This is a genomic window from Vagococcus allomyrinae (assembly GCF_017829975.1).
Taxonomy (GTDB): domain Bacteria; phylum Bacillota; class Bacilli; order Lactobacillales; family Vagococcaceae; genus Vagococcus_D; species Vagococcus_D allomyrinae.
Window position 1 is genome coordinate 1 of the sequence record NZ_JAEEGA010000027.1, and the last position, 44,000, is coordinate 44,000.

A 44,000-nucleotide genomic window follows, 5' to 3' on the forward strand; every position below is an offset into this window, starting at 1 on the left:
ACTCTGATGAATGAATAAAAGAGAATAAAATAAGGTTCCAATCCCAAAATCAGGGATTGGACCCTTATTATTTTATCTCTAAAGATAAAAACGAAAGAAACCTATTCGTTTTTCAGCAGCCTCATTATTTCTGGCTTGTTTTTTTTTGCGGTACAACGCTTGGTTGGTAAAATAGCGATAACGAGAGGTTACCTTTACTGTCTTGGTCATCAAATTAGACGTAATAATCAGAATAAAGGCGACTATTCTGGTTCGACGATGTCGTTTTCAGGTAATTGGTCATAATAAATTACACTGGAATCGAGAGTGTTGATTGTTTCATCAATTTTAGGGGCTTGTTTTTTAGTAGTTAATGAACAAGCGGACAAGCCGAGTGAAGCAATAACTAGGCTGGCAATCATCAATTTTCTTTTCATTCAAACAATCTCCCTATCTTTTTTTTCATTATAACACAAAATGATAAAAGGTGCTATTTATGAAAAAACAAAGACAAGCAGTCACAAAAAATATTACTGGAGTACCTATTCACCCAGATTTTTCCAAGAAAATGCGTAACAACCCCGGTGAAGTTATAATTAGGGAAATCTCACTCGATTATTTCAAAAAAAGCATAGCTCGCAAATGAGAAGAGTAAGAGAATTTAAGACTAATTAGCAAATGATAAGTAATTTGTTATCTTGACTCTAAAATGGAATAGAAGTCGTTACCCTAATTTTTTTTTTTTTTTGTTCCGAAAACGTAGACTAAATGAACTGTTTTGTGATATATTTAATTTTGTTAAAAAGGAGGAATAAAATGAACAAAAAAATAATAATTTTATTGATGAGTGTGATGGTGATTGTTTTATCATCATGTGGAACAAGCGAAAAAGCAGCAAAAGAAAACGCAGAAGAATTTATCAAACTGACGGATGTTTACTTTGAAAAGCAACAACAATTGATGATCAAACAATCTGAGGGGCAGTCAGGTGACTTTGCTGAATTAAGCAAGCATGCTCAAGAGGTTGTTGATTCAAAAGAGTATCAGGAATGGGAAAAAGAAGTTAAAACGATTAAAAAATTTAAAATTGAGAAAGGCGAAAAATCTGAAGATTATATCAAGTTACAGGACTCTCTCAATAAGTACAACGATATTCAAATAGAGTATTTTCAGGAATTAGCCAAAGCGAAAGATGCAGACGCCTATAATGATGTAAATACTGACTTGGCCACCAAAGTAGGAGAGAGCCAAGAAGACTTCTTCACTATTATGGAAGCTTTGGAAGAGTAAAATTTAACCTATCAAGAATAAAAGCAAATCTCCTTCAACTGTCTCAGGATAGTTGAAGGAGATTTTTTGAGATCTTTTAGTGATTGACCAAGCAAGTTTACAAAAAAATTACAGTTTATTTGTAAACTTTTCTGATGTATTAGCGTATATAAGACTTCCAAATGAAAGTAGACAGATCACATTGATGATGAGAAAGATTATAGTGGGTTTTGGAAACAATCCAAGGATTAGCATTAAGACTGAGCAAATTATTAATAGACTGCCCAATAACTTCCCTAAGGCTGGGCCATTCATTTGCTCTCTGCTTTTTTTGGGTGCGGTATTGTAGCCAGCGATTAACATTAACCACTTACCACGGAGTAGCTGAATACCACAAATAGTAAAAATAAGCATTAATGGTGTAAGAAAGATAATAATTGTCCAATCCATAAAAAAACCCCCTTATGACTATCATATACCCGAACTACTAGAAAATAAAGAAAGAAATAATGGTACTTTAGTTCAATCAGATTTTTGCTATTCTGAATAGGGCAGTATGGGCGTGGGAGATGATGCATAAATGTAACCTATTTAGAAAAGAGATGGTGTCTCATAGCTGATTGTATTAAGTTATGGTCAGAACAGACGTGTTTTTGTCCTGATTGTATGTGCAGTAAAGCATTATGTATGTAATTGATTTAGAAATAAAAAGAAAAAGCCCTATGAAGAAGGACTTTATAAGAGGCCAACAGTAAAAAAAATTACGTATATCCAACCAAGGAAACCGTGAAAGATTATTATAGTGATACCATGCCCCGCTATATAAGATAGAATCATGGCTAATAAACATCCAATGCTTATACCGGATGTCGCGACAGTTTTAGATTTCGACTTTGTCATGAAGACACTCCTTTCTCTAATACGTTAATTGTATGGCATTCGAGAAAGAATAAGTTGGATATTCTTAAATGGTAAGAAATGACGCCTAAACGGTAAATTGATTAATGCCTAAAAGAATAGAAAGAGAGTATTAGTCTCTTTCCTTTTCAAATACAAAATCATACACAGTGGGGCCGAGAGCGTTATATCTTAACGGGATAGCTGAAATAAATCTGTAACCATCAATTGAATTTTCAGAGATTACCTCCTGATAATTCTCTTTGAGTTTCCCAGTAAAATCAACATCGATTGAAACATATTTATATTCCATAACGTAGTCACTCCTTTTATTGTTGGTACTCCCAAAAGTATATCATTTATTTTGGAAGTGTACTCTTACATTTAAGAAAGATAAACTAAACAATCGATACAAGATATCAAAATGTACTACCTAGAAGAAGCCTTACTTGCGATTTTTTCTATTACGGAATAGGTGAGATGGAATGATTTTATATCGTCACCCATCGATGCATAGATTGTGTATGTAAAGTTCTCGCCGATTACTGAGGTATTAATTGGCCTCCCAGCCGGTGTATCTGCTGTTGCTCCATCTGGCGTAATAGGTGTGATTGAGACTAAATCAAATTTAGATTTTTCCATATCGATAAACTGTTCAAACCTAATTTCTTCGTCAGACCAATCACTATATACCGCTGTACCGTTTTTAATCGCTTTATAAGTATCGTAGTTAAATGAACTACAGGGCATATAACTGTTTTGTGGAAAAACGACATTATCATAAAAAACAATGCTAACGTCCCTATGTCTAAATTTAAGCCAGAGGAATAAAAGCCCAGCCATTAAAATGAGAGCAATTAGTTTTTTGGTGATTAGAGTTTTATTCACATGTCACCTCTTATGTATTGTGATCTCCATTGTAACAAAATTAGGTACAAATTGGTATAGCTAGAGTGGGTGAGGCATACCATACAGTGGTCGTATTACCTTTTGAGTCAGTGATTGAATAGACACATGTATGGCTATATCGCCAATTAAAAGTATATAACATTTCATCAGATGGATATAGCTCAGACGTAACCTCACCAGTTGATGGGGTTGAATTTGTTTCAATCACCTTTACAGTTACTTTAGAAGTCAAGTCGCCATCTTCTTTATCAAAAGCTTTAACTATGTCTAATGGATAAATTTCATCACCTTTATTATAATCTCCACTACTAACTTTGATAACAGGTGCTTGGTCAGGTGAATATAAATAAGTGACAGCTGCTAAAACAGTGTAGATCCACCAATCAAACAGGTTAGTACCACCATAACATAAGCAAATTTCTTGCTAACCTTAGGATAATTCAACTTTTTTTATAACGTGTCAAAACGAACGGTATTGCAAAATAAGGAGTGATTAATCTCACGGATAATAAGCAAGTGGGTTTCTAACGAAAAGGATGTTTACGAATGAGTTAGTTTTTAATCAAATTATTGAGAAATAAAATAAGTATATAGCACTACAGCGAACACTCTTCATAAGCGAGTTTAGCCTTTTTGTGGAAAGCATAGGCACTCGAATTCCTTATCATGTGGTACCGAACAATTGCGAGAGTTTGCTGAAACGACCAGTCTTTGGCAAGTGTAACTGAATAGAGACGCTTAATCATTGGCATCGTCAAAAAGAGTTTTTTTATAGCCAAGACGAAAGAGAGTCGTAAATAGTGCCTACTGAATGAATCTCTCATAATGTATAAAAGCCATTAAATAGGTGCTTAGTTGTGCATAACACTTTTAAACTGGCATTTTTGACAGTATAAATTGAATGTTTTGAAGGCTTAACTTTCATTTTTATGCACTCTCACTAACGAAGTGCAAGGGTTTGATCTGTTTCTCATTAAAACCCTTGCACTTCAAATTAGAGAAACATCCTGTAAATATTGTCATATTAACGTTTATACATAGTTCAGTAGGCACTATATACTTTAAGAAAACAGAGTCATTTAAAGGGAGTGATTGACGAATTGAATCAACGAGCTGAAGAACTAGAAAAAGAGCGTGAAGAAATCGTTCAAATGATTGATAAAGTTACTGGTTTGAATCAAAAAAATATTAAAGTTGAAATATAACGAAAGGCTCACATTAGAATCGATAGCAGAAGAGTTGGGGTATAGCTATTCTTACATCAAAAGTAAACACGCTGAGCTCATGAGAATTATTCAGTTTAATAAAAAATGAAAAATAAAAAATACCGTTTGGAACATCCTGTTGGCTGGGATAGCTTCAAACGGTATCTATTTAAGAAATTTTTGTGATTGGTGCGAATTCAGAGAGTAGTCGTTTAGTTCCCAAATCTTTGAAATTTATATCTACTTCTTGATTGTTAGCTGTTCCCTCTACTTTTATAACTTTACCAGCTCCCCATTTCTTATGAAAAGCAGTATCACCTACTTGCCATTCAATGGAATTAGAATTTATTATTTCAAGTTTCTGAGTCATATTAATTTCGTCTAATTTTCCCAGGATTAATTGCAAAGTCTCAGATTCGGATATATCTATATCGTCTATGCTTTTAACTTTAATTCGTTTAAAATTATTTAAAAAAGGAGAGTAATTAATATCTTCTATTGATTTTTTATACGTATTAACAATTTTTTCCTTCAATATTTGTTGAAATTTAACAATTTCAGTATGCCTTAAGTCCGAAGGATAGGAGATATGTTCAATCATGGATATATCAAACATATAATCGGTCTTATCATCTTTAATAATAACTAAAGGTTTATCGAAAGCTAACCTTAGGCCAAGCTCTAGCATTACATTTCCGTTTCTCCCGCTTATATCAACAACAACTATTGGGTCATCATAAATATTATTCACAATATTATTATGAATGATGTCCACTTCCCCTTTAGACTCACTGACCATTCTAGGATTGAAATTGAATGCATCGATACTTCTTATAGTATTTAACAATATAGATTGAACATCGTTAAACTGGTTTATGCTGTAACCAGGCATTGGTGCAAGAGGCATAATTAAGCCGCAGTTTATCATATTATCATTTTCCATAATAACCCACCTTTCGTAATAATCATACCACAAAAGTATAGTACGTACAGTACCAAGACAGTACTGACACCTTGAATTTTACATGTTATTCTAATAACATAGTAATTCGCACAAAATATAAATATCTTCTTCTGTCATTTGATTATATTATCTAGTATTATTGACATATAAGAGTAGATAGGAGGAAAAATGATGGTGAAGAAAGATAAAGATGTAATTTCAAAAAAAAATGTAACTAAAAAATGTTTTTTTATTACACCAATTGGTGAAGAAAGCTCTGTGGAGTATAAAAAGTTAAAAGGTCTTGTTGAAAATGTTATTACACCAGTGTTATCCAATATGGGATATGAGATAGATGTAGCGCATAAAATTAATAAACTAGGATCTATAGGTGATCAAATATTTTCAAGCATTATTGGTTCTGATTTGATAATATCTAACCTGACAGATTGGAATCCCAATGTCATGTATGAAACTGCAGTTGCACATTCTTTTGGAATACCAACAATTATGATTTGTGAAATTGGACCTAGATTACCTTTCGACTTAATAGGAGATCGAGTTGTATTTTTTGAAGATTCGATTAATGGTTCGGGAGTGTTGAGTAAACAATTGGAAGATAAAATTTCAAATCTTGAGGAAGACAAAACTATAGATAATCCTGTTTTTCGTTCTATAAAAGATAAAGACACAATTTCTAGAGTTGTTGAATCTGCTGATTCCGGAGATCAAGTTTCTAAAATGTTAGTTAAAATGAGTGAAGATATCACCTCACTAAGTAATAAATTTGATAATCTTGATGTTAATAATGATCTTAATTTAGTAAAAAAAATTCATGTTTATTTGAATAAGGAAATTTACTTGGATGAAAGTGAAATTGAAGATGAAGTTTTTCCAACAGTTATTGAAACAATTGAAAAAATGTATGAAGATTTTGATATTGAATATATAGAGTTAGATGAATCTTTCAAATTAACTTTAATATTTAACTCTTTAATAGACAAGCGAAAGCCAATAAGAAAATTGAGGACATTGTTTATAAATCAAGGAAACCCTGTAAATAGGATAACAACTAGTGGAAAATAAAACTAAAAAACACCCATCTAAATCAGGTGAGTGTTTTTGTTTGGTTGAATTGAGATGTTAAGTTGTATCTCACGCACAGAATTGACGTACCCTTGTCTGTGCTTTTTTATTATACCTAAGGAGGTAATCAATTATGTCAGATAAAAATGAGTTCCTGTAATACTTTAAATCACTTCATGCTGAGAAAGATGTTGATGCAATAGCTGAAACTATTTGGACCATCATTGGTATGTATGCTTTATCAATGGATGAAGTTACAGCTCTTAATTATTACATCATGGAGCGCACACTTAAGACTCCTGTCAATCAGAGAGTTCTTCTTGAAGATGCCAAGATAGATATTACTAAGCCGACTTATCACACAGAGGGAGTTATTACGCCACAACAAAAGGTGTTAGATGTGCAACGTGCACTGTTAAGTAAATATGTTAGTGAGTTGAAAGGTGGGAGTAAATAATGACAGTTGAGTTTAGTTTAAATACTGATTCTGTCCCTGAGGTTTTGATTAATGGTGAGTCAGTTCCGGTTGTGTTTTGCTCGTATCAATATATTACATGTGGTTTAGGTGGCGGTGTTAACTTAATCATTGCCACAGTGTTAACTGGTTGTGACAATGATTTATGTGGTGTCACTCAATCAGTTGTCTGTCACAACAATCTAACTGGCGAGACATACTTTCAATGATTGATATCACGTCACCAGAGTCACGTGCTAAGTTCTACGCATCAACTAAATGGCGGCAGTTACGTCTGTCAATTCTTGAGCGTGACAACTATGAATGTTTATGGTGCAAAGAACTTGGTAAGTTGAATGATCGTAACACAGTAGTCTTGGAGGTTGATCATATCGTTGAGTTGGAACATCATCCAGAGTTCGCACTTGACCCGATGAACCTTAGAACATTGTGCAAGAACTGCCACAACAAACGACACAAACGATTTGAACATCGGCCAAGTAAAGCAAAACGTTGGGACGATGAGTGGTTCGGTTATTAATTTTCTTATTCTCAGTAGACCCCCGGTCGAAATATTTTAAGCCTTTTTTTATTTCTGCTAAACCGGTGGATGGGTCAACTGTCTAAAAATACACGATAAAAAATTTTAATAGGGGGGGTAGGACAATGAAAGTGTCAGATTTGAAAAGACAATTAATGCTGCAAGTTGATTTAAATGATCAAATGGAAGTTGAAAAAGTTGAACGGTACATTGACTTAATCAAGCTTTACTTAAAAATGAATTCATCTATTACAAAGCATGGCGCGATGATTGAGATTGAAAACGGGTCTCAAAAATACATGAAACCTAACCCCGCAATTGCTGAAAAAGTAAAACTTTCTCGTGCAATTATTGCTCTTGGAAAAGACCTTAATTTAGATGTATTGAATAAAACAATCACCAGTACCGAAGAAGACTATTCGGAGGATGATTTAGTATGATTCATCAAAAACACGTTGATTATTATATCCAGCAGTACTGTGATGGAAAGATTAAACTCAATAAAGAGCGTATCGAATTAATTGAGTATTTGGAACGGGATATTTTATCACGAGATGATTTGTATTTTGATGATAAAATGATTGATGATTGCATTGCCTACGGTGATAAATGGTATTTTGAAATGCAGCCATTCCAAAAATTTTTAATTGCCTTTATATTTTTGCATTTCAAGAAAAATGACCGAAACTTTTACCGTAAGTTTCTTTGGTTGTTCGGCCGTGGTGGTGGTAAGAATGGTCTGCTGTCTGTCGTTCTAAATTTTTTGCAGACAGAATTGCATGGCGTGAGGGAATACAATATTTCAATAGTGGCTAATTCAGAGGACAGGCTAAGACTAGTTTTGAGGAAATTTAGAACACAATTAAACGAAATAAAGTTTTTACAGAAGGCCTTTGAATGTGGTAAGTCTAAAATTATGTCCAAAAAGATTGACAGTGTTATCCGGTTCGGGACTTCAAATGGTGATACCAAAGATGGCCTACGTGATGGTGCGGTTGCATTTGATGAGATTCATCGTTATGAGAGTAATAAGGACGTCAAAGTTCATATTAGTGGTCTAGGTAAGAAAAGAAATCCTCGTGAGTTCTATGTTGGAACTGACGGTTATGTTCGTGAAGGATTCTTGGATAATATGAAAGAAAAAGCTAAAAGAGTATTGAACGGCAGCAGTCGTCCGAATGCTCTTTTTCCTTTTATCTGTAAATTGGATTCTGAGGATCAGGTAAATGACTCAAATTTTTGGGAGTTAGCTAATCTAATGTTTCATCTTCCAATGAGCGATTACGCTGATGGATTGTTTGAAACTGTCATGGAAGAGTACGACGACTTAGAAGACGATCCAAGCAATAGAGAAGAGTTCATGACTAAACGGATGAACTTACCCGTAACCGAGCTAGAAAGGTCAGTAGCGAGCCGTGACGAGATGCTGAGGACAGCATATGAAGAACTCCATTATTCTATATACATTAAGAATAATGGAGTTAGTAAGATAGGTTTTACACCATGGTTATTAGGTGGTTACACTCCAGATAACATTGTTCAAGCTGTTCTGGTCGCTGGTGGTGCAGTATTAATTGACCAAGATCGCAAACAAATTACAGCAGCTAAGCAACAAGGAATTAATCATAATGAATTAGATGAAGAATTTACACCACCAAAAGGGGAAGACTAACTATGTCCGATATTACACGTACAGTTGACTGGATGAAAACACGTAAGGGGAAAATTACTTACTCAATGTCTCAACGGTTAGGACCAAACTCATATGACTGTTCAAGTGCTGTTTTTAATGCCTTGATTGCTGGTGGATTTTTGCCACAAGGTTCTTTTATTGGAAATACTGAAACACTGTACAGTTTAGAAGGTAAGTTACTTATTCCTATTGGTCCGTCTCAAGCCGCCTATGGCGATGTGTTTGTGTCTGGTGTAAAAGGTGGGTCACTTGGTTCAGGCGGTCACACAGGTATCTTTATTGATAATAAAGCGATCATACACTGTACGTATGGTTATGGTAGTAACAACATGGCAATCACTCCAGCATATCAATGGATGGGTGACTATTCTGGATTACCAGTTCACTATTACAGACTAAAAAACAGTGGAGGTATTATCATTCCAGAAGGTGAGAACAAACCACAGATGACTATTTTAGTTGTTGATGGTTATTGGGGGCTTGCGACTTCTAAGAGAGCTCAAGAGTACTTTGGTTGTGCGATACGTGACGGGATCATTAGCCACCAATTTAAATCTGCTCACAATCAATTTATCCACTCAGCTCAATTTGATCAATCATTAATTGGTTCTGATTTAATCAAAGCTATGCAAAAATGGCTAGGGATTAAAGTGGATGGTTTAGCTGGCCCTCAGTTTGTAATAGCCTTTCAAGCCAAAATGGGGACGATTCAAGACGGTATAATCAGTTCACCGTCAGATTGTATCAAAGAGTTTCAACGACGCTTAACCGCTGGTAAATTATAAGGTAAAGAGAATTAACCAAAATGTGATATAATTAATGAGAGGTGATAAGATGACTGAAAAAGATATGTTAGATATAATAATAAAATTAATATTTTCTAGCTTACCTGGATTCTTTTCTTATTTTTATTTACAAGAAGTAGATATTTTACAATTAAACCGAAACAGGGACTCGGAGAATAAATTGGTTTTACTAAGTTTTTCATTTGTGAATATTGGATTAGGTTTATTAATGTTTCAAATTAAATGGATTAACGAATTTCCATTATTTGTTAGGATTATTATCGTAGTACTTATTTTAATATTAGTGACAATGATAGTGTATCCTTGGATTATTTGCTTTGGGAAATATGTTATTAACCTAATTCGAAGTGACTCAGAATTAGGCGCTCAAACTTATAAGTCTGATTGGAAAGCGTTGATGACTACGGGGAACAGTAAAAGAATATCAATTTTTGATTTCTCAGGGAATCATGTCATATCAGGGTTTACTGATAAAATCCCCAATGATATTCAATTTGATTATTTTTTATTGGTTATGCAAAGTGAATACATTGATACTGATAGTAAGTTAACCGAAGCGGAAGTAACGGAGCAGTATGAAAAAGCTGTAAAGGATGATAATGGTAAATATTTTATATTTGTTGATATGGAGAAAAAATATAAAATTCACGTTTATGATGATAAAAAGAAAGGAAAAGATAACTAGTCTTTTCCTTTCTTTTTAAATAATTGCTGCGTATTTGGGTTGGGTGCATCATGTTGTACCGAATTTCGTTGACTAGATCGGTCAGAGTGTATAATCTCTTTAGATGAATCCCTAGAAAAATTATGACTCTCTTTGATCGGCTTCTGACCTTCTTTATGCTTGTCAGGCAATATTTTCACCTCCTAAATAATAAGTAAAACTACTAGTTAATAATACCACAAATAGATATACATAAAACCACAAAAAATAATAAATTGTAAGATAATGACCTTAGCTTCTCTCTTAGTTGAGATGACCAAGGTCTTTTTTTGGTTTATACTGATAGCATAGTAAAAATTGAAAGGATGAGTGTGATGAGTAAATATTTGAACCTTGGTACATTTTTATCGAAGAATAAAAAGTTTAGTGTTGAGTTAACTTTTGAAGAAATAAATAAGTTACTTCCACAAGGAAATGGGTTACCAGATACGGCACTTACAAATACAACCTGGTGGGCAAATAATAATGATGGACATTCTCAAGCAAACGCATGGTTAGAAAATCATTCAAAAGTTGTGAATATTGATTTGGAAGAAAAGAAAGTCATTTTTGTTAATACTGAACGTGAACCAGAACTAAAGGACAAGTTGTTTGCGTTAAAAGATATGGTTGATACAATTGCTGACGCTATAAATAAGAATGCAAATAAAGCAGCTTTATTTTGTGCATTGGCCATACCTGATATCTGTTGCCAAATTGAGTACGGAAAAAGTAGATCTTCAGGAAAGGATTATGAAAAATGGTACGATGAAAATATTTTTGAATATGAATATCCTAATCGCAGTGAGGATGAAAAGAGTAATGGTTTTAGAAAGATGAATCAGTTAGATGGTCAAATTATCTATTTGATAAGGTGTAAATTATTTCATGAAGGAAGCAAGAATCATGCAGAAGTTGAAAAGGCATTAATAGAAAAATATGAGGCTGAAAAACGTGGAAAAAAAGTTACTCTTTCTTTTAACTTACATGCGGAAGGAGATGTCACAGGGTATAGTTGGAGTTGGGATAACGAAAATTTTAACGTAAGTATATACATTAGTCCTAAGTCAATGGCTGAAAATCTAATGTGGACGGCAGAAGGGGTTCTTCGAGATTATAAAATAATAAAAGGTTAATTGTTTACCTACTGTTTTTACTCTGCGTAATCAAGTTGTAATTTTATCTTGCCAAGAAGTGACGACTAATATAAATAAATTAATATTGAATTTTATGCAAAAAAATACTGACTTCTTTTAAAAGAAATCAGTAATATTAGTATTTTTTACACCTTCGCTAGTGATCTCATACGCCATAATTTTAGGGCACGTTAGGGGCACTTTCTTTTAAAAGGGCACCAAATGGGCACCTGTTTTTTTCCACTTCTAAAATATTGCTTTCCCTTTATATCGACGTTTATGCTATAATAATCCATGAGAGAACACTACTATTTTAATGCTCAAACGCGGCCTAAGGGAATCGAACCCCTGTCTCAAGAACCGGAATCTTACGTGATATCCACTACACTAAGGCCGCAAGCACATAAATTAGTTTACCCAATTATTGAGTAAATAGCAAGTGTATTTTTATATTATTCTCTCGGAATGATAGAAAGAAGTGGAAAACATGCAATATAATCAAAATTTGAGCCAGCAACAGAAGCAAGTTCAGAAGATGGCCATGACTCAACAACTGCAGCAATCCATTCAAATGCTTCAATATAGTACCGATGATTTGCTAACTTTTTTGGAAAGCAAAGCGTTGGAAAATCCTTTAATAGATGTCAAAATAGAAAGTGACTATGCAGATTTGCCAATTCGTCATACCTCAAAAAAAAATTATGAAGGACCCGAGACAAGTTACCTCAATCAAATTCCGGATAGAGGGATGTCGTTATTTGAATCCCTTTTAGCTCAGATTCATCTAAATTATCGGGATACCTATTTACGACAATTGATCATCTTTTTTACGGAATATGTCGATGTCAATGGCTATTTAACGATTACCTTGGAAGAAGCGGTTCGTCAAACAGGCGCTGACTACATTCAGATGTTGGATGCCTTGATCTTGTTACAGCAATTAGATCCTGCAGGTGTTGGGGCTCGTGACTTGCAAGAATGTTTATTGCTACAAATTGAGCGGGACAATGAAGCACCACCATTGGCCTACGTGGTAATTGAAGAAGAATTTGAAAATTTTGCTAATCGTAAATGGAAAGAAGTAGCAAATCGCTATGGAGTTGATTTGCCGACTATTCAAGAAATCCATGACTATATTCAAAGCTTGAGCCCGTTTCCTGGGGCGGCTTATGGTGAATCGACAGAACAGTACATTAACCCAGATTTATTGGTCAACATCAAAGGTGAGACGATCGAAGTCCTTTCTACCCGAAGTGGGGCACCGGTGATTGAGTTTCAGCAACGTTATTTTGATAAAATGGCGGAAACCGGTGATCGAGAGGTCAAACAATACATCAAAGAGAAAAAAGCTGAGTTTGATTGGATTAAACGCAGTGTAACACAACGTGGAGACACGATCTTGCGAGTGGGGACCGAAATTGTCAGTCGGCAGGCGGCCTTTTTTCTAGATACTGAGCGACCTCTAAAGCCGATGACGCTAAAGGAGATTGCAGAAGAACTTGAGATTCATGAATCAACGGTCAGCCGAGCGGTAAATGGCAAGTATTTGCAAACAAAGTTTGGCGTTTTTGAATTGCGGTCCTTTTTTACCACGGGACTATCGCAAAATAGTGACGGAGAAGAGGTTTCTGCGGCTGACGTCCAAACGAGAATAAAACAACTAGTAGAACATGAGAATAAAGCTAAACCACTGTCTGACCAAAAAATTGTTGACATGCTCCAGTCTGAAGGTGTTGAAATTTCTCGCCGAACAGTGGCAAAATATCGTGACATTTTAGGAATAGCTGCCTCAAGTAAACGAAAACGTTATGATTGATTTAGTGGCATAATAAAACAAAAAGACGAACAATCCGATTTGGAAAGGTTCGTCTTTTTGATGGAGATTCCGTAGAGGTGAATAAGTTAGGGAAAGTCGAAAAGAGCTGTCTAATAACTCACAAACTTTCTCTGCGCAACTCTCTTGGATCGTTCGATTAATCGCGAAAAACTCAAAACCGAAATTTCACAAGACTTGTGAAGAAAGGTTGAAGGATAATCAATTAAACTGTTTTTTGCTTGCTAAACTCTTTTATTGGTGTTACACTATCCTTGTAAGTTGGTAGAGACGAAACAGTAAAAATAATTTACTTAAATTCGGATTTATCATTTTTTTTGGAATCGATGGGTCACCAAACGACGCACTTGGTCATTTTAAGTCCAACGAAGGAGTCCGACAATGGAAAACCAATTAGAATTAATTGAAAAAATAGCTCCTGATGTCATGGATCTCGTTCAAGAGCGCTTTACCATTTTGCGTAATATTAACTGGATGTCACCAGTTGGTAGAAGGACATTGGCGATGAAGATGGGTATGACCGAACGAGTGTTGCGAACGGAAACGGATTTACTTAAAAACTTACAGTTAATAGAAACATCCAAGAGTGGTATGACTCTTACAGCAGAAGGTGAAAAGGTCATGGTTGGGTTGGAGTCTTTAATGGGCAAATACTCAGGCATGAAACAAAAAGAGCGGAAATTAGCAGAATATTTTGGGGTTGAGAAATGCATCATTGTAGCTGGTGACAGTGACGATGAAACCAAAGTTTTGGCTAGTTTTGGTCAGATTATTTCTGAGTCCTTAAGTACCTTATTACCTGATAAAGAAAACGTCATAGCTGTCATGGGTGGCACAACCATGGCCGCTGTCGCTGAGAACATGACCATGTTAGATCATAACATTCGTAATAATGTTTTTGTCCCAGCCCGGGGCGGTATCGGTGAAACAGTCGATATTCAAGCGAACTCTGTCAGTGCGATGATGGCATCAAAGACAGGTGGCACGTCAAGACCACTGTATGTCCCAGAACGAGTGAGTCACGAAACTTACCAAAGTCTTTTGCAAGAACCATTTGTCCAGCAAGTTTTAGGTTTGATCGAAGAGTCAACTTGCGTTATTCACAGTATTGGACGGGCATTACATATGGCTGCAAGACGGGGCATGAGCGAGCAAGAGCTTGTCATGCTAAAAAATAATGGTGCGGTGGCAGAATCATTTGGTTATTTTTTTGACGATGACGGTAAAGTAGTTTACAAGATACCGCGAATTGGCTTGCAATTAAAAGATTTGGAGAAAGTTCCATACATCTTAGCCGTAGCCGGCGGCAAGTCAAAAGCCAAAGCGATACACTCGTACATGAAACACGCTCCCCAACAAACTTGGTTAATCACCGATGAAGGGGCAGCCAACGAAATGTTAAAGTCAATCAATCTTGGCTAGAACACTAACACTTGATTTTAAAAGGGTTCGCCCTTTAAAATAAATAATTTTTCGATTTTCTAAAGGAGGAAATCTCGCATGACAGTTAAAGTAGGTATTAATGGATTTGGACGTATTGGACGTTTAGCATTCCGCCGTATTCAAGAAGTAGAAGGTATTGAAGTAGTAGCAATCAACGATTTAACAGATTCAAAAATGTTGGCTCATTTATTAAAATATGATACTACACAAGGCCGTTTCAACGGTGACGTGGAAGTTCATGATGGTTATTTCAATGTTAATGGTAAAGAAGTTAAAGTATTAGCTAACCGTAACCCTGAAGAATTACCATGGGGCGACTTAGGTGTTGAAATCGTCTTAGAATGTACTGGTTTCTTCACTTCTAAAGAAGGCGCTGAAAAACATCTTAAAGGTGGCGCTAAACGTGTTGTAATTTCTGCTCCTGGTGGAAATGACGTTCCAACAATCGTTTACAATACTAACCATGATATCTTAACAGGTAAAGAAACAGTTATCTCAGGTGCTTCTTGTACGACTAACTGTTTAGCTCCTATGGCTAAAGCTTTACAAGACAACTTTGGTGTTGTTGAAGGTTTAATGACAACTATCCACGCTTACACAGGTGACCAAATGACTCTTGACGGTCCTCACCCTGGTGGAGACTTCCGTCGTGCTCGTGCTGCTGCAGCAAACATCGTACCTAACACAACTGGTGCGGCTAAAGCAATCGGCTTAGTAATCCCAGAATTAAACGGTAAATTAGACGGGGCAGCTCAACGTGTTCCTGTTGCAACTGGTTCTTTAACAGAATTAGTGACAATCTTAGACAAAAAAGTAACTGTTGACGAAGTCAATGCAGTAATGAAAGCAGCAGCTAACGAATCTTATGGTTACACAGCTGATGCAATCGTTTCTTCTGATATCGTAGGCATGACTTACGGTTCACTATTTGACGAAACTCAAACTAAAGTGATGACAGTTGGCGATGCTCAACTAGTTAAAACTGTTGCTTGGTATGATAACGAAATGTCATACACTGCACAATTAGTTCGTACTTTAGAATACTTTGCTAAATTAGGTTAATTAGAACGAAGGTTTTAATGACTGAACAGATAAGCGGGGAAGCATCGCGCTTCTCCGCTTATTTTTATGAGGCACATTAGATTTACAACTACTAGGAGGTTAGCTGAATGGCTAAATTAACTGTCAAAGATTTGGAATTAAAAGATAAAAAAGTATTAGTCCGCGTTGACTTTAACGTTCCATTAAAAGATGGCGTTATTACAGATGATAATCGGATTGCGGCAGCCTTACCAACGATTGAATACATCCTTGATAATGGCGGGAAAGCAATTCTATTTTCACACTTAGGTCGCGTTAAAGAAGAAGCAGACAAAGAAGGCAAATCATTACGTCCCGTTGCCACTCGCTTAAGTGAACTATTAGGCAAAGAAGTTATCTTTGTTCCTGAAACACGAGGCGAAGTCTTAGAATCAGCGATTAATGATTTAAAAGCAGGTGAAGTGTTATTAGTTGAAAACACTCGTTTCGAAGACATTGATGGTAAAAAAGAATCTAAAAACGACGCTGAATTAGGTAAATACTGGGCCTCTCTTGGCGATGATCTTTTCGTCAACGACGCATTTGGAACAGCTCACCGCGCTCACGCATCAAACGTTGGCATTTCGTCAAACGTTTCGCAAGCAGCAGCTGGATTCTTAATGGAAAATGAAATCAAATTTATCAAAGAAGCCGTTGAAGCACCAGTTCGTCCATTTGTGGCAATCTTAGGTGGTTCAAAAGTATCAGATAAAATTGGTGTCATTGAAAATCTCCTTGAAAAAGCAGATAAAGTTATCGTCGGTGGTGGTATGACATATACATTTTATGCTGCGAAAGGCATTGAAATTGGTGATTCGTTAGTTGAATTAGACAAAGTTGAATTAGCTAAAACATTGATTGAAAAAGCGGGCGATAAATTAGTGTTACCCGTTGATTCGATTGAAGCTAACGCCTTTGCTGGCTACACTGAATTAAAAGCAACTGAGGGCGAAGCAGTCGATAAAGGCTTCTTAGGCCTAGATATCGGATCAAAAACAATTGAATTGTTTGAATCTGTCATTGACGGTGCTAAAACAGTCGTTTGGAATGGCCCGATGGGTGTCTTTGAAAATGAAGACTTCGCTAAAGGAACAATCGCAGTAATGGATGCCATTGCGGCTCAAGCAGGCGCAACGTCAATTATCGGTGGTGGTGATTCAGCAGCTGCAGCCATTAACTTAGGACGTGCGGATAAATTCTCATGGATCTCAACTGGTGGCGGTGCGTCACTAGAATTACTAGAAGGCAAAGAATTACCAGGCTTAACCGCGTTAACTGAAAAATAAAAAAATGTTACGAAAGAAGGGAAGTTTCCCTTCTTTCATTTAAACCCATAGAAGGAGTTACTAATCATGCGTAAACCAATTATTGCAGGAAACTGGAAAATGAACAAAACAGCCGATGAAGCTTTAACGTTCATTGATGAAGTTAAAAATAATATCCCAGCTAACTCAGCTGTCGATTCAGTTGTTGGCTCACCAGCGTTGTTTTTACAAGGCTTGGCTGAAGCGACAAAAGGAACAGAATTAAAAATCTCTGCTCAAAATTGTTACTTCGAAAATGCCGGTGCTTTCACGGGTGAAAATTCACCCGCAGCAATTGCTGACTTAGGTGTCCAATATGTGATCATTGGTCACTCTGAGCGTCGTGAATTTTTCCATGAAACAGACGAAGATGTTAACAAAAAAGCTAAAGCAATCATCGCTAACGGCATGACACCAATCGTATGTTGTGGTGAAACATTAGAACAACGTGAAGCCGGTGAAACAGAAGATTGGATCAAAGGCCAAGTTGAAAATGCTTTAGATGGCTTAACTGAAGAGCAAGTGGCGAATTTAGTCGTTGCTTATGAACCAATCTGGGCAATCGGTACTGGTAAATCTTCATCTGCTACAGATGCTGACGAAACATGTTTTGTTGTCCGCAAAACAATTGCTGACAAATTTGGTGCTGACACAGCTAACAAAGTTCGTATTCAATACGGCGGTAGCGTGAAACCTGAAAACATTAAAGAGTACATGGCACAAGAAAACATCGATGGAGCATTAGTGGGTGGCGCAAGTCTTGAGCCAAAATCATTCTTAGCTTTATTGGAGGCTGTTAAATAGTATGAGTAAAGCACCTGTTGCGATTATCATTTTAGACGGTTTTGGTCAACGTGAAGAAACAGTTGGCAATGCTGTCGCACAAGCAAACAAACCCAATTTTGACCGTTATTACAATGAATTTCCACATGCCACAATGAAAGCGGCTGGCTTAGACGTTGGCTTGCCAGAAGGGCAAATGGGGAATTCAGAAGTGGGTCACACAAACATTGGTGGGGGACGAATCGTCTACCAAAGTTTAACTAGAATTGACAAAGCCATTTCCGATGGTGAATTCCAAACAAACGAAGTTCTGAACAGCGCCATGTCATATGCCATTGACAACAATTCAGCGCTACATTTATTTGGTCTTTTATCAGACGGCGGTGTTCACAGTCATCAAAACCACCTGTATGCCTTGTTAGAAACCGCGAAAGCAAAAGGCGTTAAAGAAACTTACGTCCATGCCTTTTTAGACGGACGTGACGTTGCACCGACATCAGGTGCTGGTTTCATGAAAGAGTTAGTCGCTAAAATGGCAGAGTTAAACTATGGCCAAGTAGCAACTGTTTCAGGCCGTTTTTACGCCATGGATCGTGACAAGCGTTGGGAACGGGTTGAAAAAGCTTATAATGCCCTAGTTTTAGGCGAAGGCGTTAAAGCAACTGATCCGGTAGCAGCCATCGAAGCCTCTTATGCAGAAGGCGTCAACGATGAGTTTGTTTTACCAATTGTGATCGAAAAAGATGGCAAACCAGTGGCAACTGTTAAAGAAAACGATGCAGTGATCTTCTTTAACTTCCGTCCTGACCGTGCGATTCAATTATCAAATGCCTTCACTGATCTTGAGTGGGAGCACTTTGAGCGTAAAAATCATCCGACAAATGTAAAATTTGTGACAATGACTTTATACAACCCAAGTATCGTAGCTGAGGTGGCTTATCCACCGATGGAAATGAAAAATGTTATTGGAGAAGTTCTCTCAAATCACGGACTTAAACAATTGCGAATTGCGGAAACTGAAAAGTATCCTCATGTTACCTTCTTTATGAACGGTGGCCGCAACGAAGAGTTTGAAGGGGAAAGTCGTATTTTAATCAACTCACCAAAAGTTGAAACCTACGATTTAAAACCTGAAATGAGTGCTTACGAAGTGACAGATGCGTTAGTAGCCTCAATCGAAGCCGACGAAAATGATGCGATTATTCTAAACTTTGCCAATCCTGATATGGTAGGTCACTCTGGTATGTTAGAGCCGACTATCAAAGCCATTGAAGCCGTTGATGAAAACTTAGGACGTGTAGTAGACGCTATATTAGCTAAAGGCGGTTCAGCGATTATCTTTGCTGACCACGGTAACTCAGAAACCATGTCAACACCTGAAGGCAAGCCTCATACTGCCCATACAACTGTGCCAGTACCTGTGATTGTCACGAAAAAAGGTGTTTCATTACGGACTGACGGACGCTTGGCTGACGTTGCACCAACGATGTTAGACTTATTGAATATTGAAAAACCTGCTGAAATGACAGGTGAATCTTTAATCGTTAAGTAAAAAAGTTGAAAATTTAGCAGTATAAATTGCAACTTGCCTCAAAACGTATTATGATGAAACTATGGTAGCAATACCTTAGATATAAACAACCTTAAAGGAGAGCCGTTGCTCTTGTTGCTTAAGCAACTTAGAAGCAAGGGACATCGGAATGGCCTGAGAGGAAGAGACAATGTACTATCAGAAAGAAACTATGGTAGCAATACCTTAGATATAAACAACCTTAAAGGAGAGAATAAAAACATGTCAATTATTACAGACGTTTACGCTCGCGAAGTCTTAGACTCACGTGGCAACCCAACAATCGAAGTAGAAGTATACACAGAAAGCGGTGCTTTTGGTCGCGGTATGGTACCTTCAGGCGCTTCTACTGGTGAATACGAAGCTGTTGAATTACGCGATGGCGACAAAGACCGTTACTTAGGTAAAGGTGTTTCTAAAGCAGTTGACAATGTTAACAACGTTATCGCTGAAGCTATCATTGGATTCGACGTTCGTGATCAAATGGATATCGACAAATTAATGATCGAATTAGACGGTACTCCAAACAAAGCTAAATTAGGAGCTAACGCTATTCTAGGTGTGTCTATTGCTTGTGCTCGCGCTGCAGCTGATTTCTTAGAAATGCCTCTATACCACTACTTAGGTGGATTTAATACAAAAGTATTGCCAACTCCAATGATGAACATCATCAATGGTGGATCACATGCTGACAACAGTATTGATTTCCAAGAATTTATGATCATGCCTGTTGGCGCGCCAACATTTAAAGAAGCACTACGCATGGGTGCAGAAGTATTCCACGCATTGGCTTCAATCTTAAAAGCTAAAGGTCTTTCAACAGCTGTCGGTGACGAAGGCGGATTTGCACCTAACTTAGGTTCAAATGAAGAAGGATTTGAAGTTATCATGGAAGCTATTGAAAAAGCTGGCTACAAACCAGGAACAGACGTTGTTCTTGCAATGGATGCAGCTGCTTCAGAATTCTACGATAAAGAAAAAGGTGTTTACGTTCTTGCTGATTCAGGCGAAGGCGAAAAAACAACTGAAGAAATGATCCAAGTCTATGCAGATTTAGTGGCTAAATACCCACTTATCTCAATCGAAGATGGCCTAGACGAAAATGACTGGGATGGTTTCAAGAAAATGACTGAAATCATGGGCGATAAAGTTCAACTAGTTGGTGACGATTTATTCGTGACAAACACAGCTAAATTAGCTGAAGGAATTGAAAAAGGCATTGCTAACTCAATCCTAATCAAAGTTAACCAAATCGGTACATTGACTGAAACATTTGAAGCCATTGAAATGGCGAAACAAGCTGGTTACACAGCTGTTGTTTCTCACCGTTCAGGTGAAACAGAAGATGCAACTATTGCGGATATCGCTGTTGCAACAAATGCTGGTCAAATCAAAACTGGTTCATTAAGCCGTACTGACCGTGTTGCTAAATACAACCAATTATTACGCATCGAAGACCAATTAGGCGATGTTGCTCAATACAAAGGTTTACAAGCTTTCTACAACTTAAAAAACAAATAGTTTTTAAGTCGAAAAGAAGGTATACCAATTACTAGAAATACATAATATCTGTAAAAAATTGCTGAAAAAGTGTTTCTATTTAGCAATACATATTAGGTGATTTTTTACAGAATTGTTATGTAATAATAGGAAAAAGCTCTCTGTTTTAATTGTTAATTACAATTAGAAAGGAGGGCTTTTTCGTGTTATCTACTGAATTAATTGATGAGTTTATTTTAGATTGCCGCATTAGAAATTTATCCAAAAGAACTATTGAAACTTATGAAATGAATATTGGTGTTTTTTGGAGATGGTTGAATATCTCAAACGATTTTAAGAAAATTGAAGATATTAAGAAAATTCATTTTAAATCTTTTATACTATCCATGATGGAACAGAATTACAAAGAAACATATATTAATACTGTTTTGAAGGCAGTAAAGTCGTTTTATAACTATTTATTTTCAGAAAACTATATAAAAGTTAATTTGACTTTGGAAGTGAAGTTATTAAAGGAGCCAAGCACAGTGATTGATACTTTTAATGATGATGAAGTTAAGCTGTTACTTACATACTTTAAGAGGAAAACCTTTTTGAATATGAGAAATAAGTTGATAGTGTATATTCTTTTAGATACGGGACTAAGATGTGCAGAGCTTCGCTCTATAAAAGATGCTCATGTATACGAGAATTATCTTAAAGTGTGTGGCAAAGGGAATAAGTGGCGAGTGATTCCAATTAGCAATCAATTACAAAAGGAAATCCAAAAGTATCGTAGAGAGCGTGAGAAGTATTGCTTGAAGTTGAATCAAATGTCTATCGATGATACCTTATTACTGACTCGTAAAGGGAAGCAGATTTCAACAAATGCAACAATTGAAATCATTTTTAGAGAAATTGCTACGAATACGAAAATTAGAAATACAATCAGATGCAGTCCACATACTTGCCGACATTGGTTTGCAAAAACTAGTATAAAAAATGGTCAAGATATTTATACACTGTCAAAAATACTAGGGCATTCTAATATCAAGATAACACAGCGCTATATAGAGTCAATGTCTTCTGATGAAATCATTGAGAAAGGGCTACTTACTACGCCATTAACTACATTCTAGTTAATTAAACATTGACAATACCAGCGATAGTGAAATACACTGATGTCTATGTTTACAACCATTTCACTATTGCTGACACCAATAACAAACTATCAGGTAAGTTAAAGGGGTCTTAAAATGAAGAAGGTAGCATATGTGCGAACGAGCACAGGCAAGCAAACACTAGGAATTGAAGTACAACGTGAGGCTCTTACAGCCTACAAACCAGACTTATGGTACATTGAACAGGTTTCTGGTCGTAAAGAAGACAGGGAACAATTAAACAAGGCTCTTGACGTACTTGAAGAGGGTGATACGTTGATTGTTTATAAGCTAGACAGGCTTGGCAGAAGCACCAAACAGTTAGTGAATCTTATCAGTCAACTAGATGATAGAGGGATTCATCTCAGCATTGTTACAGAAGGTATAGATACGTCCTCGCCGACTGGTAGACTGGTTTTTACTATACTTTCAGCTGTTGCGGAGATGGAGGCATCGCTCATCTCAGAACGCACGAAACAAGCACTGGCGATGTCTCCCAATAAAGGGGGAAGACCCAAACTGGATGGAGCAATTAAACAAAGTGTTATTGAAATGTACTATGACTATAAGAAAACTGCCCTTGAAATATCAGAAGAATTATCTATCAGTGAGAGCAGTGTGTATAGAATTATTAAGCTTTACAAATTGAATAATACCAGTGGTTGATTAAACATAATGAAATGTCGTATAATTAAAGTCAGAAACGAACGTTTTTGACAAAATGAAATCATTTCATTATTAAATTCTCAAGAACCTTATGAAATCAACTGTTTAAGTTGTTTTTGTGAGGTTCTTTTTTTCATTCATTCTGCTACTAGCTAATACGTTCGTTTTAGACAGTGTCAGCAATGGTGAAAAAATAAATAGTTTTTATAACAGGGGGCGTAGTTATTACCAAAATGGAAAAGTTGATTTTACGGAAACGGTAATACCACTTATATCTCCCAACTAAAAAATATTTGGAGGTTAATAAAATGAAAAGAAAAGTTTTAGCTGGAATACTATTGTCAAGTCTGTTAACGCTAGTAGCGTGCGACACAAAGAATATCGAGGAATCAAGCGCTAACGACGTGTCTCAAAGTCAATCTATAGCAGAGACAGTGAATAGCCAAATAGATGAAGAAATAGTAGGGCAAACAATATCTGAGCACTTTACAAAAGAATTAAGTGACGAAGTCTGGTTAGAAATCTTAGCTGATGAAGATGGGGCATTTCACGAGAATCCCGAATAACAGGATTCCTAATAACAAATGATAGCAGTCACGAATCTGAATTGTACAAAGGGTTTGCTAATTATAGTTCAGATGAAACAGGTTATATTTGGGTCGAAGTGCCTGAACTTCTAAATGAGAATGATGTAGATTTTAGACCGAAATTAGTAGATGTTTATCAACTCTATAACCAAGGAGAATTGAATCAAAAGTTATTCAAGGCTCTTGTAGATGAGACTGCAACTTCACTTGATAAAGAAAAAGAAGATTTTGGCTATTCAATGTTGAAATCTAAACTTCCTGTATATGCTAATGAGTTAACTTTTAAACATGTAGTTAATCCAGAAACAAAAAAAATGTTTCAAAAAATTGAAATAAAAGGAAAAGATGCTTTTTTTGATGAAGAATCATTGAATTATAGAAGTAATTATTTTGAAGTAAGTGAAGACGGTATGAGTATACAAATAAATTCAGATGGCTATCCAGATTTGTTTTTGGTAGGATTCAAAGGGCATAGAGGAGTGCTTGCAGGTATTCCAAAATACTTTGTAAAATTTTCTGATGAAAAAGAAACTTTTGAGTTTGACCCGTTATACACCAATGACGAAATAGAAGTTGAGTGATTTTTAGGGGATATATCACTTCCAGCGCTCAACTATTTCAGAAAAATTCAAAAGCCCTTACCTATAAGGTTTTGAGCATGTGGCAATTTGCAGTGTATATGTACTAATAAAAGAAGTTATTTGGCCGACTTTCATTAGGTCTATTGTAGGAGGGTATGTTTTTTATAGTCGGGAGTTTGGAATAGGAAAGATATCTTAGTTTTACCTTGTATTGAATAGTAGTATTTCGAAAAAAGTATAATTCATCTAGAAATAATCATTTTTATCGACAATATATGAGAATACTAAGTAAGTCAGGTTAATAAAAGGAGAATAAAATGAAAAAAATAGTATGTGAACTTTGCGGAAGTAATGATTTTACAAAGGAAAATGGTTATTGGGTGTGTAATCATTGTCAAACGAAGTATACACCAGAAGAAGCAAAAAAAATTACAGTAGAGGGCATTGTTGATGTATCTATTGATAAGACTACTGACTTACATAATTTTCAAAAACTAGCAATTCAATACTATAATAGTTCTGACTTTGAACAAGCAAAAAAATATTACAGCAAAATTCTTGAAATTAATCCAGAAGATTGGCAAGCTACTTTCTATTATGGAATTTGTTCTTCTAAATTATCAAATTTAGCCAGCTTTAAACTGATGGATAGCGTCAATTCAGCGAAAAATGCTATCAATATCATTTTAAAAGCAGATATGCAAGAAAAAATGAAGACCGAACATATTATAGAAATTGTAAGTGCTGTTAACTCAGTTACAATTTCGTATCAAGAAATAGCTTTTAATCATTATAATCAATATTGGGAAATGGAGTCATCAACTACTGAATTAATTCGACGTTTACAAATTTGTAGTGAAGCGTATACGTATTGTTTCGATTTAAGCAGATACTTTAAATTAAGTATTAGTCAATTTCAAATTTCATTAGCTGAGAATGTCATTTCGATTTGTATAGAGATATGTCAATTTAGAAAATATAAGATGTATGTAAAAGGAACTGAGCTAGAAAGAGAGTATCAGTTGTCACTAGCTAATAGACAAAAATATATTACTATCTACCAACAGAAAGTGGCTTTCATTAAATCAATTCAACCTGAGTATGTCCCACCAAGGATAGAGGATAGAGACATGACTAAAGCTCAGGGCTGTTATATAGCTACGTCAGTCTATAAAACTTATGATTGTTCTGAACTATGGACATTGAGAAGATTTAGAGATGAGACACTAAACAAGTCTGTTGTAGGTAGGCTTTTTATCAAATTTTATTATTTGGTCAGTCCAAAGATAATTAGAGTATTTGGAGAAAACAAAATATTTAATGGATTTTGTAAACTCATATTAGATAAATTTGTTAAACGGTTACAATTGATAGGCGTTAGCTCCACAGAATACGAAGATAGTTAAATCAATAGGATTCCACGGTTTTCGAACTAGTTATAAAGCATGTGTACTTAATTTTATAAAATAAGCCGTGGAAATCAAATTTGACTTTTTTGTGAATTTATGATATAATACTTGTAAATAGTAATTTATGTGGTATAATACCTCGGATAAACATCAAAACATCAAAACATCAAAACATCAAAACATCAAAACATCAAAACATCAAAACATCAAAACATCAAAACATCAAAACATCAAAACATCAAAACATCAAAACATCAAAACATCAAAACATAGTTCTTAGCTTGATGACATCAATTGTTAAATCGAGCTACTTTCTTTTTTTGTTATAAGGAGGAATATTAAGTGTATGTAAAATAATAAGGATATCAATTTAGTGAATAAATTAACTGGTACCTTTTACTTCTTAATAGTGTATACAGTGTATTAAGAAGTAAAAGGTACCACAAATGTTCACAGTAGAATGAAAGTGCACAACTACGCAAAGAAATAGATGTGAATAAAATAACAATAGATTTGCCAATGAGTTGTGGCAACAATCATAGACTTTATGTCTGAGAACATGCCTAAGGATAGCCTATTGAAAAGGCTCGTTGTCAAAATCATGAATAATGTTTTATATTAGCAAGACTATGTGATTGTAGTTGCAATATTGTGCAACAGCTTTTTGCAAAAATATAACAAAGAATAAAAGGAGAAGGTAGGATGAAAATAATTACAGTTAAAAGTTTGTTAAATGAGGATAAATCGTTAATTTCTGAAAGTTCATACAACTCAATAAAGGCAAATGGAAGAATGTGTACTAAAATTAAAATATCTATAGAAAATCAGTTGAAGCACCATTTTCATAAAGTTATTTATGTTAGTGGAAAGAAAGGGAAACCCTCTCATTTTATAGTAGAAGATAAGAAAGTGGTTCCTGATGTGTATAAAGCTCATGGAAATAAGCCTGTGATACTTCAAGGTGATTTAAATGTAGTTCTTAATTTTATTGGTAAGCAAGAACCTACGAAAATAGTAGGGAAAGGTAAAGAGGTAGAAAATGGATTTACCGTAAAGCAAATTTTTCAAAATGCTTTTAATTTATCTGATGTAGATATAAGTGTTAGAAATTGTTATGTAGAAAATTACTTTGATTTAGATGCTCTGATGATGGTAGAAGAGCACTTGGATGAAAATAGTAGGCAAGAAATAGATTGTGACACATTGATTAATTATTATGAAGGGTGGTTCAAATCTCTAGCAACTCAATATGTCGTAAAAGCTCTAGATAGTGTTTGTGTAAATTATAGTAAATCATACTATTCATATAGTGATTTTACTTACGATGAAGAAGAAGACAAAAAATTAATAAAGCCCAGCTTCAAAAATATTTCTGAAGAAGAATTTAATGTTTTTAAAGATGAAAGGAAAAAGTATAGAGAATCATTGGCTGATGATTTGAAAAGAAGTGAAAAAGATAGCGAAATAAAAAAGAAAATGGAAGAATTATATAATTATAGTCAAGTATTTGAAAAATATGTATTTTCTGATAATAAGAAATTAGTTAATGATGATTTTGATATTGTAGAATGTAACCAGAGACTTGAAAAGAGACTTATTAGGCTTGCTACTGAAAGACAAAATAAATATAAAGTAGATGGCGACCCAAATCCAGTTGAATTTGTAACATTTAGATTAAAAAAATTTGATGAATACGCATTATTTTGCGAAAAATTCTATAATAAATTGTTTAAGATAAATGCTCACGATACTAGTAATGAAGGTTTGTACGATTCTGGAAGCAATCCCCAAAATAATGTGTGCTATTTATTAGAAAGTTATCGAGAAAATAAAAAATTAAAGCAAAAAAGAGATAAAGAGAAAATTGTAAAAAAAGTCTATCTCTCGGACAACAGTAAGGAACTATTTAATAATAGACAAATTAATGATATGCGCATTCTGGGTGATATCAATTTATTTGCTAGAATTGTGGAAAATTATTATGAACATACAGAGGAAAGTTACGAAGCTTATAAAGAAACTTCTTGTAAGAAGATAAAAGAATTAGGTAAGCAAAAACTGAATACGTTACACCAAAAAATACGGGAACAGCTGGAAAATAGATATCTTGAAAAGCAAAAAGAACCAAGTTGGCTAGAATTTTTAGAAAGTAAGAATGATGAAAACCAGTTGGAGCCTAAGAAGACTGAACATAATCATGAGGACACTAAAAGCAGTACTATTATTGTTTATGAACAATATGATAGAAATAAAGAAATTGAAAATAAAAAGCAAAATGATAGGTTTTTAGAAACGTTAAAAGGTAGCAATAGTCATGAGTCTAAATTGAGAGAGTTGGGGATTGAAGATTCTGAGGTTTACAAATATCCAAAACTATTTGTAGCAGTTGCAATCATTAGCAATGAGACCCCCTTTACAAAGGGAGCTTATAGAAAGTACAGAGAAACAAAAGATTTAAAACTAAAACAACTGGGGCAACGAAAAATAAATGCTATATCTAAAAATGAGTCTGGTAAGCGTGCGATAAAAACATTTGAATTAGACTATGAACGTGAAGAAAAAGAATGTTTTAATGAAATGATGAGTCTAATTAATTGGGAAATAGAAAATCTAGTTCATGAAGAGGATGATTTAGAAACGAAATTAAGTACTATAGATTTTATATTAGAAGGTAATAAAAGATATTTTAGTGAAGAACTATTCAATAGTCTGAAACGAGAGACAGATAAAATACAGAAAGAAATTAGCGAACAATATCATAAAACAAGAAAGTTTCGTTTGAAAAGAGGGATAATAAAATATTTTTTTAGATACATGGATTTAAACACAAAAAACTAAGATTAATTTCTTGGTTTTTTGTGCTTTTTGAGTGTACCCTATCTATACAATAGCAAGTCGTTGATATATAATGGTTTCAAGGTGTGCAATATACATGTTCATTATATATAAATTCAAAAGAGAGGTATTTCTATGACAAAGATAGGCTATGCAAGGGTATCATCCAAAGAACAAAATTTACAGAGGCAATATGAAAAGTTTGAAAGTGTTGGCGTAACTAAGATTTTCTCTGACAAACTGAGCGGTAAAAATAATAATCGCCCAAAATTGCAAGAGATGTTAAACTATATCAGAGAAAGTGATATAATAGTTGTGACTGAGCTTGACCGTCTAGGACGTAATAATAAAGAAGTCACTTATATCATGAATCAAATACAGGAAAAAAACGCTACACTTGAAATCCTCAATTTGCCTTCTCTGAGTGGTATACAGGACGATAACCTTAGAAGGTTGTTGAATAACCTAATCATTGAATTGTTCAAGTATACGGCTGAGAATGAGCGTAAACAGATACGTGAGAGGCAGAGGCAAGGTATTGAGATTGCTAAAGAAAAAGGTAAATATAAAGGGCGTCCTTTGGCGTATAGTGCTGACTCAACTGATAAACAGAAACGTGTAACATATAAAAAGATTGTTGAGATGTTGGGGAAAGATGTTCCTATCACTCAAATTTCAAAAGATTTAGGTGTTGCTAGGAATACGATTTATCGGATTAGAGATGAGCTGGGACGCAATGAGTTAATTAGATAGTGTGAAATACCCTAATTTTCAAAGTAGATTACTGATGATTTTTTTTCAAGAAGAAAATAGTTGTGACTCGTTAAAATGTAAATATTTAAAGAAATTAATCGCTTTGAGAGGATTACGTTATCTTTTGCTGAGCGCAGTTGGTATGGAGTTAAAAATATTGGAGTGGTGAGGGATGAATTATGACTAAACAAGAAATTTTAGAAAAAATTGAGACTGAGACTGATTCTGTAGAAGAAGTAATTGAAAGTTTGCATTCGAGGAAAAAACTCCTCACAAATGAAGTGGAATCATATGATGAATCCATTAAGTTTAGAAAAAATTGGAGCTTTGGTTGGACAATACTTATGGTCTTAACATTTAGTGGATTCTATTATATCTCAGTTTCTAGTAAAAATAGTCTTATTTTTTTTCTCGTCTTAATTCTTTTACTTATTATTAGCTTACTTGGCTTAATTACAAATTTTGCAAGCAACGATAATGATAAAAAAAAGAGAGATTTTTCATATCAAAATTTAATTGTTACGGAAGACCAGCTATTTGCGGATGAAATAACTCGAATGACTCAGGAAGAAAGAGCGGTTAGACAGTTGAGTAAAAGTCAAGCCGACCTTGATAGATATTATCAGCTGAATTTTGGGCATATTAATAAAATTTTTAAATTAGGAAAAAATATAATTATTCTCGGAACTATAATTGTAATGTTAACTTTGTTGTTTATCATTTTCAGTCCAAAGTCAGTTGATACACTGGTAGTAATTTTTGGCTTTCTGAGTGGGGTTTTAATTGATTTTACAGGGGCGGTATTTATCGTGATTTATACTAGAACAATTAAATCAGCAAATATGAATCAATATGGTATGTTGGAAACTAATCAGGCATACTTAGGAAATGTGCTAGCGTCACAAATAAAAAACGAGTCTTTAAGAGAGGAAACTCTTTCTGAGTTAGCTAAAAAGCTTATTGAAAAAGAGAAGATAATTAATTATACTGATTCTAATTAGTTGAGAAGGCTAGATACTAAAAGTATGATAACGTAATTTGTTAATTGTAAGACTAAAATTATACGAGGAGGAAATATATTGACAAAAAGTCAGATTATAAAAGATTTAGCAACGAATAAAATAAGTCTTGAGGAAACTTTACAAAGATTACTAATTATTACGAATGATTTAGATATTAATGAAATAAAAGTGTGGATATCAGGTGAATTAAATGGATATAGCAACATAACTATCCTTCCTAATTACCGTAAAAATGTAAGTCAGGTCATTAAATACTCTGGTATAAATGGTCGTTTTCAAATGACGAATCAAACATTACCAATTACAGCTTTTCCAGTGGAAGTAAGAGAAAAAATTCAAAACTCCACAATTATAGAAAGTATTAGCACAATAGAAAAAGTTTTAGTTGATGAAAGTAAGATAGGAATAGATTTGACCCAATTTTCAGGAATAATTTATGAAGAAACTGGCATTAAGTGTTATAAAATTTTTCAAGAGTACAGTCAAATTGCACTTTCAAGCATAGTTAGCAATGTTAAGAATAAAGTATTGTTAATTCTATTAGATTTAGAAAAAGAATTTGGTAATTTGGACAGTTTAGACATAGAATCTGAAGCGATAACAAGGGATAAAGTTGAAAAAATACGTGACACATTCAGTACGATTTATTATGATGGAGTAGGGGAAAAATATATTGGATAGAGATATTAACTTGTTGATTATAGGAGCATTGATATCTTTAGTAACAACTTTGTGTGTACAGTTAATCCAATTGTATATTTCCAATTATCAAAAAAATAAAGGAAAAATAAATATCTATTTTAAGTCAGTCTATAGTTCAATTACATCTAAACCATGGGGAATTGATAAATCAAGTAATGGTATAATACTTTTAATACCATTGTGGATTGAAATTCAAAATACTAAAGGGAAAAATGAAATAGTGAGAGACTTGAATTTGTTTCTTTATAAAGACAATAAAAGAATAAAAAACATGGTTCAGGTTACTCACACATCGAACAGTGAAAAAACGGATTATTTTGGAGATGAGGGAGTGTATTCCTTTTTATTAGAACCTGAATCGATTAGAAGATATAAATTAAACTTTACGATTAAGATGAGTGATGTAAATGAAGAGTTTGATAGAATAAAAATTGGTTATTTTGATACAAAAGATAAGTATAGAGAATCAATATTATTTGAAACACCTGATGGATGGAAAACCATAAATACCAAAATTGATTCTGAATGGAGAAAGATGGTACAGTCTAGATAAAATTCTGATTTTATTTAACACAATATTAAGTATTAGGAGGAAAGAATATGTTTATAAGTTTATCAAAAGAACAGGAAGAGAAATTAAAGTTTGAGTTGATTTCTAAATCTACAAGGAAAAAGATGACTCGTTTAATTAGAGGAGATGTTAAGAGCGAGGATATGAATCAATTATTGTATAATTTAAATAAAAGAATAAATATAGCTCGTAATGTTACAAATAAACCTAAATATGTACTTGAGGTAGACACAAATGGTTTTTTTGAGCCCACAGAGATTATGTGGCATCAGTCTGAGATTGAGTTGATGATGCATGATTGTAATTCAATACAATTCATTGAGATAATTGCAGATTTTTTACAAGAAGGGTTAATTAGCTCAGATAAAGTAAATGCTATTCTAAAAGAGGATGGATATATTTTCTATTACGAAATAACTAACGATTGTCTAAGTATAAAAATAGATGAATTAGATAATATTGACATTAGTGAAGCTGAGGTAATTCCAAACATCTCTACACTAATTAAAAGAATGGATTTAGCGTTTTCTGAAGCGGATTATACCTCGGTCCTACATACAAGCGCAACAATTTACGAAACTCTTGCGAAAGATGTTTGTAATAATCCTAAAGTAGAAAAAGAAACTCTAGGCTCTTTTTTTGGATGTTATAAAAAAAATTCTGTATTACCTGAACCAATTTTGGATTATATTTTGGATGTATATAAAAGAAGAAACACTGAGCCGACCGCGGGACACGGTAGTCTAGAATCGCCAACTGTTACTCAAATAGAAGCAAGCGTATTGAAAAATTTAACTAGAGCTATCTTATTAATCGAACAAGAATGTAAGGTTGCAAAGTTGTATAATAAGTAAGATACTACGAACTAAAAAATGCATCCTAGTTAGTAGTACATAACAATCTATTTTGAACAATGTGATAAACCAAGCTACTATGGTATGATTTACTTCAAATAAAAGAAAGTCTTATCTGACCGAGTAATTAAGTACAGTCAGAATTTAGCTGAACAAAAAAATTAGCTCTCACATTTTTTTTATTTTGTGAGAGCTTTTTTGATTTCAAAAATGATTTAATTAACCTATAAATAGGATTGATTAGTTTTATTTTAACAAGCTCGATGAAGACGGTATTCCAAAATGACGCTTCGGCGAAAGAATTGACCACTCTCTTTTTGTTTAAAAAATAACAGTGATATGATTCCCTCTCACGCCTTCACGCTCATATTTCGTTTCCATTTATTGTAATCTTCTACTGCTATTTTTTAAAAGTATTCCCCTTAAATTTGCAGAAGAACGATTTCTTCACACGGCTGGTAAAAAGCATTCAAGCTTGATTAGATAAAGAAGTTTATTATTACTTGAAAAAGATAAAGCGAATATTGTATCTGGATAGAGCCATTAAATCGTAATATAAGGTATAAAAATATTATGAGAATGAGTAATAGAATATTTCAGAAAAACTAAGGTGATAAAGAATCTTAGCCCTAATATAATCTTAGTTGTTTAACGGAAGATATCATATAAGATATCTTCAATATCATTTGACCAGTTTTCAAAGCTTAGATGAAGTGCAAAAACGCCTTTTAAAAATGAAGGAAGGCATGTATTATTATCAACAAATAAAGGAACCACTTTTGTTTGTTCTGGATTGTTATAAACATAGTCAGATAAAAGTTGAGCCTCTTTTCCAACTCCACCTGAGCGAAATTTTGTTTTCTCTAAATAAGAACTATCGCAGAAAATAAAAACCTTGTTGTGGTTATCACGGTCAATTCTCTCCATAAAAAAATTGAGACTTTGGCCAGGTCTGACATGAGTTTCGTCGTAAATTACTTCAATGCCTTCATCTTTTAGAACAGTTGCTAGTTTCCTTACTTTATCTTTTGTCTCTGAAAACTCCCAGCTATAAGAAAGAAAAACTTTTGGTCTGGCTCCGATATTTTGATTTTCTAACATAGGTCTACGACTATCGATAATGTTGTAAATGTTACCATTTTTAACAGCCCAATGAGTTCGATTGAATCCGTACCCCCTTAAACCAATTTGAAGACCATCCTGTAGTGTTAGTATATCTTCTTTGGAAAGCTCATCCGAAGTTTCATAATGAATTACTATTTTGTCATTCTCAATAAAACATTCCTTGATTAAACCGAGGTATCCCATTGTAGGTAAGTTGTAATGGTCGACTGTATCTTTTTCGTATAGGAAGAGGCATGGATACTGTTTGAGTTGTTCAAGATATTTACCATAAAGTGAAGTATTACCTTTTATAAATTCATTTCCGTGGGTTGATTCAAGAAATCTATCAAGTTTAATTAAGCAAACTCCATTTTTCCATGCACCATTTTCGTTAGTGATGATTAGATTAAAAAGTGACTGTATATATTTATTTCCATACCTCATAAATTAAAGACCTCCATTTATTCTTATTGTGTCAATTATATCAATAATATAGAACAAAATACATAGTGAAAAATGTATTAAATAATACGGCTCTTAAAAAGTAGCACAATATCTAAATACTTACATGATACAATTATAAGGATAAAAAAGTGCTTATTTGTAGAGAGTATGTGTAGTACTATCAATATCCTACTTAAATCAATTCATTACTATTCTGTGCTATTATTTTAGATAGATTTTGCTTTAATAATGGATTATACACTAAATATTTGAAGAAAAACTCCGCTAGTACGTAGACCAGGCCCTAAATAGCTAGTATCCTCATCAATTCGATTTATTTGTTATTTATTTTTTATATCTATTTAGCAATACATTCGATATTGTACTTGATTTTATTTTGAAATCAATTATAATTAAGTTAACAATTTAAACATTGAGAAAACACTGGTATATCAACGTTTTTGAAGCTTGTAATTTGCAACTAACGCTGGCCAAATCAAAACGGGTTCATTGTCACGTACTGACCGTGTTGCTAAATACAACCAATTATTACGCATCGAAGACCAATTAGGTGACGTTGCTCAGTACAAAGGTTTACAAGCTTTCTACAACTTAAAAAACAAATAGTTTCTAAGTCAAAGTAAAGATTAATAACAGGGCCTTTAATTCTAGGATTAGAGGCTTTTTTAAGTATCTTCCATTAAAAAATTGCCAGAATCAGCTAAAGTATCAGATTAATTTGTTCGATAATCGGATTTATAAAAGGAAACAAGCACTTTATAAAAGAATATATGATAAAATAAGATAACACGTTTGAATAATTAATAAATGGAAAATGAGGATGGTGAAACTGAACCACCCTTATTTTTATCGCAAAGAATAGGAGAGAAGGCCTGTCATGATTGAAACCATAGGACAGATGTATATTACACTGATGCCGATTATTTTAGCAGGCATCTTCAATATGATCTGGTGCAAAACATCCTATTTTGCGTTTTTGGAAGTGCCCCTTGATCAAAATAAAACGCTAAAAGATGGGCGGCGCTTGTTTGGCAATAATAAAACTTGGAAAGGGCTGCTAGGTTATCTTTTTTTCGGGGCAGTTAGTGGCATTTTTTGGGGCTTGATTTGTCATTGGTTACCTGTTTTAGCAGACCGTAACTTTCTTTATGTGGCCTATGAGAATACCCTTCGTTATAATGGCGTGATGGGAGCACTTTTTGGTTTGGCCTACGCCTTGTGTGAGCTGCCAAATAGTTTTATTAAACGGCGGTCAGGCATCATCCCAGGAAAATTAGCAACGAGTAAGGTAAGAATCCTTTTTTTTGTTCTAGATCAAATTGATTCTCTAATTGGATGCGTGCTTGTCTTGGCAATTGTCTATCCCATGAGTCTCGGATTATATGTGGCGTTTATTTTTTTAGGAGGGCTAACACATATCGGTGTTAATCTTTTGTTGTATGGGCTTAAAATTAGGAAAAATGTTTTTTAATGGAGGTATTATGATAACAACGTTCGAACAATTAACCGGAACAACTGGTGGTGCAAAAGCGAGTATGTTAGGGCGCTTAACCCGAAAAGGGATCGTTGTGCCGGCAGGGTTCGTCATTGATAAAAGTGTTTATAAGGCGTTTCTGCAATTGAATCATTATGAGCAAAAAATTGCTCATTTGTTAGCTGATGTAACCAAGGAGACGGTGACAGCTGTTTGCCAAGAAATTCAAAGGCTGATCCAAGTAGGAGAATTTGATCAAGGGTTTTTAAGCGAATTAGCCGGCGTTCTTTTGCCAAATCAATTGTATGCTGTCCGCAGCAGTGGAACGATGGAAGACTTGGCTGACTATAGTTTTGCTGGGCAATATGATAGCTTTTTAAGAGTAGTAGGTTTTGAAGAGATCGTGGCTAGTGTGAAAAAGTGCTATCAATCAATGTTTAGTGAAACTAATTTGAATTATGTCTTAGATCATCAGTTGCCCTTAACTCATTTAGCAATGAGTGTGATTGTTCAGGAGTTTGTTGAAGCTGACTACAGTGGCGTTGCCTTTACTGTTGATCCTGTTAGTGGGGATGATAGCCAACTAGTCGTCGAAATCGCAGCAGGAGCTGGTGAACAATTAGTTGGTGGTTTTGTGGAGGCCACTTCTTACCGCTACAAGTGGCGAGAAGATAGTTGGCAAGGGGAGCAGAAAGAGCAAATTGCTCAAGAAATCTTAGATGAGATGGTCAGGGTCTTTTTGGACATCCAGGTCTGGTTGGGGTATCCTTGTGACATTGAATTTGCTATTAGGGATCACCAGCTATTTATTCTGCAAGTTAGAGCAATTACGACGATCTTTTTTAATGGCATTGAAGGCCAGTGGACAACGGCCAATTTTAGGGATGGGGGGGTATCGGCGCAAGTGTGTACCCCGTTTATGTGGAGTTTGTACCATTCGGTATGGGACAAAGCTTTAGGTAGTTTCCTGATTGAAGGTCAAATCAACAAGGCCCATGAGTTTGGCTCATTATTGCGTTACGAATACGGTCGCCCATACTGGAATGTTGGGGTTGTCAAGGGAGCAATGGCGAAATTTCCCGGTTATCAGGAGAATGATTTTGACAATGAACTGGGGATTACGAAAAGCTATACTGGTGCCGGAAAAGTTACTGCGTTTAAATTAGCCCTTTTGTGGCCAATTTTAAAAATGGCTCTTGCTCAAAAGAAGCGCGTGGCAAATTGCTTGGAAAATGCAGAAAATCAGCGAACCAGCCTTTTGGCCACCTATGAAGCGGCTCATGAAGAGTTGTCACGTCTTGAGGGGAAAGAACTGGAACAAGCTTGGCGGGTCTTGGTCGAAACCAGTTATCCCAAAAGCGAAAAGACTTATTTTCAACAAGTTTATTTAAATACAGTGGAGCAGACATTATTTAAAGAGAAGCTAGCCAAGTATTTGCCTTATCAGGAATATTTGCTTCTATTAGGCGGATTAGATCGGGTCTCACATTTATTGCCCTTTGAAGAAATGTGGCAGTTATCTCGTAAGATCTTGGCTGAACCGACGGCCCTGCTATTTTGGCAAAGCCAATCGTTAACGACAATCAAAGAGTGCTTAACGACTGGTGAGGATTTTCCAGAAGCAGCGGGCTTAAATGCCTTAATCACTCGATTCGGCTATCATTCAGCTAGAGAATTACGGATTGAGTGTGATTCATACGGGGAAGATCCCAGCTTCTTTATTCAACACATCCAAGAATTATTAAAGTTAGATGAATCGTATTCACCAGAAATCAGTCAACAACGACAGTTCGTTGATTATCAAGAAGGATTGAGCAAATTGGCGACGCTAGTTTCTGGCAGAAAAATGGTCGTCTTCCGAAAAGACATCGAAAAAATGCGTCAGTTGCTATGGTGGCGGGAGGAGTTTCGGGATATTTCCACTCGTTATTATTCATTGATTCGTTTATATACGTTAAAATTGGCCAGATGGTATCAGGAGCGCGGGATTTTAAGTTCGGCAACGGATATTTGGTTGTTGGAGTGGGAAATGATCAGTCAATTTGCTGCAGGTCGCGTGTCAGAAAAAACGTTAAAGAACAAGCTTGAAGAAGGTCGGCGTTACTATGAAAGTTTTCGTCATTTTCAAAATCCAGAAGATATTGGGGCTATTTACCAAGAGCAGCAGGAAGTGATCACTCAATCTGCCGATCAGGGAATTCAAGGAATTGGCTGCAATCAAGGACGGGTGACGGGGGTTGCGCGAGTGATTGAATCAGTTGAGGAGATTCAAGAGTTACAGCCTGGCGATATTTTGGTTACGCGCTTTACTGATACGGGTTGGACAAGTAAGTTTGCAATTTTAAAAGGACTGGTGACGGAAACAGGAGGTGTCCTGTGTCACGCAGCTATTTGTGCCCGAGAGTACGGGATTCCCTGTATTGTTTGTGCCAAACAAGCGACGAGCCTCATTAAAACCGGCATGTCAATTACGATAGATGGTGGGACAGGTGAAGTCACGGTGAATGATCAAGATCAGTTGGAGGAAAAAAGATGGTAATAGGAACGTACAATAAAACGGTGTTAATCACTTATATCGGTATTTGTTTATCGATTGTTGGCATGGTCGTTGCCTTAAATGGTAATAGTCAGCTAGGTTTAGTTTGTTTTATTTTTGCTGGGATTTGTGATCTATTTGATGGTAAATTTGCTAATTTGTTTAAACGAAACGACTATCAAAAGGATTTTGGCGTGGAAATTGATTCATTGGGGGATATGATCAACTTTGTGGCTTTTCCGATTATCCTGTCCTATAGCATGGGGCTAAGAGCTTGGTGGCAGCTAGTGGTGTATATTATTTATGCCTTGGCAGCAATTACTCGCTTGGCTCATTTTAATGTGATGGCCAAAAGTGGTTCACCAGCGGCGAAAACCCATTTTCAAGGGTTGCCAGTCACCTATAGTGCCTTGCTTTTCCCCACGATCTGGTTGCTTTTGCAACTGGTTTTGTCCTCTTATTTTTCACTTGTCTATAGTGGGCTATTCTTAGTGATTGCCTTGCTATTTATTGTGAATATTAAGATTCCCAAGCCAGGTAAAAAGTCCTATCTCTTTTTTGGCATTCTTTCATTGGTAGTCTCTTATTTGATTTTAACTTGGAGGTGAGGGTGTGAAGGTATACCAACGTAAAACCCAAAAAGTGATGGATGAAGCTCAATATCAGGCTGGCTTGTTGAGCTTTCTATATGAGACGTTTTTAGGTCGATTACTTCTAAAAACAGTCATTACGACGCCAATTTTTTCGATTCTTTACAGCCTTGGCAATCAGAGTCGGCGTTCAGCAAAAAAAATTCCTAAATTTATCGAAACCTATCAAATTGAGATGGCCGATTATCAAGAGACAACCTATGACAGTTTTAATGACTTTTTTATTCGTCAATTGAAACCAACAGCTAGAACAATCGACACTGAACCAAGGGCGCTGATCGCGCCAGCTGACGGGCGTTTGTTAGCTTACTCAATTTCACCGGACTTAACGTTTATGGTTAAAGGACAACCTTATTCCATTGGCTCATTGTTACAAAATGATGAGCTGAGTCAGGAATACGCCAAGGGATTATGTTTGGTTTTACGGTTAGCTGTGACTGATTATCATCGTTATCATTATTTAGATGATGGTCAGATTGGCGAACAAAGGAGTATTAAAGGACGGCTGCATACCGTCAGTCCGATTTCTCTAGGCAAGCACCAAGTTTACGCTGAGAACAGTCGTCATTGGTCGGTCTTGGAAACGACTAATTTTGGAAAAGTAACTCAAGTGGAAGTCGGTGCCTTATTGGTGGGACGGATTACCAATCATCCCTTAACGACATTCAAGCGAGGCCAAGAAAAAGGTTATTTTAGTTATGGTGGTTCAACCATCATTTTGTTGTTTAAAGAAAATCAAGTGACAATCGATCCTGATATCTGGGAGTGGAGTCAAAAAGGGGTAGAGAGTTTACTATCCTTCGGTGAAAAAATGGGAGAGTGTCTGAAATGATTAAACGATTGGCAATTTATTATCAAGAGATGTACCCGATTATCCCAAGGTTGTTTTTAGCCTTTGTGATGTTTTTTGAAATTTATTTTTTATTGTTGTTAAACTATCAAGTGCCTTTGACAAAAATCTCAGTGGGGATTCCGGAAATTATTGGCAGTTTAACCATTTTTATTTTTTTAATGCTTTTACGAATTGTGGACGATTTTAAAGATTATGAAACCGATCGACGCTTGTTTCCAGAACGGGCATTACCTTCTGGTCGTGTCCAGAAGCAGGATTTAATAAAAGTCATGGTGGTAGCCATTGCCTTTATTTTTATCAGCAATCTGATCTGGATGAATAATTTTGGTTTCTTTCTGTTTCTTTTTATCTACGGGACGTTGATGTCTGTTTGGTTTTTTCAGAAAAGTAAAATTCAGCCTAACCTGATATTAGCTTTGGTGACCCATAATCCAGTCCAATTGGTGATGAATGCCTACATCATTTCATTTACTTGTTTTAAGTACCAGGTCTCGCTGTTTTCCTGGACCAGTTTTTTAGTGATGTTAACCTTGTACTTTCCAGCCCTGATTTGGGAAATTTCTCGAAAGGTTCGCGCACCTCAAGATGAAACAGCCTACGTGACCTATTCCAGTATTTTTGGCTATCAAAAGGCGACAAAATTTGTCTTACTCTTAACGGCAGCAGATGTGGTAACCAATATTTTATTAACCATTCGTTTAAATAAATTTGCGACGGTGGTGATTGTCCTCAATTTGATCTGGTTCTTATTAAAGGGAAAGCAGTTTTTGAAAGACCCAACAGCCTTTCGTTTAGTGGAGAAAGTTGAACGATATACGTATTTCTTGGAAACCTTAATGGTATTAGTCGTGATTATCTATCTACTCGTGGGTCGCCTATGATGAAATTAATTGATGAAGAAACGTATCAAGGGATCGCTATTGGAGGGAAAGCTCAGGTTCTTTTTGAATTGCAAAAAGCTGGCTTTCCAGTGCCGCCGTTGCGTTGTCTGGCAGCGGCGACCATCCAGTCCTATGTTGACGACTCGTCTCTAATGAAGATCACTCAACTATTGGAGCAGCTAAAGGAAGTTGATGAGGGGCAGATTGAACAGATCAGTCTGTCACTTCAACAAGTTCTACGTGATTGTTTAAAGACCAGTGATTTTTTTCAAGAGTTGAAAGAGGCGCTCTCCAAAGAAGAGGGGCCGCTCTTTTCTGTTCGTTCATCTGCTAGTCAGGAAGATAGTGTGGAAACATCATTTGCCGGTCAATTTGACACACAATTATCAGTAATACCGGAAGAAATACCTGATGCTGTCCTTCAATGTCTTTGTTCTCAGTTTGCAGCGAATGTTTTACGCTACTGCCGTGAAAAGCAAGTAAACCTGATGCCGCTGTCATTGAGTGTGATTATCCAAGAAATGATCATCGGCGAGACTTCAGGCATTCTGTTTACTGCCAACCCTCAAGGATTACTAAATGAAGCGGTTGTCGTTATAGGTGCAGGGACAGGCGATCAGGTGGTCTTGGATAAAGTGCCGACGACTACTTATTATTATCATGTAACGGATCAACAATTTTATTACGAACAACAGCTTGGAGGGCCACTGATTGATTCTCAACAGCTTGTATCACTCATTCAACTTGGGGAACAATTAGCAAAACATTTTGACCAAGCAGTCGACATCGAATTTACTTGGCAAGAGGGTCAACTGTATGTATTGCAAGCTCGCCCTATTACTACATTATCTGGCGAGATCGGCACGATTTTAGATAATAGCAATATCGTGGAAAGTTATCCCGGTTTAACATTACCTTTAAGTTATTCATTTATTCAGGAAGCGTATGCCGGTGTTTTCCGAGGGCTGGCCTTTCGCAGTGTCGGAAATTCCCAAGTAATCGAGGAACACGAGTCGCTTTTCTTTGAAATGGTGGCGATGGTGAATGGTCGTGTTTATTACAAAATCAGTAATTGGTACACTCTGCTGAGTTTTCTGCCGTTGCACAAAAAAATTATTCCGATTTGGGAAGAGATGTTGGGCATTGAACAGTCTGCCACTAAAAATACTGGAATTAGCTTAAGATTCGGTCAACGGCTTAAAACCTATGGCAATGTCCTCAAATCATTCTTTAAAGTACCAATAGAAATGGATCAGCTTAATCAGGAATTTGAAGCGATTGAAGCGCTGTTTATCACGCAATTTAATCACCAGATGAGCAATCAAGACGTCTTTGCCCTGTACGATGAGCTGAAAGAAAAGGTGCTGCTTAACTGGGATATTACCTTGCTAAATGACTTGTATGCCTTTCTTTATACGGGCTGGTTAAAACGGGCCATGAAACGTCGAAAGATTGACAACTATGAAGAAATTACCAACCAGTTGATTTCTGGAATGGGGTCGCTGGCAAGCATGAAACCGATAGTGGCGCTACAGGATTTGGCTAGGCTAATCATCAGCGATAATCAGGTTCAAGAAGTTCAGCAGGTCCAAACAGCAGAGCAGGCAGACTTATATTTGTCCCAAGGACTAGTTGGGAAGGCGATGAGAACCTATCTCACTCAATTTGGTGATCGTTCGTTGGAGGAGCTAAAGTTAGAAACAGAGACCTTTCGTTCGAAGCCTCTAAATTTGTTTAAAGAGCTACAACACTATCTGAAAGAGCCAGAGCTATTAAATGCCTTAACTTCAAAAGAGGCGACAGCGCATCAAACGATCTTGCCAGAAAGAGTTAAGGGCAATCGCCATCTAACTCAATTGAGTCGAAAAGCCATGCTTGGTATTAAACATCGTGAGAGCTCTCGCTTAAATCGAAGTCGCTTGTACGGGATGGTCAGAAGTCTATTCACTCAAGTCGGTCAAAATTTGCAGACTCAAGATGTGATTGAGGCCGTTGACGATGTCTTCTACTTGACGATCACTGAGTTAAAACTGATCGAAACATGGCAATCTGGTGAGGCTAAAGTGCGAATTACGGAACGTAAAAAAGACTATCGACAGTTTAGTCAATTACCAACCTATTCGCGGTTGATTTATGAGGCAACTGAATTCGATAAACACGTCGTCAGTATTGATTCGGGAAAAATTATCGACACCTCAAAAGAACTGGTTGGCGTCCCTTGCTCACCTGGCATTGTTGAGGGACAGGTTGTTATTATTGAAGATCCTAAAACGATGGCAAATACCCAAGGAAAGATCTTGGTCACGAAAATGACAGATCCCGGCTGGGTGTTTCTATTAGCTCGGGCTAAAGGGATTATCACCGAAAAGGGTTCCCTGTTGTCTCATACGGCTATTATTTCTCGAGAATTACAAATCCCGGCGGTTGTTGGCGTTAAAGACGTCACTCAACTGCTTGAAAATGATGAATGGGTGACCTTAAATGCGCTGACAGGAAAAATTACAAGGAGGCAACCAGATGTATCGAGTCATTGAATTTAATCAGGAAGAGCAGTATCTAAATGATTTTCTGAGCTTGCCAGCTAAGATTTACGCCTCTCAGTGGTTGGTTCAAAATCCAACTGAGGAACGTCAATTATTGACGAATCGTCATATCTTAAGTCATTATTTCAAATTGCGAAAGTTTCTGGTTTACAATCAAGCTCAGGAGGTTTGTGGTCGTTGTGTCATCACGATGTATCCTGAAGATCAACAGGCGTATTTAGGTTTTTTTGAGTGCATTGAGGCGTTTGACTGTTGCCAGCTTTTATTGGATCATGTGGCATCAGAGTGCTTAAAAATGGGGTTTAAAGCAGTCGTAGGTCCGGTCGATTGTTCTTTTTGGATTCGTTACCGGCTGAAGATTAGTGATTTTGATCGTCAGCCATATATTTCCGAGCCGTATCACCCTTCTTATTATTTGGATTTTTGGGAAAGAGCCCAGTTTCATGTTACAGAACGATATGTGTCTAATCAGTACCCGACAGTTCCTAAGCGGGATAGACCAAAAGATTATCAACGAGCTACTGGGAGATTAGTCAATCAAGGGTATCAGTTAGTCTCACCTAAAAAGTCAGATTGGGAAAAAGTGATTGCTGAGATTTATGAGCTAATCAGTGAGCTTTATGCTGACTTTCCAATTTTTAAGCAGTTGACACTAATTGATTTTAAAGAATATTTCGCAAACTACGCGCATATCCTAGATTTTTCGATGGTTAAGATGATCTACAAAGAAGGGGAAGCTGTTGCTTTTTTTATCGGCATGCCTGATTACGGCAATCTATTATATCAACCTTTAAACGCAATCCGTCTACTGCAAATGCTTATTAAAAAGAAACGCAGCAAAGATTATGTGTTGCTTTACATGGGGGTGAAAAAAGGCCATCGAGGAGTGGGGATTGGCCTGATTCAGGACGTTATGTCAGAGCTTTCGCGACGTCAAGGAAAGGCGATCGGCGCTTTTATTCACGCTGGCAAAGTGACGGAACGTTACTGGCAACAAGAGATTGAACGGCAATATCACTACGCCCTGTTAGCAAGAGTCTTAACAGACGAGGAATGAAGAGGTGACTGTTTGGCCGTATTTATAGAGTGAAAAAACAAGAGAAGGGCTACTCACGAGCGAGGCTGCTGAAAAACGAATAGGTTTCTTTCGTTTTTATCTTTAGAGATAAAATAATAAGGGTCCAATCCCTGATTTTGGGATTGGAACCTTATTTTATTCTCTTTTATTCATTCATCAGAG

The 44,000-nt window shown here is 35.7% G+C and carries 43 protein-coding genes, 1 tRNA gene and 1 pseudogene; 38 read left to right on the forward strand and 7 right to left on the reverse strand.

What is annotated here, in order from left to right; all coding sequences use genetic code 11:
• Positions 1 to 242 precede the first annotated feature (242 nt).
• A complete protein-coding gene (locus tag I6N95_RS25575; protein WP_209532828.1) occupies positions 243 to 416 on the reverse strand; it encodes a hypothetical protein in 174 nt (57 codons plus the stop codon).
• A gap of 59 nt (positions 417 to 475) precedes the next feature.
• On the opposite strand from I6N95_RS25575, the gene I6N95_RS25580 reads away from it, so the two are divergent.
• Positions 476 to 625 (forward strand): hypothetical protein, encoded by a 150-nt coding sequence (locus tag I6N95_RS25580; protein ID WP_209532830.1) that lies wholly within the window; start codon positions 476 to 478, stop codon positions 623 to 625.
• A gap of 170 nt (positions 626 to 795) precedes the next feature.
• On the forward strand, positions 796 to 1,269 hold the full coding sequence (locus I6N95_RS25585; RefSeq protein WP_209532832.1) for a hypothetical protein: 474 nt from the start codon (positions 796 to 798) through the stop codon (positions 1,267 to 1,269).
• A 108-nt stretch (positions 1,270 to 1,377) separates the two neighbouring features.
• Here the strand turns inward: I6N95_RS25585 and I6N95_RS25590 are convergent, their stop codons facing one another.
• The 3 genes from I6N95_RS25590 to I6N95_RS25600 form a co-directional block, all read right to left on the reverse strand.
• Positions 1,378 to 1,698, reverse strand: coding sequence for a DUF3784 domain-containing protein (locus I6N95_RS25590; RefSeq protein ID WP_209532835.1), 321 nt, complete (start codon positions 1,696 to 1,698; stop codon positions 1,378 to 1,380).
• A 580-nt stretch (positions 1,699 to 2,278) separates the two neighbouring features.
• A complete protein-coding gene (locus tag I6N95_RS25595; RefSeq protein WP_209532837.1) occupies positions 2,279 to 2,458 on the reverse strand; it encodes a DUF4177 domain-containing protein in 180 nt (59 codons plus the stop codon).
• 116 nt (positions 2,459 to 2,574) lie between these two features.
• Positions 2,575 to 3,033 carry a hypothetical protein gene (locus tag I6N95_RS25600; RefSeq protein ID WP_209532839.1) on the reverse strand — a complete coding sequence of 153 codons (459 nt, stop codon included), beginning with the start codon at positions 3,031 to 3,033 and terminating at the stop codon, positions 2,575 to 2,577.
• Between the two features lie 1,215 nt (positions 3,034 to 4,248).
• On the opposite strand from I6N95_RS25600, the gene I6N95_RS27305 reads away from it, so the two are divergent.
• Positions 4,249 to 4,368 carry a hypothetical protein gene (locus I6N95_RS27305; RefSeq protein WP_245249883.1) on the forward strand — a complete coding sequence of 40 codons (120 nt, stop codon included), beginning with the start codon at positions 4,249 to 4,251 and terminating at the stop codon, positions 4,366 to 4,368.
• A 60-nt stretch (positions 4,369 to 4,428) separates the two neighbouring features.
• On the opposite strand, the gene I6N95_RS25610 is transcribed toward I6N95_RS27305, so the two are convergent.
• On the reverse strand, positions 4,429 to 5,202 hold the full coding sequence (locus I6N95_RS25610) for a hypothetical protein (protein WP_209532841.1): 774 nt from the start codon (positions 5,200 to 5,202) through the stop codon (positions 4,429 to 4,431).
• A gap of 192 nt (positions 5,203 to 5,394) precedes the next feature.
• Here I6N95_RS25610 and I6N95_RS25615 point away from each other — a divergent pair, with 192 nt between their 5' ends.
• The 9 genes from I6N95_RS25615 (at position 5,395) to I6N95_RS25655 (ending at position 11,621) form a co-directional block, all read left to right on the forward strand.
• Positions 5,395 to 6,288: a hypothetical protein gene (locus tag I6N95_RS25615; RefSeq protein ID WP_209532843.1), complete on the forward strand. Its 894-nt coding sequence runs from the start codon at positions 5,395 to 5,397 to the stop codon at positions 6,286 to 6,288.
• A 244-nt stretch (positions 6,289 to 6,532) separates the two neighbouring features.
• Positions 6,533 to 6,745 carry a hypothetical protein gene (locus I6N95_RS25620; RefSeq protein WP_209532845.1) on the forward strand — a complete coding sequence of 71 codons (213 nt, stop codon included), beginning with the start codon at positions 6,533 to 6,535 and terminating at the stop codon, positions 6,743 to 6,745.
• Positions 6,745 to 6,972 carry a hypothetical protein gene (locus I6N95_RS25625; protein ID WP_209532847.1) on the forward strand — a complete coding sequence of 76 codons (228 nt, stop codon included), beginning with the start codon at positions 6,745 to 6,747 and terminating at the stop codon, positions 6,970 to 6,972. The genes I6N95_RS25620 and I6N95_RS25625 overlap by 1 nt, the downstream gene beginning before the upstream one ends.
• On the forward strand, positions 6,969 to 7,283 hold the full coding sequence (locus I6N95_RS25630) for an HNH endonuclease (RefSeq protein ID WP_209532849.1): 315 nt from the start codon (positions 6,969 to 6,971) through the stop codon (positions 7,281 to 7,283). Before I6N95_RS25625 ends, I6N95_RS25630 begins: the two co-directional genes overlap by 4 nt.
• Before the next feature lie 125 nt (positions 7,284 to 7,408).
• Entirely contained in the window at positions 7,409 to 7,723 is a 315-nt protein-coding gene (locus I6N95_RS25635; protein WP_209532851.1) for a P27 family phage terminase small subunit, read from the forward strand.
• The gene (locus I6N95_RS25640) at positions 7,720 to 8,955 is read left to right on the forward strand and encodes a terminase large subunit domain-containing protein (protein WP_209532853.1); all 1,236 of its coding nucleotides are present in this window, start codon (positions 7,720 to 7,722) and stop codon (positions 8,953 to 8,955) included. The genes I6N95_RS25635 and I6N95_RS25640 overlap by 4 nt, the downstream gene beginning before the upstream one ends.
• Before the next feature lie 2 nt (positions 8,956 to 8,957).
• On the forward strand, positions 8,958 to 9,761 hold the full coding sequence (locus I6N95_RS25645; protein WP_209532854.1) for a peptidoglycan amidohydrolase family protein: 804 nt from the start codon (positions 8,958 to 8,960) through the stop codon (positions 9,759 to 9,761).
• Positions 9,762 to 9,810: 49 nt separating this feature from the next.
• Positions 9,811 to 10,467: a hypothetical protein gene (locus tag I6N95_RS25650; protein WP_209532856.1), complete on the forward strand. Its 657-nt coding sequence runs from the start codon at positions 9,811 to 9,813 to the stop codon at positions 10,465 to 10,467.
• Between the two features lie 353 nt (positions 10,468 to 10,820).
• Entirely contained in the window at positions 10,821 to 11,621 is an 801-nt protein-coding gene (locus tag I6N95_RS25655) for a DUF7662 domain-containing protein (protein ID WP_209532858.1), read from the forward strand.
• Positions 11,622 to 11,946: 325 nt separating this feature from the next.
• On the opposite strand, the gene I6N95_RS25660 is transcribed toward I6N95_RS25655, so the two are convergent.
• A tRNA-Arg gene (locus tag I6N95_RS25660) sits at positions 11,947 to 12,018 on the reverse strand.
• Positions 12,019 to 12,108: 90 nt separating this feature from the next.
• On the opposite strand from I6N95_RS25660, the gene rpoN reads away from it, so the two are divergent.
• The 18 genes from rpoN (at position 12,109) to I6N95_RS25750 (ending at position 32,254) form a co-directional block, all read left to right on the forward strand.
• On the forward strand, positions 12,109 to 13,437 hold the full coding sequence (gene rpoN, locus I6N95_RS25665) for an RNA polymerase factor sigma-54 (protein WP_209532860.1): 1,329 nt from the start codon (positions 12,109 to 12,111) through the stop codon (positions 13,435 to 13,437).
• A gap of 399 nt (positions 13,438 to 13,836) precedes the next feature.
• The gene (locus tag I6N95_RS25670) at positions 13,837 to 14,877 is read left to right on the forward strand and encodes a sugar-binding transcriptional regulator (protein ID WP_209532862.1); all 1,041 of its coding nucleotides are present in this window, start codon (positions 13,837 to 13,839) and stop codon (positions 14,875 to 14,877) included.
• A 78-nt stretch (positions 14,878 to 14,955) separates the two neighbouring features.
• Positions 14,956 to 15,960: a type I glyceraldehyde-3-phosphate dehydrogenase gene (gap, locus tag I6N95_RS25675; protein WP_209532864.1), complete on the forward strand. Its 1,005-nt coding sequence runs from the start codon at positions 14,956 to 14,958 to the stop codon at positions 15,958 to 15,960.
• Between the two features lie 107 nt (positions 15,961 to 16,067).
• The gene (locus tag I6N95_RS25680; RefSeq protein ID WP_209532866.1) at positions 16,068 to 17,264 is read left to right on the forward strand and encodes a phosphoglycerate kinase; all 1,197 of its coding nucleotides are present in this window, start codon (positions 16,068 to 16,070) and stop codon (positions 17,262 to 17,264) included.
• A gap of 66 nt (positions 17,265 to 17,330) precedes the next feature.
• A complete protein-coding gene (tpiA, locus tag I6N95_RS25685; RefSeq protein WP_209532868.1) occupies positions 17,331 to 18,086 on the forward strand; it encodes a triose-phosphate isomerase in 756 nt (251 codons plus the stop codon).
• A 1-nt stretch (position 18,087) separates the two neighbouring features.
• A complete protein-coding gene (gene gpmI / locus I6N95_RS25690) occupies positions 18,088 to 19,617 on the forward strand; it encodes a 2,3-bisphosphoglycerate-independent phosphoglycerate mutase (RefSeq protein ID WP_209532870.1) in 1,530 nt (509 codons plus the stop codon).
• A 240-nt stretch (positions 19,618 to 19,857) separates the two neighbouring features.
• Complete coding sequence (gene eno / locus I6N95_RS25695) at positions 19,858 to 21,156, forward strand: phosphopyruvate hydratase (RefSeq protein WP_209532872.1); 1,299 nt, start codon at positions 19,858 to 19,860, stop codon at positions 21,154 to 21,156.
• A 182-nt stretch (positions 21,157 to 21,338) separates the two neighbouring features.
• Entirely contained in the window at positions 21,339 to 22,253 is a 915-nt protein-coding gene (locus tag I6N95_RS25700; RefSeq protein ID WP_209532874.1) for a tyrosine-type recombinase/integrase, read from the forward strand.
• Positions 22,254 to 22,370: 117 nt separating this feature from the next.
• Entirely contained in the window at positions 22,371 to 22,940 is a 570-nt protein-coding gene (locus tag I6N95_RS25705) for a recombinase family protein (RefSeq protein WP_209532876.1), read from the forward strand.
• A 308-nt stretch (positions 22,941 to 23,248) separates the two neighbouring features.
• Positions 23,249 to 23,506, forward strand: a complete 258-nt coding sequence (locus tag I6N95_RS25710) for a hypothetical protein (protein WP_209532878.1) — start codon at positions 23,249 to 23,251, stop codon at positions 23,504 to 23,506.
• Between the two features lie 41 nt (positions 23,507 to 23,547).
• A complete protein-coding gene (locus I6N95_RS25715) occupies positions 23,548 to 24,108 on the forward strand; it encodes a hypothetical protein (RefSeq protein ID WP_209532880.1) in 561 nt (186 codons plus the stop codon).
• 317 nt (positions 24,109 to 24,425) lie between these two features.
• The gene (locus I6N95_RS25720) at positions 24,426 to 25,514 is read left to right on the forward strand and encodes a CFI-box-CTERM domain-containing protein (protein ID WP_209532882.1); all 1,089 of its coding nucleotides are present in this window, start codon (positions 24,426 to 24,428) and stop codon (positions 25,512 to 25,514) included.
• A gap of 705 nt (positions 25,515 to 26,219) precedes the next feature.
• On the forward strand, positions 26,220 to 28,355 hold the full coding sequence (locus tag I6N95_RS25725; RefSeq protein WP_209532884.1) for a hypothetical protein: 2,136 nt from the start codon (positions 26,220 to 26,222) through the stop codon (positions 28,353 to 28,355).
• A 132-nt stretch (positions 28,356 to 28,487) separates the two neighbouring features.
• Positions 28,488 to 29,105, forward strand: a complete 618-nt coding sequence (locus I6N95_RS25730; protein ID WP_209532885.1) for a recombinase family protein — start codon at positions 28,488 to 28,490, stop codon at positions 29,103 to 29,105.
• Between the two features lie 179 nt (positions 29,106 to 29,284).
• The gene (locus tag I6N95_RS25735) at positions 29,285 to 30,106 is read left to right on the forward strand and encodes a hypothetical protein (RefSeq protein WP_209532887.1); all 822 of its coding nucleotides are present in this window, start codon (positions 29,285 to 29,287) and stop codon (positions 30,104 to 30,106) included.
• A gap of 78 nt (positions 30,107 to 30,184) precedes the next feature.
• Positions 30,185 to 30,808, forward strand: coding sequence for an AbiTii domain-containing protein (locus I6N95_RS25740; RefSeq protein ID WP_209532889.1), 624 nt, complete (start codon positions 30,185 to 30,187; stop codon positions 30,806 to 30,808).
• On the forward strand, positions 30,801 to 31,382 hold the full coding sequence (locus tag I6N95_RS25745; RefSeq protein ID WP_209532891.1) for a hypothetical protein: 582 nt from the start codon (positions 30,801 to 30,803) through the stop codon (positions 31,380 to 31,382). The genes I6N95_RS25740 and I6N95_RS25745 overlap by 8 nt, the downstream gene beginning before the upstream one ends.
• A 47-nt stretch (positions 31,383 to 31,429) precedes the next feature.
• Entirely contained in the window at positions 31,430 to 32,254 is an 825-nt protein-coding gene (locus tag I6N95_RS25750) for a hypothetical protein (protein ID WP_209532893.1), read from the forward strand.
• Positions 32,255 to 32,902: 648 nt separating this feature from the next.
• Here I6N95_RS25750 and I6N95_RS25755 read toward each other — a convergent pair.
• Positions 32,903 to 33,802 carry a toll/interleukin-1 receptor domain-containing protein gene (locus tag I6N95_RS25755; RefSeq protein WP_209532895.1) on the reverse strand — a complete coding sequence of 300 codons (900 nt, stop codon included), beginning with the start codon at positions 33,800 to 33,802 and terminating at the stop codon, positions 32,903 to 32,905.
• Between the two features lie 477 nt (positions 33,803 to 34,279).
• Between I6N95_RS25755 and eno (I6N95_RS25760) the strand changes: the two are divergent.
• From eno (I6N95_RS25760) to I6N95_RS25795, 8 genes and pseudogenes are all read left to right on the forward strand, one after another.
• A pseudogene (gene eno / locus I6N95_RS25760) lies at positions 34,280 to 34,429 on the forward strand (phosphopyruvate hydratase); the annotation flags it as partial.
• Between the two features lie 271 nt (positions 34,430 to 34,700).
• Positions 34,701 to 35,294, forward strand: coding sequence for a CDP-archaeol synthase (locus tag I6N95_RS25765; RefSeq protein ID WP_245249885.1), 594 nt, complete (start codon positions 34,701 to 34,703; stop codon positions 35,292 to 35,294).
• A gap of 10 nt (positions 35,295 to 35,304) precedes the next feature.
• A complete protein-coding gene (locus I6N95_RS25770; RefSeq protein ID WP_209532897.1) occupies positions 35,305 to 37,836 on the forward strand; it encodes a PEP/pyruvate-binding domain-containing protein in 2,532 nt (843 codons plus the stop codon).
• The gene (locus I6N95_RS25775) at positions 37,830 to 38,441 is read left to right on the forward strand and encodes a CDP-alcohol phosphatidyltransferase family protein (RefSeq protein WP_209532899.1); all 612 of its coding nucleotides are present in this window, start codon (positions 37,830 to 37,832) and stop codon (positions 38,439 to 38,441) included. Before I6N95_RS25770 ends, I6N95_RS25775 begins: the two co-directional genes overlap by 7 nt.
• Positions 38,442 to 38,445: 4 nt before the next feature.
• On the forward strand, positions 38,446 to 39,315 hold the full coding sequence (locus I6N95_RS25780; RefSeq protein ID WP_209532900.1) for a phosphatidylserine decarboxylase: 870 nt from the start codon (positions 38,446 to 38,448) through the stop codon (positions 39,313 to 39,315).
• Positions 39,312 to 40,217 carry a UbiA prenyltransferase family protein gene (locus I6N95_RS25785; RefSeq protein ID WP_209532902.1) on the forward strand — a complete coding sequence of 302 codons (906 nt, stop codon included), beginning with the start codon at positions 39,312 to 39,314 and terminating at the stop codon, positions 40,215 to 40,217. Before I6N95_RS25780 ends, I6N95_RS25785 begins: the two co-directional genes overlap by 4 nt.
• A complete protein-coding gene (locus I6N95_RS25790; RefSeq protein WP_209532903.1) occupies positions 40,217 to 42,751 on the forward strand; it encodes a phosphoenolpyruvate synthase in 2,535 nt (844 codons plus the stop codon). Before I6N95_RS25785 ends, I6N95_RS25790 begins: the two co-directional genes overlap by 1 nt.
• Entirely contained in the window at positions 42,735 to 43,817 is a 1,083-nt protein-coding gene (locus I6N95_RS25795; protein WP_209532904.1) for a hypothetical protein, read from the forward strand. The genes I6N95_RS25790 and I6N95_RS25795 overlap by 17 nt, the downstream gene beginning before the upstream one ends.
• Positions 43,818 to 44,000 lie beyond the last annotated feature (183 nt).

Excerpts from the sequence above, each read along its gene's own strand:
- I6N95_RS25735 (WP_209532887.1), top strand. The coding sequence starts at position 29,285 with ATGACTAAACAAGAAATTTTAGAAAAAATTGAGACTGAGACTGATTCT.
- I6N95_RS25590 (WP_209532835.1), bottom strand. The coding sequence starts at position 1,698 with ATGGATTGGACAATTATTATCTTTCTTACACCATTAATGCTTATTTTT.
- I6N95_RS25795 (WP_209532904.1), top strand. The coding sequence starts at position 42,735 with ATGTATCGAGTCATTGAATTTAATCAGGAAGAGCAGTATCTAAATGAT.
- gpmI (WP_209532870.1), top strand. The coding sequence starts at position 18,088 with ATGAGTAAAGCACCTGTTGCGATTATCATTTTAGACGGTTTTGGTCAA.
- I6N95_RS25650 (WP_209532856.1), top strand. The coding sequence starts at position 9,811 with ATGACTGAAAAAGATATGTTAGATATAATAATAAAATTAATATTTTCT.
- I6N95_RS25625 (WP_209532847.1), top strand. The coding sequence starts at position 6,745 with ATGACAGTTGAGTTTAGTTTAAATACTGATTCTGTCCCTGAGGTTTTG.
- I6N95_RS25655 (WP_209532858.1), top strand. The coding sequence starts at position 10,821 with ATGAGTAAATATTTGAACCTTGGTACATTTTTATCGAAGAATAAAAAG.
- I6N95_RS25670 (WP_209532862.1), top strand. The coding sequence starts at position 13,837 with ATGGAAAACCAATTAGAATTAATTGAAAAAATAGCTCCTGATGTCATG.
- I6N95_RS25755 (WP_209532895.1), bottom strand. The coding sequence starts at position 33,802 with ATGAGGTATGGAAATAAATATATACAGTCACTTTTTAATCTAATCATC.
- I6N95_RS25705 (WP_209532876.1), top strand. The coding sequence starts at position 22,371 with ATGAAGAAGGTAGCATATGTGCGAACGAGCACAGGCAAGCAAACACTA.
- I6N95_RS25615 (WP_209532843.1), top strand. The coding sequence starts at position 5,395 with ATGGTGAAGAAAGATAAAGATGTAATTTCAAAAAAAAATGTAACTAAA.
- I6N95_RS25750 (WP_209532893.1), top strand. The coding sequence starts at position 31,430 with ATGTTTATAAGTTTATCAAAAGAACAGGAAGAGAAATTAAAGTTTGAG.
- I6N95_RS25575 (WP_209532828.1), bottom strand. The coding sequence starts at position 416 with ATGAAAAGAAAATTGATGATTGCCAGCCTAGTTATTGCTTCACTCGGC.
- I6N95_RS25595 (WP_209532837.1), bottom strand. The coding sequence starts at position 2,458 with ATGGAATATAAATATGTTTCAATCGATGTTGATTTTACTGGGAAACTC.
- I6N95_RS25630 (WP_209532849.1), top strand. The coding sequence starts at position 6,969 with ATGATTGATATCACGTCACCAGAGTCACGTGCTAAGTTCTACGCATCA.
- I6N95_RS25730 (WP_209532885.1), top strand. The coding sequence starts at position 28,488 with ATGACAAAGATAGGCTATGCAAGGGTATCATCCAAAGAACAAAATTTA.
- I6N95_RS25610 (WP_209532841.1), bottom strand. The coding sequence starts at position 5,202 with ATGGAAAATGATAATATGATAAACTGCGGCTTAATTATGCCTCTTGCA.
- I6N95_RS25680 (WP_209532866.1), top strand. The coding sequence starts at position 16,068 with ATGGCTAAATTAACTGTCAAAGATTTGGAATTAAAAGATAAAAAAGTA.
- I6N95_RS25775 (WP_209532899.1), top strand. The coding sequence starts at position 37,830 with ATGGTAATAGGAACGTACAATAAAACGGTGTTAATCACTTATATCGGT.
- I6N95_RS25635 (WP_209532851.1), top strand. The coding sequence starts at position 7,409 with ATGAAAGTGTCAGATTTGAAAAGACAATTAATGCTGCAAGTTGATTTA.
- I6N95_RS25765 (WP_245249885.1), top strand. The coding sequence starts at position 34,701 with ATGATTGAAACCATAGGACAGATGTATATTACACTGATGCCGATTATT.
- tpiA (WP_209532868.1), top strand. The coding sequence starts at position 17,331 with ATGCGTAAACCAATTATTGCAGGAAACTGGAAAATGAACAAAACAGCC.
- I6N95_RS25580 (WP_209532830.1), top strand. The coding sequence starts at position 476 with ATGAAAAAACAAAGACAAGCAGTCACAAAAAATATTACTGGAGTACCT.
- I6N95_RS25620 (WP_209532845.1), top strand. The coding sequence starts at position 6,533 with ATGGATGAAGTTACAGCTCTTAATTATTACATCATGGAGCGCACACTT.
- I6N95_RS25790 (WP_209532903.1), top strand. The coding sequence starts at position 40,217 with ATGAAATTAATTGATGAAGAAACGTATCAAGGGATCGCTATTGGAGGG.
- I6N95_RS25720 (WP_209532882.1), top strand. The coding sequence starts at position 24,426 with ATGAAAAAAATAGTATGTGAACTTTGCGGAAGTAATGATTTTACAAAG.
- I6N95_RS25785 (WP_209532902.1), top strand. The coding sequence starts at position 39,312 with ATGATTAAACGATTGGCAATTTATTATCAAGAGATGTACCCGATTATC.
- I6N95_RS25585 (WP_209532832.1), top strand. The coding sequence starts at position 796 with ATGAACAAAAAAATAATAATTTTATTGATGAGTGTGATGGTGATTGTT.
- rpoN (WP_209532860.1), top strand. The coding sequence starts at position 12,109 with ATGCAATATAATCAAAATTTGAGCCAGCAACAGAAGCAAGTTCAGAAG.
- I6N95_RS25725 (WP_209532884.1), top strand. The coding sequence starts at position 26,220 with ATGAAAATAATTACAGTTAAAAGTTTGTTAAATGAGGATAAATCGTTA.
- I6N95_RS25710 (WP_209532878.1), top strand. The coding sequence starts at position 23,249 with ATGAAAAGAAAAGTTTTAGCTGGAATACTATTGTCAAGTCTGTTAACG.
- I6N95_RS25640 (WP_209532853.1), top strand. The coding sequence starts at position 7,720 with ATGATTCATCAAAAACACGTTGATTATTATATCCAGCAGTACTGTGAT.
- eno (WP_209532872.1), top strand. The coding sequence starts at position 19,858 with ATGTCAATTATTACAGACGTTTACGCTCGCGAAGTCTTAGACTCACGT.
- I6N95_RS25770 (WP_209532897.1), top strand. The coding sequence starts at position 35,305 with ATGATAACAACGTTCGAACAATTAACCGGAACAACTGGTGGTGCAAAA.
- gap (WP_209532864.1), top strand. The coding sequence starts at position 14,956 with ATGACAGTTAAAGTAGGTATTAATGGATTTGGACGTATTGGACGTTTA.
- I6N95_RS25645 (WP_209532854.1), top strand. The coding sequence starts at position 8,958 with ATGTCCGATATTACACGTACAGTTGACTGGATGAAAACACGTAAGGGG.